The organism is Nocardia sp. NBC_01329, assembly GCF_035956715.1.
Lineage (GTDB): Bacteria > Actinomycetota > Actinomycetes > Mycobacteriales > Mycobacteriaceae > Nocardia.
The window spans coordinates 5,010,077-5,067,577 of the sequence record NZ_CP108381.1 but is presented as its reverse complement, the minus strand read 5'-3'; the positions used below and the strand labels follow the sequence as shown (position 1 = coordinate 5,067,577).

Below are 57,501 nucleotides of genomic sequence, written 5' to 3'. Positions count from 1 at the left end.
GCCGCCTGGAGAGCACCGCCGAGCCCGGGCCGGATACCGCACGCCACATGGGTCTTTTCGTGGTGGGTCGGCTCGCGGAACGGCACGGTCTCAACGTGCGCCTGCGGCCGACCTTCGACACCGCCCGCGATCCGGGTGTGACCGTCACCGTGCACGTGCCGATGAGTTTGATCGTCGCCGGGGAGACCCAGATCCTCCCGCTGGCGACCGGTTCCGGTCCGCAGCCGCTGGTCGCCAACGACGCCGGGAAGAAGAAGCCCGAGGACTCTCCCGACGAGGCTGCCGCAGCCGCACTGCGCGGCGGGCCGTCCATGCAGACCCGTGGGATCAGCCGCACCGCGGCCGGCAACATGATGGTCACCGTCGATCCCGGTATGAGCGGTCCGCTGCCGGTTGTCGAGCGGCCCAAACCACCGGAGCGTCCGGCAAGCCCCACGCCGCTGGGTGCGGGTGGGTTGCCGCAGCGGCAACCGGGCAATGCCATGGCCGGTGGCTCCCGCGAGGGTGAGCAGGGCACCACCAGTCTCCGGGAGGCCAGCGCGGGCAGTACCGCGCAGCGCGGCAAACTGGCCGCGGCCAGTCTGCCCAAACGCAATGTGGGTCCGGGCGGCGCCACCCCGACTCTGCCGCCGCGCGGTACGAATGAAGGCGCCACCCCGACTCTGCCGCCGCGTACTCCGGGCGGTCCGGCCGCGGGCGGCCCGCCGCCGCGGGAGCCCAAGATCGGTTCCGGTGGGCTGCCGCAACGGCAGCCCGGTACCGCTGGTGCGCCGCAGCCGGGTTCGGGCGGATTGCCGCAGCGCCAGCCCGGCGTCAACGGGGCACCCGGCGGCAGTCGGGAGGCCACACCGGCTCGCCCGGAGGACGAACGCCCGATCGAATCCGCAGCCGAAACCGCGACGCCTCCGCGCAGCGCCGGATCGCTGCCTCCGCGCCAGCCGGACCAGCAGCGTCCGAACGGTCTGCCGCAACGGGATCCGGGCACCAACGGTGCGCCGGCTCGTGAGAACGGCGCGTCGGGTCTGCCGCAGCGCGGTTCGGCACGGCCTGAACCTGAGCCTCGTCCCATCGCGGAATCCGGGTCCGGCGGGCTACTGCCCCGGCGCGAGTCGGGCTCCACAGGGCTGCCGCAGCGTGATACCTCGGGTGAACTGCCTACGCAGCGGGGTCCGGCGTCCGGCGGTCGTTTACCGCAGCGTGATACCTCGGGTGAACTGCCCACGCAGCGGGGTCCGGCGTCCGGCGGTCGCTTGCCGCAGCGTGATACCTCGGGTGAACTGCCCACGCAGCGGGGTCCGGCGTCCGGCGGTCGTTTACCGCAGCGTGATACCTCGGGTGAACTGCCCACGCAGCGGGGTCCGGCGTCCGGCGGTCGTTTACCGCAGCGTGATACCTCCGGTGAACTGCCCACACAGCGCCCGGCCACGTCCGGTGGGCTGCCGTCCCGCCGGGAAGCATCGGGTAACGGCCTGCCGCAGCGTCCGGCGTCCGGCGGCGGTCTGCCGCAGCGTGGGGCTCCGGCCGAGAACGGCCGACCGGGACGGGAAAACTCGAATCCCCTGCCGCAGCGGGACATCGCGGCGCAGGGGGGCCTGCCCCGGCGGGAACCGGGCGGTTACACCGCTGAACGGTTCGACAACCCGCCCGGCGTCGCGTTGCCACGGGAACCCGAACCCGCCGAAGACTCCGCGGCCGCCCGGGAACCCGGTCGGCACAGTTACAAGTCCAACCCGGCGAAGACCGCCTCCTTCTTCCAGACCCGGCTGCAGCCGGCGGAGGAGACCGACAGTGTGCTGGGTGGGACGCCGATCTTCGCGGAGATGATGTCTGCATGGCTGTCGGATTCGGATACCGACCGCTCTCAGGCCGTCGCATCCTTCGATTCACCGGGCGACGAGGGTTGGACCGCGGCCCGGCGAGCCAGTGAAGCCGAGCCCGAGACCCGCACCGCGGCCGGTCTGCCACAGCGTAATCCGGGTAACCGGTTGGTACCCGGCGCCATCAACGGGGCCCAGGAGCGTACGCCGAGTCGCAATCCCGACACGATCCGGTCTAGTTTGAGTCGGCACCAGCAAGGTGTTCGGGATGGCCGTGCAATGAGAGCAATGAACCTAACCGGAGACAAAGGAGACCGATGAACCCCGAACTAGGTGGTACGAACCGTCAGTTGGATTGGCTGGTTTCGAACTTCGCAGGCGAGGTTCCTGGCGTAGCCCATGCCGTCCTGGTCTCGGCCGACGGCCTGCTGATGGCGGCGAGTGCCCAACTACCGGTCGATCGGGCCGAGCAGCTCTCGGCGGTCACGGCCGGACTGGCGAGTCTCTCGGTGGGTGTGTCCAATCTGTTCGAAGGCGGCACGGTACTGCAGTCCGTCGTCGAAATGGAGCACGGCTACCTACTCCTGATGGCAGTGGGCGACGGGTCATATCTCGCGGTGCTGACCAATACGTCCTGTGATATCGGACAGGTCGGCTACGAGATGGCTCTGTTGGTCGAACGCGTAGGCCAGACAGTTCAGGCCACTCCACGCGTCACGATGGGTTCCTGATGGTGGGATGGACATAGAGGATCACCGCGTGGGAGGCTCCGAGCCCAGTCTCGTGCGTCCGTACTCGCTGACCGCCGGTCGTACCCGACCGAAGGTGGAGTTGGCGCTCGAGGCTCTTGTCGCGTCCCATCCCATATCGCTCGAACGCCAGTACGAACTGAGCAATATCGAAAACTCGATAGTCGAGTTGTGCAGGGAGTCGCCGTCGGTCGCCGAACTAGCGGCTCGACTGGGTATACCGATCGGGGTGGCGCGTGTACTTGTAGCGGACCTGATCGAAGCCGGGCATGTCCGCGTTTCGGCGACATTGAAAGACGATTCCAGCGACGATGAACGTCGCGAGCTGATCGAAAGGGTTCTCAGTGGACTCCGGCGTATATGATTCGACGGCACAGGTCGATACCCGCCAGACCAAGCCGACTTCGGCGAAGATCGTGGTCGCAGGTGGGTTCGGCGTGGGCAAAACGACGCTGGTGGGGGCAGTTTCGGAAATCGTCCCGTTGAGAACCGAGGCTTTGGTGACCAACGCCAGCGCCGGAATCGACAGTCTCGCGGGTATCGAGAGCAAATCCACCACCACGGTGGCCATGGACTTCGGCCGGATCAGCCTGGCCGAGGACCTGGTGCTGTACCTGTTCGGCACCCCGGGCCAGTACCGCTTCTGGTTCATGTGGGACGACCTCATCCGCGGTGCGATCGGTGCGGTAGTGCTGATCGACACCCGGCGGCTCGAGGACAGTTTCGCGGCGGTCGACTACTTCGAGGCGCGCAACCTACCGTTCCTCGTGGCGCTCAACCAGTTCGACGATGCCCCGATGTATCCGATCGAGGATATCCGGCAGGCGCTGGCCGTCCCGGCCGATGTGCCTATCATGCCGATCGACGCGCGGCGCCGGGAACCCGCCAAGGAAGCGCTGGTCCGGTTGACCGAATACGCGTTGCAGAAGGTCACCCAGGGCTACTGATCCGGCTGCCCGGCATACTGGTCGGCGTGCCGGTGTGGAAAGACGCGGTGCCGGGCGCACCGGGGCGGCTCCGATGACGCCGCCGCGGATCGGTTCCCGGCAACTGCTCGAAACGCTGCTGGATCCGGATTCCTTCGTGAGCTGGGATTCTGCGCCATTGGACGTAGCGCGGACCGGTACCTACCGGTCCGCGCTCACTCGCGCGAGCGAGGCGGCGGGCACCGACGAATCGGTGCTCACCGGTGAGGGTCTGTTGCGCGGGCGGCGGGTCGCTGTCATCGCGTGCGAGTTCGGATTCCTGGCCGGGTCGGTGGGTGTCGCCGCGGCCGAACGGGTCGTCACCGCCGTGGAGCGCGCTACCGAACTGGGGCTGCCGCTGGTCGCCTCGCCCACCTCGGGCGGTACCAGGATGCAGGAGGGCACCCTCGCCTTCGTGCAGATGGTGAAGATCGCCGGGGCGGTGACGGTCCACAAAGCGGCCGGTCACCCCTATGTGGTGTATTTGCGAAACCCGACCATGGGCGGCGTATTCGCCTCATGGGGGTCGCTCGGGCATATCACCTTCGCGGAGCCGGGCGCGCTCATCGGGTTTCTCGGGCCGCGGGTGTACGAGGCGCTCTACGGTCATCCGTTTCCCGAAGGGGTGCAGACCGCGGAGAACCTGTACCGCAACGGGGTGATCGACGGTGTCGTCGAGGTCCGCGTGTTCCGTCGGATCGCGCATCGGGCACTGAGCGTCTTCAGTGGAATCCCACGGCTGTCGGATGAGACGAAATACGCTGCCGCCCTGGCGGTCCGGTCCGCCGTCCCTGCCGTCGGCGCCTGGGAATCGGTGCTCGCGTCCCGGCGGCCGGATCGGCCGGGGCTGCGTGAACTGTTACGCCGGACGACGCAGCGGGTGCCACTCAGCGGCACCGGTCAGGGTGAGACGGATCGGACCGTGGTTCTTGCGCTGGCACGCTTCCACGGTCGGCCGTGTGTGGTGTTCGGGCACGATCGTGCCCATCAGGATCCCGAGCACACCATGGGACCGGCGGCGCTGCGCGAAGCGCGCCGCAGTATGCAGCTCGCCGCCGAACTCGGGCTACCGCTGGTGCTTGTGATCGATACGATCGGCGCCGCACTGTCCAAGGAAGCCGAGGAACGCGGTCTGGCTCCCGAGATCGCGCGGTGCCTGGCCGATCTGGTGACATTGCCGACGCCGACGATTTCGGTTCTGCTCGGCCAGGGGACCGGTGGCGGTGCGCTCGCGCTGTTGCCCGCGGACCGGGTGCTGGCCGCGGCACACGGGTGGCTCGCTCCGCTTCCGCCGGAAGGCGCCAGCGCCATCGTCCATCGTGATACCGCGCACGCACCGGAACTGGCTGCGGTGCAACGTATCCGGTCGGCGGATCTGCTGGCCGACGGCATCGTGGACCATATCGTGCCCGAATATCCCGATGCCGCGGCCGAACCGGACGATTTCGCTCGCCGGATGGTCGCGGCGATCGCCGGGGAGCTCGCCGTGCTGAGCGCGCGGTCGTCGGCCGAACTGCGGGCGACCCGGCACCGTCGTTATCGGCGGCTGGGCGTGGACGCTCGAGCCGATGGACTCGGTCGAGGGTGAGCTCGCCGGATTCGTCTCCGATGGATCCGACGCTCAGTTCTCCGGTTCGGGGTCGGACCTGGTCCAGGCGAGGATCATGGCGGGCGCGCCGCCACCGGCCAGCAGAGTTGCCAGAATCATCACTCCGCCCGCGTAGGCGGTGCGGGACGCATCGGCCTCCGGGAACAGCGCGCCGCTCCAGACGAGATACATCATGGGAAAGATCGACAGGACCTGGGTGATGGTCAGGCCGAGCGATCGGGCGCGCTCGCGCTGGGCGAATTCCAGTTCGTCCAGGGTTTCGGCCGGTGCGTTGTCCTGGGCCTCGGCGACGATCCGCACCATCGTCCAGGAGGGCAGGAAGACCAGGATGCTCACGCCACCCAGCAGCGGGGCCCATCCGAGCCCGAAGGCGGACAGGACGCCGGCCGTGAACACCAGGGTCAATGCCGCGATCACGGTGATCACCAGAGCTCGGCGGCGCCGGGTGGTGCGCCAGCCGGGGAGCATTCCGGCGATCTGCTTCTCCCGCACCAGCCAGCGTCGGATTCGATAGGCCTCGTAGCGCTCGAGCAGCGATTTCGGTTCGGTGGCAGCGGTCATGGCTGCTGTCCTTTCTCGCGGGAGTACACCTCGGCCGACAGGGGTGTGAACTCGGTTCTGGAGAACACCGCCTCCACCGGCAGCCGGAACACCTCGCAGATCCGCAACGCCAGGTCGAGGCTCGGATAGTGGTTGCCGCGTTCCAGCGCACCGATTGTCTGAGGGTTGACGTTCACCGCGTCGGCCAGGGCCGCCCGGGACATCCGGTGTTCGGCCCGCAGTACGGCGATTCGGTTGAATATCGGTAGCGTTTCCCCGCGTCTTACTGGGCTCACCTAATGAAGTGTTGTAAAAACACAATGATCTGTCAAGTAGTTCTGTCTCCGAACTTCGACCGGACACGGGGCGGGCGTTCGTTGACCTGCCGTCGAAGCGCTTCTACCGTCGAGGCGGTGACCACTAGACGTCAGACGGGTGTAGTTCCTCCGATCGTGTTGAACGACGGGAGCCTGATCCCACAGCTCGGCTTCGGGGTGTTCCAGGTTCCGGCGGACCAGGTGTTCGATACCGTCACCGCCGCGCTGAACGCTGGCTACCGCAGCATCGACACTGCGGCGATCTACGAGAACGAAGAGGGCACCGGCCGTGCCATCCGGCAATTCGGGCTACCCCGCGACGAGGTCTTCGTCACGACGAAACTCTGGAACGCCGACCAAGGCTACGACTCCACGCTGCGCGCGTTCGACGCGAGCCTGAAGCGGCTGGGACTGGACTATCTGGACCTCTACCTCGTCCACTGGCCGGTACCGGCCGCGGACCGCTTCGTGGACACCTTCCGGGCCTTCCAGCGGCTGAAGACCGACGGCCGGGTCCGATCCATCGGCGTCTCCAATTTCCGCATCCCCGACCTGGACCGCGTCATCACCGAAACCGGCGAGACCCCCTCGGTGAACCAAATCGAATTGCATCCCAGACTGACTCAACGCGAACTGCGCGATTATCACGCCGAACACGCCATCGCCACGGAGGCGTGGAGCCCGCTCGGCCAGGGCACGGTCCTCGACGATCCGGTGATCACCCGGATCGCCGACGCGGTGGACCGCACCCCGGCGCAGGTGATCATCCGCTGGCACCTGCAACTCGGCAATGTGGTGATCCCGAAATCGGTGACACCGTCCCGGATCGCCGAGAACTTCGATGTTCTCCGCTTCGAACTATCGGCCGAGCAGGTCCAGGCGATCTCGGCCCTGGACTCCGGCAGCCGCACCGGTGCCGACCCGGAAACCTTCGCCTTCGGCCTGGAGAACTGAGCTGTATCTTCTGCGCCGCCTCCGGCGTCGCGGGTCGGGGCCCTATTAACCCCGGTTCTTCACTCCGGCGCTCAGTCGCTGCGCTCCTTCGCTCTGTCGCTCCAGAACCGGGGCGGGCCCCGACTGGGTTGTTTGCCCCGCCTTCGGCGGGGCGGTCGGGGCCCTCGTGACCCCGGTTCTTCACTCCTGCGCTCAGTCGCTGCGCTCCATCGCTTCGTCGCTCCAGAACCGGGGCGGGCCCCGACGATGGAGGGTGGGCAGCCAGAGGGGACGAGAAGGAGTGTGCTCGGGTGGGCCTTGATCGGCCTGGGTAGGCCGACGACTTGGTAAGTGCTCGAACGGTCGCTGGACTGCTTCCCATCGGGGCTCCCCCGAGCAGGGGCGGGCCCCTGCCGGGCGCCGCTCGGTCGCTGCCCGCTCCGAACCGGAGCGGGTCCGACTGCCTCGGTTGAGCAGCCGGAGCTTCCCGGAGCAGGTCACCTTCCTGTGGCAGAGTGGGCAGCAACGCATCCGTATCGGCGGTCTGTATCGGTATTCGTTCAGTGGGGAAGGACAAACATGCTCGGGGTCAGCCGTGACGGCGATGTCGTCACCATCGAACTACAGCGCGAAGAACGGCGAAACGCGCTGAACCTGGACCTGGTCACCCAGCTCCGGGAGGCGCTGTCCAACGCCCGCCGCGGATCCCGGGTGATTGTGCTCACCGGTCGCGGTCCGGTGTTCAGCGCCGGCGCGGATCTCGACGGTGTGTACTCCACGGAGTTCCTCGATGCCCTGCTGGATATGTTGCACGAGGTCGAGGCCATGCCGGTGCCGGTGATCGCCGCGTTGAACGGCCCCGCGCTCGGCGCGGGTGTGCAACTGGCGATGGCGGCGGATCTGCGGGTCATGGCTCAGGAGTCCTATCTCGCTATACCGGCCGCGAAACTCGGTATCTCCGTGGACCGTTGGACCACGCGCCGGCTGGTCTCGCTGATCGGCGGCGGTCCGGCCCGTACCGTACTGCTCGGCGCCGAGCCGATCTCGGCGTCCGACGCCTACGATTTCGGTTTCGCCAATCGGATCGGCACCCTGGCCGACGCCCAGGGCTGGGCGAAGTCCATCGCCGAACTGGCGCCGCTGTCACTGCGCCATCTGAAACTGGAACTCAACGACGACGGCACGCGGGAGCCTGCCAACAACGAACAGCAGGCCGCATTGGAGGCAGCATGGTCCAGCGCGGACGCGGAAGAGGGCAGGCAGGCCCGACAGGAGAAGCGCCCCGCGAAGTTCGTGGGCAAATGATGAGGCCGCGCAGTGTCGCCGCGGCGGCGGCCGGACTGGCCGGGCTGACCGTATTCGGCTGGGTGGCGCGAGCCCTGGACGGGTTACCGGCCGCGCTGGGGGCCTCGGTCTCCACGATCGCACCCACCGCCTCCGGTGCCCGCAGTTATCGCGACCGCCAGTTCCACAACACCGAACCCGCGTCACCCATCGTCGTGCGCGAGAACCCGGCCGGCCTGCTGTCGATACTGGCCGGAATGCGGGCGGGCCGCCCGAAGAGCGCGGTGCCGCTGGCCGAATCCCGGCAGCCGGGCGCGGCGGCGGACCTCGCGGTCACCTGGTACGGGCACGCCAGTGCGCTGATCGAGGTCGACGGGTACCGGGTGCTCACCGACCCGGTGTGGAGCGAGCGGGTCTCACCCTCCCGGCTGATCGGCCCGTCCCGGATCCACCCTGTTCCGGTCGCGCTGGACGAATTGCCCCGGGTGGACGCCGTGGTCATCTCGCACGACCACTACGACCACCTCGACGCGGACACCATCACCACGCTGGTGCGTACCCAGCAGTCTGTTTTTGTGGTGCCCATCGGGGTCGGCGCGCATCTGCGGCACTGGGGTGTGCCGGAGGCGCGGATCATCGAACTGGACTGGGGCTGCTCTTATTCGCTGTCCACACCCGGCGACGATCGTCCCGAACTCACCATCCTCTGCGCCGAGGCCCGGCACTTCTCGGGACGTGGGCTGGTCCGCAACACCACACTCTGGGCGGGCTGGGCGCTTGTGGGCCCGAAGCACCGGGCGTATTTCGGTGGCGACACCGGATTCACCAAGGCGTTCGCGGCGACAGGGGCGCAGTGGGGTCCGTTCGATCTGACCCTGCTGCCGATCGGCGCCTACGACCCGCACTGGGCCGATATCCATATGAATCCGGAGGAGGCGGTGCGCGCCCACGCCGATCTCTGCCTGGGTGAACCGGAACACGGCGTACTGGTGCCCATCCACTGGGCGACGTTCAACCTCGCACCCCATCCCTGGGCCGAACCCGTCCGCCGACTGGTGGACGCGGCCGCCGCGGCGGGCACCGAGATCGCGGTTCCGCTGCCCGGTCAGCGGCTCGAAATTCGTGACCTCCCGCCCGGGCGCCCCTGGTGGGAAGATATGGAGTGAACACTTCCGCACGGTGACAGGAAGGAATCGGTTATGAGCTTGATGGACAACCTGAAGAATCTGGTCGGCAAAGGGCAGGAAACGGCCGCGAAGAACTCGGACAAGATCAACCAGGCGGTCGACAAGGCCGGGGACTTCCTCGACCAGAAGACCAAGGGCAAGTACTCGGACAAGATCCAGAAGGGTAAAGAGGCCGCCCGCAAGGTGGTCCCTCCGGAGCAGCCCGGCAGCCCCGGACATCCCGGTGGCCCCGGCCCGGGCCCGGATCCGCGTCCGTGATCCGCGGCGCGACGCCGGACGGGGATGTCCGCGCGCGGATGTGATCCGGGGTGCGCCGGAATTTCGGAGGTGAGCCCGGGCAGCCGGAAATCGAAGTCCGGCTGAGCAACCCGGACAAGGTGCTGTATCCGGAGACCGGGACCACCAAGGGCGAGGTGATCGAGTACTACGCCGATATCGCCCCGGCCATGCTGCCCCACCTGGCCGACCGCCCGGTCACCCGTAAACGCTGGCCCGACGGTGTCGCCGCGCCCTCGTTCTTCGAGAAGAACCTCGCCGCGGGAACCCCCTCCTGGGTGCCGCGCCGCACCCAGCGGCATTCCGATCGCGAGGTGACCTACCCCGTCATATCCTCCCAGGCCGGACTGGTCTGGCTGGGCCAGCAGGCGGCGCTGGAGATCCACGTGCCGCAGTGGCGCTTCGACGGTGACGAGCGAGGCCCGGCGACCCGGCTGGTGTTCGACCTGGACCCCGGCCCGGGTGCCGGGCTGCCCGAATGCGCGCGGGTGGCGGTCGGTATCCGGGATATGGTCGCCGAGATCGGGATGCGCGCCTACCCACTCACCAGCGGAAGCAAAGGTATTCACCTCTACGTTCCGTTGGATCGGGCGCTGAGCCCGGGCGGGGCGTCCACGGTGGCCAAGCAGGTGGCGGAGAATCTGGAGAAACTGCTGCCCGAACTGGTAACTGCCACCATGGCGAAGAAGGTCCGCACCGGCAAGGTGTTCCTGGACTGGAGCCAGAACAATCCGTCGAAGACCACGATCGCGCCGTATTCACTACGTGGCCGCCCGGAACCGAACGCCGCGGCGCCGCGTAGCTGGGACGAGATCGAGGACGGCGCGGGCCTGCGACAGCTGCGTTTCGACGAGGTACTGCGCCGGTACCGGTCCGACGGCGATCTGCTCGCGGGCCTGGACCCGCCGCTCGACGATGCCCTGACGAAATACCGGTCGATGCGGGATCCGGCGCGGACCCCCGAACCCGTACCCGCCGCGACACCACAGCCCGGTACCGGCGACCGGTTCGTCGTCCACGAACACCATGCCCGCCGCCTGCACTGGGATGTCCGGCTGGAACGCGCGGGTGTCCTGGTCTCCTGGGCGGTCCCCAAGGGGCCACCGGACAGTCCGCGCCAGAACCGGCTCGCTGTGCACACCGAGGACCATCCACTGGAATACCTGGATTTCCACGGCACCATCCCGGCGGGTGAGTACGGCGGCGGCGAGATGTCGATCTGGGACGCCGGCACCTACCGCACCGAGAAATGGCGGGATGACGAGGTGATCGTGGTACTGCGCGGTAACCGGCTGAACGGACGGTACGTGCTGATCCGCACCGAGGGCGATCAGTGGCTCATGCATCTGATGAAGGACCAGCCCGCCCCCGCGGCCGAGCTGCCCCGCGGAGTGCCGCCCATGCTGGCCGGCAGCGGCGAGGTGGCCGGACTCCCGGAATCGGAGTGGGTGTTCGAACGCAAATGGGACGGCTTCCGGCTCATCGTCGAGATCGACTCCGGTGAGCTCCGTTTGCGCAGTCGGGCGGGCAATGATGTCACCGCGCGCTACCCGCAGCTCGCCGAACTGGCCGCCGACCTGAAAAGCCATCAGGTCGTGCTGGACGGGGAGATCATCGTGCGCGATCCGGACGGCGCGGTGAACATCGCACTGTTGAAGGCGAATCCGCGCCGCGCGGAATTCGTGGCGTTCGATCTGCTCTACCTCGACGGCACCTCGCTACTGCGCAAACGCTACCGGGATCGCCGCCGGGTTCTCGAAGCGCTCGCCGCGACCGCGCCCGCGCTCCGAGTACCGGCGCCGTACGAGGGCAGCGGTGCGGACGCGGTGCGGCGCAGCGAACAGGACGGGGTGGAGGGAGTCGTCGCCAAGCGGCTGGATTCGGTGTACCTGCCCGGAACCCGAGGACGCGCCTGGGTGAAGCAGCGCAACTGGCGGACCCAGCGGGTCGTGGTGGGCGGTATGCGGCGCAGCCGTGCCCGCCCGTTCGCGTCACTACTGGTGGGGATTCCGGCCGAAGATGGTCTGGTGTACGCGGGTCGGGTCGGTACGGGGTTCGGCGATGCGGGTATGCGCGAGCTGGCCGCGCGGCTGCACCGGCTGGAACGGAAGACGAGCCCGTTCGTCAACGACATGTCCGCCGACGAACGCCGCGACACCATCTGGGTGACGCCGAAAGTGGAAGGAACTGTCCGGTACATGGATTGGACCGACACCGGTCGGTTCTGGCATCCGGTGTGGCTGGGCGAACTGTGAGCACCGTCGCCGTCGGTGCTGCGCCTCGTGTCCGGAATTCGCTGGGTACTGTGATGTTCGAGCGAGTCCGAACAAGGAGCAGACGATGGATTTCAAGGGCCTGGCGAACAAGGCATTGGGTTTGGCACGTAAAAACGCGGACAAGGTGGATCCGCTGATCGAAAAGGTCGGCGACGCGGTCGACAAGAAGACGGGCGGCAAATACGCCGGGCAGGTGGACAAGGCGCAGGAAGCGGCCCGGAAAGCGGTACGCGACCAGAAGAAGTAGCGGGGCGCCGGATGGCTCGGCCTTTGTGCGGATCTGTGGCTCCGGCCTCTTACAGCAGGATCTCCAGGGTCACTGCCGAGGCGCATACCACTGTCACCACGGCCAGCGCGAAGGCGTCGTTGCGGCCGGGGCCGGCCGGGCGTGCGGTGAGCTGACCGGTCCCGCCGCGTGCGGTGATCGCCTCACCCAGTTCCCCGGCACGCCTGGTGGATACCGCCATGGCGGCGGTGAGGATATCGATCACCGGATCGGTGGTGCGATGCAGCAGATCGGGTTTGGGGCGTAGCCGGCGGGCGGCGCGCAGGATACGAATCTCCTCCAGCAGTAGCGGGAGTCCGCGCAGGGTCAGGGCGACCACGACCGCGAGCTCATCCACGGGGACCCGTAGTTTGCGTAGTGGGCGGCCGAGAGTGGCCAGCGCGGGAGCGATTTCGCTCATGGGGGTGGTCCACGCGACGAGCATGGACGCGGCCACCAGGATCAGTCCGAACACGACCACTTGTGTGTAGCGCAGTACGGCGGTGCCGCCGACGGGCACATTGATCAGCGCACCCGCTCCGATCAGCAGCCAGAACAGGAACGGCAGGCGGGGCAGTACTCCGAGCGGCAACCGTGCCACGATGCCGATCGCGATCAGGAACACGATCATGATGCCGAGGATCGGCCAGCTCGGCAGGATCATCAGCAGCAGACTGATCAGGAACGTGGCGATCATCTTGGTCCCGGCCCACAGATTGTGGACCGGGCTGGTCACCGGGACCCGGCGTAGCAGCACAGTGCTCATCGCGCACCCCCGTTGTCGATACCGTGCGCATCGCCGCCGCGCAGCCGCCAGGCGGGCTGCCCCGGCGCGGGTTGGTGCGCCGGGCCGGGCGGATGGGCAGGCGGAATGGGCGCGGTATCGGATTCGGTTCCGGGAACGGGGACCGGTGCGGACTCGGTCTCCGGGATCCGGCCCGCGCGTAGGTGGACGGTGCGGTCGCAGATGGTGGCCACATCCTCGACATCGTGTGAGATGACGATCAACGTGAGACCCGAGTCACGCAGGCGTGCCAGCAGTTCGACGATATCGGCGCGACCCTCGGGGTCCAGTCCGGCCAGTGGTTCGTCCAGCACCACCACCTGCGGGTGCGCGGCGACGATGGCCGCCAGCACCACTCGTTTCGCCTGCCCGCCACTGAGTTCTTCGATGGACCGGGTGGTCAGCGCGCGGTCCAGGCCGACGGCGTCGAGAGCTTTGCCCACGGTCCCGGAACCGGTGCCCTCACCACCCCAGTCGGCGACCTCCTCGCCCACGGTCTGCCGCTGCAACTGCAGCCGTGAATGCTGGAAGGCCAGTTCCACCCGGCCGATCTGTTTGCTGACCGGTTTGCCCGCCAATTCGCAGCGGCCGGTGCTGGGCGCGATGAGCCCGGCCATGATCCAGGCGAGCGTCGATTTCCCGGATCCGTTCCCGCCGACGACCAGCAGCGCCTCTCCGCGCCGCACCGACAGATCGACCCCGTGCAGGGCGGGCGCCTCCCACGGTGTGCCGCGGTTGTAGGTGTGCCGGACCCCGCGCAGTTCGAGCAGCGTGTCGCCCATGGGGCGGCGGCGTCGCGCTCGGGCCGGTTTCGGCCAGGCCGGTAGATGGTCGACCATCCGGCCCCCGGCCAGGTGCACCACACGGTCGGCGGCACCGGCGTCTGCCTCGTGATGGGTCACCAGCAGCACTGCCATGGCATGCCGCTTCGGCAGCCCGGCCAGCAGGGCCACCAGTTCGGTGCGCCCCTCGGGGTCGATCATCGAGGTGGCTTCGTCGGCGATGAGCAAGGCCGGTCTGCGGGCCAGCGCGGCCGCGACCGCCAACCGCTGCTGCTGACCGCCGGACAGGGTCGCGGTTTCCCGGCCGCCCATCCCGTCCAGTCCGACTTCGTGCAGCAGGGCGTCGATATCCACCTCGGCCGCGAGCGCGGCGGGCAGCCCCCAGACGACATCGTCGGCGACCAGTACGCCCAGGGTCTGGCTCTCCGGCCGCTGGAGGACCAGCGCTGTTCCACCGAGGTGGCCGAGACCGGCCGAACCGGGCCGGTCGACGGAGCCGCTACTGGGCGGGAGCCCGGCGAGCAGCCGGGTGAGGGTCGATTTCCCCGATCCGTTGTGCCCGACCACCGCGACGAATTCGCCGACCCCGACCCGCAGGTCGATACCGGTCAGCGCCTCCGTCTGGGCGCCGGGATACCGGTATCCGGCGGCGTGCAAGGTCACCGGCAGGGGGGCGATGGGGCGGTGGTCGGCGGGTGCGTCGAGCCGGTCGGTGCCGGGTAGCCAGCTGAGCCGGTCCAGAACGGAACCGAGAACGAACCAGGACACCAGTGCGGTGACCACTGTCCCGATCAGGACCGTGCCGCCGATGTAGAGCCACCACCACTGCAGCACCACATCGGTGAGGTGCAGGACGCCGCGGCCCAGCGGCTCCAGCTGGCGCTGGCGGGAGGTGAGCTCGTTCAATCCGGTCGCGGTGTTGCGGATGGTGTCGAAGAGCAGGTTGCGGGTCGCGGAGAAGGCGAGCAGGAATCCGATCGAGAACGCCCCCCAGGCGACGCCCGCGAGAATCGACAGGCCGGTGACGGCGATGATGCCGCCGTGGCGGCGTTTGACGGTGCCGACGATGCCGCCGATGGTGGCGGTCGCAACCATCGCCATGGCGGCGGCGAGCCCGGCTGCCACGAAGCTGACCAAGGCGGCCGATACCGCGGCGGTGAATACGGCCCGGAAGCGGTAGCGGTGGGCGAGCAAGCCCATGGGCACCGCCGCGACGAGCTGGAGCGCGGCGGCGAAGGGCACGATGGTGCCGATGGTCACCAGGCCGACGGTGACACCGCCCAGTACCGCCGCGGTGGCGAGCTCGATCGGGCGCAGCGCGGTGCCGGGCTCGATTGAACGCAGCGCGGTGCCGGGCTCGATCGGGCGCAGCGCGGTGCCGGGCTCGATCGGGCGCAGCGCGGTGCCGGGCTCGATCGGACCCAGCGCGGGCCCGGGCTCGGGCGCGCCGGGCGCGGTTGCGCCGGGGCCTCGGTCCGGTTCGCCGGGGCGGGTGGCTGCGGACTGGTCACTCACGAACTCAAGTCTGCCAGCCGGGCGGGTGGGCGCGAATCGAAGGTATTGCAAGCATGCGCATTGACGCATATGTTTGTCGGGTGGGACATGATCATACGCATCACGTATCACCGGAGAGCGCCTCCGGGAAGTATGTCGGCCGGCTGGCTCTGGCACTGGCCATCGGCATGGGATTCATGCTGATCGAGCTGGTGGTCGCCCTGACCACCGGTTCGCTGGCGCTGCTGTCGGATGCCGCTCATATGCTCACCGACGTCGTGGGAATCGCCATGGCGCTGTCGGCGATCATGCTGGCCCGAAATACCCGCCCCAGCTACACCCGTACTTTCGGCTACTACCGCGCCGAGGTGATCGCCGCGCTGGCCAATGCCGTGCTGCTGTTCGCGGTCGCTGGATATGTGTTGGTCGAAGCGTTGCGCCGGTTCGGCGAGCCGCCGGAGGTACCCGGCGGCCCGGTACTGGCCGCCGGTGCGATCGGCCTGGTGGCCAATATCACGGCCTTCCTGCTGCTGCGCCGGGGCGCCGAGGAGAGCCTCAATGTGCGCGGGGCCTATCTCGAGGTGCTGGCCGATATGGTCGGTTCGTTCGGTGTCCTGGTGTCCGCCGCGATCACGTTGACCACCGGCTGGCTCTACGCGGATATGATCGTCGGCGTCGCTATCGGCCTCTGGGTACTGCCCCGCACCTATCTGCTGGCGCGGCGATCGCTGCGCATCCTGTTCCAGCACAGTCCCGAAGAACTCGATGTCGAGCGGGTGGCGGACGAACTGGCCGCCGTCCCCGGGGTCCGCGATGTCCACGATCTGCACGTCTGGACTCTGACCTCGGGCATGGAGGTCGCCTCGGCCCATATCACCACCACGGGCACGGACTCCGGGGACGAGATCCTGCGCGCGGCCCAGCGGCTGCTGGCCGAGCGATTCCATATCCAGCACGCGACCCTGCAGGTCGAGACCACCGATACCGCCCGACGCTGCGCTGAGCTCTCCTGGTGACCCCATAACTCTCAATCGAGATATTCGGCCATAATGTCGGCATGGTGCAGAGTCCGTCGATTCGGGACTGGGACTTCCCGCGTGGAGTCGCCAGTGTCGCGCTCATGGCCGCATACGGCGCCGAGCACGGAGTCCCCCTATCGGCGCTGCTGCGCGGTACCGACCTCACCGAAGCCCGGCTGCACGATCCGGACGCTCAGATCGACGCGCACACCGAACTCGCGGTGGTCCGCAACCTGGTCCGCGAACTGGACCGTCCCGGAATGGGAGTCGAGGTGGGCCGGCGCTATCGGATCACCACCTTCGGGATCTTCGGGTTCGCCTGCGTCAGCAGCCCGACACTGGCCGAGGCCATCGATTTCGCCCTGCGCTACCTCGAACTGAGTTTCACCTTCTGCCTACCGGTGACCCAGTGGGAGGACGGTGAATTCATCGGCCGCATCCATGACGAATCGGTGCCCGCCGATGTCCGTCAGTTCCTGGTCGAACGGGACGTGACGGCCATGCACCAGGTGATGAGCGATCTGCTCGGTCGCCATCTGGCCTTGTTGCGCGCCGAATTCCGATTCCCCGAGCCGTCCTACGCCGACCTGATCGCCCAGGTGACCGTGGCCCGGCCGCGATTCGGGCAACCGCACAACCTGGTGGCGATCGATCCGTCGATCCTCGATCAGCCGCTACCACAGGCCAACGAGCACACCCTCGCCATCTGTCTGGCCCAGTGCCGGGACCTGGTGCACCGGCGGCGGGCGCGGACCGGGATCGCCGCGGAGGTCCGGGCCCGGCTGGTGCCCCGTGGCGGTATGGACGGCCTCGCCGCGCCACCCGGTATCGATACGGTGGCCGCCGATCTGAACCTGAGCACCCGCACCCTGCGCCGCCACCTCGACGCGGCCGGTACGAGCTACCGTGCGTTGCTCGACGAGGTACGCCAAGCCCTGGCCGAGGAGATGCTGACCACCACACCGCTGTCGGTGAGCGATGTGGCGATCCGGCTCGGCTACGCGGAGGCCTCGACCTTCATCTACGCGTTCCGGCGCTGGACCGGCGGCACCCCCGCCGCCTACCGCCGCACCCGCGCCGGCCGGTACTGACCGGCGATCAGTACGGGGTTCCGATCCAGCCGCCCATCGGGACCGAACGGAAATGCGTGATCAGCCGGTGGTTGTCGTCGACCACATGCAGTGCGACCGCCGGATCCGGCGCGTAGTCCATCACCCGCTCGGGTGGCGCCAACTCCCATTCACCGCCCAGCACCGACGCGGTACTCGGCCCCATGAGCAGCGGGCGGCCGGCGAACGTGGCGACCGCGGCGGTATGCGCGTGTCCGGCCAGGATTCCGATGATCCGCTCGTCCGCGGCGACCACCGCGGCCAGCCGCTCCGGGCCGGCCAGGGCGATGGAATCCACGACCGGGCTGTGCAGGAAAACCGGCGGATGATGCAGCGCCAAAAGAACAGCATCGTCGGGAGGGGTTTCGGCGAGTGCGTTGTGCAACCAGTCGTAGGTATTGTCGGTCAGCCGCCCGGCCGACCGACCGGGGACACTGGAGTCCAGCAAGATCGACGTCAGGCCACCGACCCGGTGCACATGATTGATGGGGTCGTCGGTCGGGGGAACTCCCAGCAGCACCTCACGGAACGCGGCGCGGTCGTCGTGATTACCCGGAATCGCGAGAACCGGCAGATCGGCCTGGAGCGCCGACCGGGCCTCGGCATACTGCTCGGGCTTCCCGGCTTCGGTGATATCGCCGGTCACCACGATCACATCGGGGCGCCGCCGCAGATCCGCGAGATAGGCCATGACCCGTTGCGCACGTTCCACGTTGCGGGTACCGAGATCGAAATGTGTATCGCTGACCTGGGCCACCAGGATCATCGGGCCTCCTGTGTCCGACTGCGCGCCTCGGGCGCGCCTCGACCCTTCCAAGGGTCTCGTAGGACTCGACACCGTGTGGGTCCCGGTCGGTGCTGGGTCCATCAGCCAGCTTAGGGGAGGAGACCGGCAGAAATGTTACGGGTATGAGGGAGGCCACCGGCGGCGTGCGCTGGGCGAGGTGTGGCCGCGGTCGCGTGGCTATCCGGGGTCCACGGAATCCGCGAGGTCACCCGGGTTCGGGTAGCGCCGGCGGTGGGACCGGTAACGGCGACCAGAAGTCGTCACCGGGTGGGGCTTCCAGGGACAGCCGGCCGTCGGGGCGCCAGTCGGCGGACAGGGTCAGCCGCCAGGAGTGCAGATGAGTGCGCACCTCGGCCCCGGAGCGGTCGAACAGGGGATCGCCCAGGATCGGGTGGCCGATCCAGGCCAGGTGTACGCGCAGCTGGTGGCGGCGGCCGGTGATCGGGCGCAACGCTACGACGGTGCGGGCGGGGTGGCGGGCCAGCACGGTGAATTCGGTGGTCGAGGGATAGTTCTTGGTGTTCAGCAGGTCCGACTCGGCGACGGACCAGCGATCGTCGTCGCGCCGGATGGTTTCGCGGGGGGCGGCGACCCGGACACGGTTCTTGCGGCCCACGCTGAGGGGAAGTTCGATGGTGCCGGTGTCGGGGAGTGCGGGGGAGCCGGAGTCGACGATCGCGAGGTAGACCTTCTCGGCGGTCTGCTTGTTGAACTGGCGGGTCAGCGGACCGTGGGCGGCCAGTTCTCGGGCGAAGAGGATCAGGCCCGAGGTCACCTTGTCGATCCGGTGTACCGGGTACAGCTTTTCGCCGTGTTCCTCGGCGGCCGCCACGATATCGCTGTCGTGGCGCTCCCCGGTGACCGAGATCCCGGCCGGTTTGTTCAGGGCCAGAATCGCCTCGTCCTCGGTGAGCAGGCTGCGGGCGCGCAGCTCGGGCCAGTCGATATCCACCGGTCGAGCCTAGGCCCACAACAGATCGCAGCCTGTCCCGCCGGTCACCAGGTGAACGCGCACTGATATCACGAAACTCCCGGAATCCCGGGTGGACCGGAAGTCGGGCGCCGTAGAGGCACAATGGCGGCAGCAGGCCGTGAGTCCGTGATATCGCACCACGGCGGTTCGGGAGGGTTACATCTTCCCGGCCGCGTTCGATGATCGAATCGCCCGTTCGAGCGGGTTGGCGTGGACCAGGTGTCCGACGGGCGCGAGAGCTCAGCCGGACCGATCTCACCGGGAGTGATGGTGGCCTCTTCGACTCCGCGCAACCTCGGCCGCGGCACGGCCGGCGACCGTGCCGTGACCGGCGGGCGCAGCCTGATGCTGATCCTGGCCACGGTGGGGTTCGCGCTCAACTTCTGGGCGTGGGCGCTGCTCAGCCCGCTGGCGCCGCGGTTGCGCGACGAACTCGGACTGAACTCCTTCCAGGAGGCGCTCGTGGTCGCCGTTCCGGTGATCGTGGGTTCGCTGGGGCGGATCCCGGTCGGCGCGCTGGCCGACCGCTACGGCGGGCGCCTGATGTTCCCGGTGGTCTCGCTGATCACCGTGCTTCCGGTGCTGTTCCTGGGGCTGGTCGGGCATTCGGCACTGGCGACGCTGCTGATCGGCGGTTTCCTCCTCGGTGTGGGTGGCACGGTCTTCGCGGTCGGTGTGCCGTTCGTGAGCGCGTGGTTCCCGCCGGAGAAGCAGGGGCTGGCGATCGGTGTGTACGGCATGGGTATGGGTGGTACCGCGATCAGCGCCCTGACCACGGTGCGCCTGGTTGATGCGGGCAATACCGCCACACCTTTCCTGTTGTGTGCGCTGGCCCTGGTGATCTACGCGATCGTGGCCTGGTATCTGTTGCGTGACGCCCCCGGCCGCACACCGCCCACGGAGTCCATCACGACCCGGCTGAACCAGACGGTACGCCTGCCGGCGACCTGGGCTGCTTCGGCGCTGTACGCCGTCTCGTTCGGCGGTTTCGTGGCGTTCTCCGTGTACCTGCCCTCTTATCTGCGCACGGCCTACGACCTGTCGCAGACCGACGCGGCCAACCGGATGGCCGGGTTCGTCCTGCTGGCGGTGATCATGCGACCTGTCGGTGGCTGGCTGGCGGATCGCTTCGACGCACCGACAGTCCTGGCGACCACGCTGTGTGTCGTCGTGATCGCCGCCTCTGTCCAGGCCGCGACCCCCGATCTCGCGCCGATCGGGACGATCGCCTTCCTCGCGCTGGCTGCCGCGCTCGGTGCCGGTAGCGGCGCCACCTTCGCGCTTGTCGCGCTGATCGCGCCCCCGGGCAAGGTCGGGGCGGTCACCGGGTTCGTGGGGGCAGCCGGTGGGCTGGGCGGTTTCGTGCCGCCGCTGGTGATGGGCGCCGTCTACGAGACGACCGACGACTACGGGCCGGGTCTGCTGGCGCTCGCCGTCATCGCCCTCGTCGCGCTGCTGTTCACGGTGATCGTCCTACGCCGGGAGGTCGACCACGGCCGGACCTGATCGTCCCGCCTCGCGACGGTGCGATATCTCCGCCTTCGCTGCGGTCTCCGCGGACCGCGTGTACCTGCTTCGAAGGAGGCTTTATGACCCACGCGCGACGTGGCTCCAGTGGTGCTCGGCTCGACGACGGACTGACCGACGCGCTGGTGGGCACTCGGCGGTTCTTCACCCGCGCCGAGGTCTCCCCGGATCGGCGGGCGATGTTCGAGGCCGGGGGTCGGCAGGCGGACGAGTTCTATCGGGACCGCTGGAGTCACGACAAGGTGGTGCGGTCCACCCACGGAGTGAACTGCACCGGATCGTGTTCCTGGAAGATCTATGTCAAGGACGGGATCATCACCTGGGAGACCCAGCAGACCGACTATCCGTCGGTGGGCCCGGACAAACCCGAATACGAGCCGCGCGGATGCCCGCGTGGCGCGGCGTTCTCCTGGTACACCTATTCGCCCACCCGGGTGCGCTATCCGTACATCCGGGGTGTGCTGCTGGAGATGTACCGGGCCGCGAAGGCGGCGACCGGCGACCCGGTGACCGCGTGGGAGACCATCGTCGAGGACCCCGAATCGGCGCGACGCTACAAATCCGCGCGCGGTAAGGGCGGTCTGGTGCGGGCGACCTGGGATGAGGCGACCGAGATGATCGCGGCCGCCCATATCCACACGATCGCCCGGTACGGGCCGGACCGGATCGCGGGATTCTCGCCGATTCCGGCGATGTCGATGGTGTCGCACGCCTCGGGTGCCCGGTTCGTCTCGCTGGTCGGCGGGACGATGCTGTCGTTCTACGACTGGTACGCGGACCTGCCGGTGGCCTCCCCGCAGGTCTTCGGCGACCAGACCGACGTCCCGGAGTCGGGGGACTGGTGGGACGCCGGATATCTGATCATGTGGGGGTCGAATCTGCCGGTGACCCGCACCCCGGACGCGCACTGGATGACCGAGGCGCGTTATCGCGGGCAGAAGGTCGTCGCGGTCTCCCCGGACTACGCCGACAATGTGAAATTCGCCGACGAATGGCTGGCCCCGCATCCCGGTACCGACGGCGCGCTGGCCATGGCCATGGGGCATGTGGTGTTGCGCGAGTTCTTCGTCGAACGTGAAGTGCCGTATTTCGCGAGCTATGTCCGCCAGTTCACCGATCTGCCGTTCTTGGTGCGGGTGGAGGAGACCGCGGACGGCTACGTCGCGGGCAAGTTCTTGACCGCCGCCGATCTCGACGAATACGCCGAGGTGGAGAACGCCGCCTTCAAAACAGTGGTGCTCGCCGCCGACGGCCGTCCGGTCGTCCCGAACGGCTCGGTCGGTCACCGCTACGGCGAAACCGGGATCGGGAACTGGAATCTCGATCTCGAAGGGGTGGTGCCGCAACTGACAGTGTTCGGCAGAACCGCGGTACCGGTCTCGCTGCCCCGGTTCGACACCGTGGCGGGTGAGGACCCCACGATGCTGCGCGGCATACCGGTCCGGCGGGTGAACGGCCACCTCGTCACCACGGTGTTCGACCTGATGCTGGCGCAGTTCGGCGTGCACCGGAAGGGATTGCCGGGGGAATGGCCGGTCGACTACGACGACCCCTCTCAGCCCTACACCCCGGCCTGGCAGGAATCGATCACCGGTGTACCGGCCTCGGTGGCCCTTCGGATCGCGCGCGAGTTCGCGGGCAACGCCGAGGAGAGCAACGGCCGTTCGATGATCATCATGGGCGCCGGAACAAACCACTGGTTCCATTCCGACACCATCTATCGCGCGTTCCTCACCCTGACCACACTCACCGGATGTCAGGGCGTGAACGGCGGGGGTTGGGCACACTATGTGGGCCAGGAGAAATGCCGTCCGGTCACCGGATGGGCGCAGCTGGCCTCGGCGCTGGACTGGTCGCGGCCGCCGCGGCAGATGATCCAGACCGCGTTCTGGTACCTGCATTCCGACCAGTTCCGCTACGACTGGTTCGGCGCGGACAAACTCTCGGCCACACCCGGTGCCGGACAGCTGGCGGGGATGAGTACCGCCGATGTGATCGCGCAATCCGCGCGGCTGGGCTGGATGCCGTCCTACCCCACCTTCGACCGCAACCCGCTGGAACTGGTCGAGGCCGCCGAAGCCGAGGGTGGATCGCTGGCCGGTTACGTGGTGTCGGAACTGCGTTCCGGCCGGATGCGCTTCGCCTGCGAGGATCCCGACGCACCTGAGAACTTCCCGCGGGTGCTGAGTGTGTGGCGGGCCAACCTGCTGGGTTCCTCGGCCAAGGGCAACGAATATTTCCTCGAACATCTCCTGGGCACCGAATCCTCGTTGCGCGCCAAACAGACCCCGGCCGGGGCACGCCCGCGCGATGTGGTGTGGCGGCCCGACGCCCCAAGAGGCAAGCTCGATCTGCTGCTGACCCTGGATTTCCGGATGACCAGCACCACGCTGTTCTCCGATATCGTGCTGCCCGCGGCGACCTGGTACGAGAAGCACGATCTGAACACCACCGATATGCATCCGTTCGTGCATTCGTTCAACCCCGCCATCGCGCCGCCTTGGCAGACCCGCACCGATTGGGACGCCTTCCGGGCGATCGCGGCGAAGTTCAGCGAACTCGCCGGACCGCGGCTCGGGGTACGCAAGGATGTGGTGGCGGTCCCGCTGTTGCACGACACCCCCGACGAACTCGCCACACCGCACGGCCGGGTCGCGGATTGGAAGACCGGGGATATCGAGCCCATCCCCGGTGTGACCATGCCGAAACTCGTGGTGGTGGAACGTGATTACGGTGCGATCGCGGCGAAGATGGGTGCACTGGGCCCGCTGGCGGAGAAACTCGGCGGCACCACGAAGGGCGTGACGTTCGATTTCGGGCCCGAGGTCGAATATCTGCGGCACAAGAACGGGGTGATCCGCGGTGGCCCGGCCGACGGCCGGCCGTCGCTACAGCGCGGTATCCAGGCCTGCGAGGCGATTCTGGCACTGTCCGGCACCACGAACGGCCGCCTGGCCACCGAGGGGTTCCGGAAACTCGAACAGCGCACCGGGGTCCGGCTCGCCGATCTGGCCGCCGAACACGAGGGCAAACAAATCACTTTCGCCGATACCCAGGCCGCTCCGGTTCCGGTGATCACCTCGCCGGAATGGTCGGGGTCGGAAACCGGCGGCCGCCGCTATTCGCCGTTCACCATCAATGTCGAACGCCGCAAACCCTGGCATACGCTCACCGGCCGCCAGCATTTCTATCTCGACCACGATTGGATGACCGAACTCGGCGAGGGGCTACCGGTGTACCGGCCGCCACTGAACATGGCCGCGCTGTTCGGGGAACCGGTACTGGGCTCGACGGGGGAGCTGGGGGTCACCGTCCGCTATCTCACCCCGCACAGCAAATGGTCCATCCACTCCGAATACCAGGACAACCTGTTCATGCTGAGCCTCTCGCGCGGTGGGCCCAATATCTGGATCTCGCCCCGGGACGCGGCGACGATCGGTGTCGCCGACAACGAATGGGTGGAGGCGGTCAACCGTAACGGTGTGGTGGTGGCCCGGGCGGTGGTCTCGCATCGGATGCCGGCCGGAACCGTGTACATGTACCACGCGCAGGACCGGCTCATCGATGTGCCGATCAGTGAGACTTCCGGGCATCGGGGCGGTATCCACAATTCGCTGACCCGGCTGCTGGTCAAACCCAGCCATCTGATCGGTGGATACGCCCAGCTCAGTTTCGCGTTCAACTATCTCGGACCCACCGGTAATCAACGCGACGAGGTGACCGTGATCCGCCGTCGCAGCCAGGAGGTGAGCTACTGATGCGGGTGATGGCACAGATGGCGATGGTGATGAATCTCGATAAATGTATCGGCTGTCATACCTGTTCGGTCACTTGCAAACAGGCGTGGACGAACCGGTCGGGCGTGGAATACGTGTGGTTCAACAATGTGGAAACCCGGCCCGGACAAGGATATCCGCGCACTTATGAGGATCAGGATCGGTGGCGCGGCGGGTGGGACCTGAATCGACGGGGCAGGTTGCAACTCAAAGGTGGCGGCCGGTTGCGCAAATTGTTCACGATCTTCAGCAATCCGATCCTGCCCGCTCTGAGCGACTATTACGAACCCTGGACCTACGACTACGAGAACCTCACCACCGCACCCGCCCAGCGTCACACCCCGGTGGCCCGGCCGAAATCGCTGATCACGGGCGAGGACACGAAGATCGAATGGTCGGCGAACTGGGACGACGATCTCGGTGGCGCACCCGAATTCGGTGATCGTGACCCGCTGCTGCGCAAACTCACCGAGAAGGTGCGTTTCGAATTCGAGCAGACCTTCATGTTCTATCTGCCGCGGATCTGCGAGCACTGCCTGAACCCGTCCTGCGCCGCGTCGTGTCCGTCGGGCGCGATCTACAAGCGCACCGAGGACGGGATCGTCCTGGTGGACCAGGACCGCTGCCGGGGCTGGCGGATGTGTGTCTCCGGTTGTCCCTACAAGAAGATCTATTTCAACCATCGCACCGGGAAAGCCGAGAAATGTACCTTCTGTTTCCCGCGGGTGGAGGTCGGATTACCGACGGTCTGCGCCGAGACCTGCGTAGGGCGGCTGCGCTATATCGGGCTGGTCCTCTACGACGCCGACAAGGTGCTGGAAGCCGCGGCCACACCGGACGAACAGGGACTCTACGAAGCGCAGCGGGAGGTTTTCCTCGATCCCGCCGACCCCGAAGTGCGGCGGGAGGCCGAACGCGCGGGTATTCCGTGGGATTGGGTGGAGGCCGCGGACCGCTCGCCGATCTATTCGCTGATCAATACCTACAAGGTCGCGCTGCCCCTGCATCCGGAATATCGCACTATGCCGATGGTCTGGTATATCCCGCCGCTGTCACCGGTGGTCGATATCGTCCGCGATACCGGTCACGACGCGGAGGATCACGGCAATCTCTTCGCTGCCATCGAGGCACTGCGCATTCCGGTGGACTACCTCGCGCAACTGTTCACCGCCGGCGATCCCGGCCCGGTGAACGCGGTGCTGCGCCGGCTGGCCGCCATGCGCAGCTATATGCGCGATATCAATCTCGGCCGTGAACCCCAGGAGCGCATCGCGGCGGCGGTCGGTATGACCGGGGAACAGATCTACGATATGTTCCGGCTGCTCGCCCTGGCCAAATATGACGAGCGCTACGTGATCCCGCCCGCGCACACCGAATCGGCGCACGGGCTGGAAGAGCTCGCCACCGATTGCAGCCTGGACTACGAGGGCGGCCCGGGAATGACAGGCTCCGGTCCGTTCGGGGAGAGCTCGGGTGGAGTTTCGCCTATCGCGGTGGAGAACTTCCGGATGCTGCGCAACCGGCAGACCGCGGATACCGCGACCAGTGTCGGCGGAAGCGGCCGGGTGAACCTGCTCAACTGGGACGGAAAAGTCCCCGACGGGCTCTTCCCGCCCGAGGGCAGCCCGCGATCCGGCGACGCGGACGAGCAGCGATGAAGGCGGCGAAAGGTCTGGACCCGGCCGCTCGTGCCGCCGCCTGGCAGGTGCAGTCACTGTTGCTCGGCTACCCGGACGAATCCCTGCGCCGCACCATGGATCTCCTCGGCACGGTGGCGGCGACACTGCCTCCACCGGTCGGGGCCCCGCTCAGCCGGTTCCTGGGTCGGGTGCGGACCCGGTCGGTCTTCGAACTCGCCGCCGACTACGTGGCGACCTTCGATCATCGCAAACGGTTCAGCCCCTATCTCACCTATTTCGCCTACGGCGACACCCGGAAACGCGGTGTCGCCCTCCTGCGTTTCAAACAGGCGTATCGCGACGCCGGGCTGAAACTCTCCGACGAGGAACTGCCCGACCACCTGTCCGTGGTGCTGGAGTTCGCCGCCTCCGGTAACGCCGAAACCGGGTTACGCCTGCTCACCGAGCACCGGGCCGGTCTGGAAGTAATGCGTCGGGGCCTGCGCGACTCCGGCTCGCCCTGGGCGGACGTGCTCGAATCGGTCACCGCCACCCTGCCTCCGCTGGCCGGCTCCGAAGACGACGCCGTAGCCCGGCTCATCGCCGACGGTCCACCCGAGGAAGCCGTCGGCCTCGCTCCGTTCACCCCACCCCAGTACCTCCCCGATCCAGTCGTGGCCCGGCGCGGAGCCGGCCCCGCAGACCTGGGCACACCATCCGTCTACTCCGGTCGGTCTGCCTCAGCGGTCGGGGCCCGCCCCGGTTCTGGAGCGACAGAGCGAAGGAGCGCGGCGACTGAGCGCCGGAGTGAAGAACCGGGGTCAATAGGGCCCCGACCCCGCGGCGCCGGAGGCGCCGCCATCAACACCGAGGCGCGTCGATGAACGTCACCCCGCTCGCCGCCCCGGGCGAAAGCCTCACCGCCGGCGACATCCTGCTGTGGGTCGCACTGCCCTACGCTTCCATCGCGATCTTCCTGGTGGGCCACTACTGGCGCTACCGTTACGACAAGTTCGGCTGGACCACCCGTTCCTCGCAGCTCTATGAGAACCGGCTGCTGCGGCTGGGCAGTCCGCTGTTCCACTACGGGATCCTGTTGGTGATCCTCGGCCATATCGTCGGATTGCTCATCCCGGAGGGCTGGACCGAGAGCGTCGGCATCGGTGACGGGGTGTACCACGCCGCGTCGACGATCCTCGGGATACTGGCCGGAGTCGCTACTCTCGCGGGAGCCGCGATCCTCATCTACCGCCGCCGCACCACCGGGCCGGTGTTCTCCGCGACGACCACCAACGACAAGATCATGTATGTGCTGCTCATCGGCACCCTGCTCCTGGGATTCGGCACCACGGTGGTCAACAATGCGAACAACCACCCCCACGACTACCGGCAAACGGTCTCCCCGTGGTTCCGCTCGATCCTGTCCTTCCGCCCGGACACCGACCTGATCCTGGCCGCCCCCATCGGTTTCCAGCTGCACGCGCTCGCCGCCTGGCTCCTGTTCGCATTCTGGCCGTTCACCCGGCTGGTTCACGTCTTCTCGATGCCGATCGGATATCTGACCAGGCCCTATATCGTCTACCGCAGCCGCGACCGGGAACTGGGTTCCCGGCCGGAGCGGCGGGGGTGGGAGCGGATCCAATAACGTGAAGCGCCTCAGAGGAAGTTCCTCACGGCCGATGCCGTGGCGGCCTCGAACTCCATCGAGGGTTTCAAAGTGGCCACCGTTGATGTCGAGGACCTCCTGGCCGGAGAGCACGATGTGGACATCTCCGAGGAGAACCGCGCGGAGACGCTCGCCTATGAGCAGATGATGACCTATATCCAGACCTTGCACGACGTCGAAGACTTCACCTACGTCAAAGAGATGCTGAATGCCCTGCATTGGATGTTGCAGGGACATCGTCATTCACCGCGCAAACCGGCGGGGCAGTGGCGGCGTGGACAGGTCTATGTAACCGATGCCCGCGACCCGAGTATTGCCGCGTACACCGCCCCGGACGCCGACGCGGTTCCCCGGCTCATGGCGGAGTTGGTGGACTGGCTCGAAACCGCGGACGGGACGCATCCGCTGATTCGCGCGGCCATGGCGCATTTGCATCTTGTCTCCATCCATCCGTGGGCCGACGGGAACGGCCGGATGTCGCGCTCACTACAGACGCTGATGATCGCTCGGGAGGGGGTGCTGGCCCCGGAGTTCTGCTCGATCGAGGCATGGCTCGGCCGGCCGGGTAATACGTGGGAGTACTACCGGGTGCTGCGACGTCTCGGCAGCGAATATCGTCCCGGCCAGGATGTATCGGAGTGGGTCCGGTTCAACCTGACCGCGTACCACCAGCAGGCGCAGTCCGTGCGTGCGCGGTTCGTCCGATCCGGGCGGGTATGGGAGCAGCTATCGGAGTTCGCGACCGCCGAATCGCTCGACGAACGTCTGGTCACCGCGTTGCACGATGTGGCGATGTCGGGTCGGGTGCGTCGGAGCCGGTACGAACAGAGTGAAGGTCTGAGTGTTCAGCAGGCCCAGCGTGACCTGCGTGAACTCGTCCGCAGGCGGATTCTGGAACCGGTGGGGCGCACTCGCGCGCGATTGTATGTCGCCGGTTCGTTCTTCCCCGAAGCTGTTTCGGAGACGGCGCGCACACCGGTGACATTGACCGACCCGTATGCGCCGCGCACCTGATGAAACCGCGCCGCAGCGCTTTCTCGGGAGCGATATCGATCGAGGGTCGGTGACGCCGAACGCGGTATGCGCGCCGTATCCACAGATCAGGTAGCTGGAACTGGGTCGTTGGGGATCGGCCGGACGGGCTGGGGCCCCGCAGGGGTTTCGGGCGGAATCGGTGTGCGTCGGTCGGCGAGCAGGGTCGCGCCCGCGCTCGCCCCGACCACCGCGGCGATACCCGCCCACTGCAGCGGCCGCAATGTCTCGCCGAGCAGGGCGAGCCCGGCCAGCGCGGCGACCGCCGGTCCCATGCTCATCATGACGCCGAAGGTCGAGACCTCCATGTGGCGTAGCGCGTTGAGTTCGATGGCGTGTGGGACCAATGAGGTGAGTACGGCGACGGCGACGGCCCCGGTCAGGAACCAGGGATCCAGTGGGAGGTCCTCGGTGCGGGTCAGCAGTACCGGGACCGTGACCAGGGCACCGAGTCCCAGGGCGAGGGCGAGGGCGTCGTTGGTCGGGGTGTAGCGGGCAACGGCTTTACCGAAGACGATGTAACCGGCCCAGCCGAGTCCGGACAGCAGTGCGAAGCCGATTCCGGTCCACGAGGCGGTTCCGGCGGAATCGGTGAGAAGTAGTACTCCGGCGCCCGCGGTCACGGCCAGGATCAGGTTGCTCGGGCGCCAGGAGGTGAACAGGGCGACGCAGAGCGGGCCGAGGAATTCGATGGTGACCGCCATACCGAGTGGTATGTGCTCGATGGCGGCGTAGAAGCAGAGGTTCATCATTGCGATGGCGGCGCCGAGCGCCACGATACCGGGAATCGCGCGCGGGTCGATCCGCAGGGACGGGCGCCAGATGAGGATCGCGAGAAGGCCGGCGAATGCGATGCGCAGGCATACCGTTGTCTGGGCGCCCGCGATTTCTATCAAATTCTTGGCCATGGCCGAGCCGAGATGAATGCATATCATCGCGGCGACTACGAGCATGTGGGCCGGTATGGCCGGGGCTCGATATCCACGTCCTGACCTGCTCGGTAAGACGGGATCGACTGCTGGGGTGAGTGACACGGCGTCACAGTAATGGTCGAAACTACTAATAGGCATTTGTAATTTTTCCCGCGGGCGGGAAATGCACGGCTTTTCTGTGTTTCCGGGCCTTCCGTTCACGAAATGTTGACAGGACCGCCTGAGTTTGTAACTTGCCGGTCGGCTGTATGGGCCGGCCGATCGTATGCTCCGGCGAAGGCGTGATCAAAGAAAGGGCGAGGCGCGGTCGGAAGTCCGAACGTCTCGGATTTTCGCAGCCGGCCCCGGAACGCAAACCGTTCCGGGGCCGTGCTGTACCTGTGCGTCGTGGGCCCGAGGCTGTGGTTCGGGCTTGCTGCCGGTCGGCCGGGACCACGTCGCGGCCCGGGTCAGAAGCGGCGTGCTCCGACCGCGGGCGAATACGACAGCGGGGATATCTCCACGGTGTCGGTCGCCGCGTGGATCACTTGACCGTCCCCGGCGTACAGCGCGGAATGGCCGCCGCCGCTGTAGGAGATCACATCGCCGACGTGCAGCTGATCGAGCGAGACCGGGGTGCCGGCGGACAGCTGGGACCAGCTGGTGCGCGGTACCTGCACTCCGGCCTGCTGATATGCCCACTGCACCAGGCCCGAGCAGTCGAAAACATTCGGCCCGGCGCCGCCGGAGACATAGGGTGCCCCGAGTTTGCTGCGCGCCGCCGCGACCGCGATATCGCCGACCGGCGGGGCGGGGGAGATCTGTGGGGCGGGTATGCCGATCCCGGGGATTCCGGTCGGCAACTGGATCTGATCGGGGAGTTCGAATGTGCCGAGGCCGGGAACGGTTATCGGCTGAGCTCGAGCGGGTGCCGTTGTTCCGAGAATGGCGCCGGCCGCGGCGGCCATGAGGACCAGTGCGGCACAGCGCTGACGTATCGGTACAGACTCCATAATTGCGGTCCTCCGTGCTCAGGTCGAGAGCCGGTGGATCACAACGACTTTCACCGCCGATTGCGCGGCGAGAACATCACCGACTGCTCGAACAGCGTTGGAAATACACCACAGCTATATGTCGGTCCTGCAAACCCGGGGAGTCATGTTTCGCCGAAATGCGCGCCGATCCGGAAACGACACGGACAACATTGATCACGAAACGGTAACTATTCTAATTTCCGCAGCGTAGGCGCGGGGTCGATATCACTCCGGCCGATATCTGGCCTTGATGTGGAACCGCTCGCCCTGCGGGCCGTAGATGCTCAGGTATTCCACGGGGTGCTCGTCGGCGTTGCCGAACCAGTGCGGCAGGTGGGTGTCGAATTCGGCGACCTCGCCCGGGGTGAGGATCATGTCCTGGTCGCCCAGGATCAAGCGCAGTTTGCCGTTGAGGACGTAGAGCCAGTGGTAACCCTCGTGGGTGCGCGGATCGGGCTGGGCGGCGGCGCGGCCGGACAGGATCTGCTTGTAGGCCTGTAGTCCGCCCGGTCTGCGGGTCAACGGGATGAAGGTCTGGCCGTGATGGGTCACCGGACGGGTGTGCACCCGGGGGTCGCCGGTCTCCGGTGCGTCGACCAATTCGTCCAACGGCACCTGATGGGCCTTGGCCAGGGGGAGCAGTAGTTCGAGGCTGGGTTTGCGCTGACCGGATTCCAGGCGGGACAGCGTGCTCACCGGGATGCCGGTGACCTCGGACAGCGCCGTCAATGTGGTGCCGTTGCGGCGGCGCAGCTCGCGCAACCGTGGGCCGATCGCCTCGATGACTTCGCCGAACTCCTGATCCATCCCTCTATTGCAGATATGGCAAATAAATTTGTCAAGCCAGCTGTTTGCCCGGATGCTGGGCAGCGCACCTCGACCACATCAGGAGAAAACGCATGGACCAGCAATTCTGGGACGATATGTACAGCGGCAGCGACCAGCACTTCAGTGGGTTGCCCAACGATGCCCTCGTCACCGAAGTGACCGGGATGACACCCGGCCGAGTCCTGGATCTCGGCTGCGGTGAGGGTGCGGACGCATACTGGCTGGCCGAGCAGGGCTGGCAGGTGACCGCCGTCGACATCTCGCAGGTTGCGCTGGACCGCGCGGGGGCCGGGCATCCGGAGATCGCCTGGCAGCGCGCCGATATCACCGTCGCGCCGATGCCGGCGGGTTCGTTCGATCTGGTCTCGGCGCACTACTTCCCGATCGCCCACCAATCGGACCACGCCACCGTGCGCGGACTGCTCGAAGCCGTGGCTCCGGAGGGGACGCTGCTGTTCGTCTCGCACGACCCCACCGAATTCCCGCCGCGCGAAGAGAATCCGCATGGTTTCGACCCGTACGACTTCTATCAGCCGTCCGAAATCGCGGGGCTCCTCGGCGACGAATGGACCATCGAGGTCGAGGACCGGCGTGATCGCAACCGGCCCGCCGCCGGCCATCAGATCAAGGATCTCGTCCTGCGGGCGCGACGGGCGGGCTGAGGTCCGCAGCGCGCATCACCTGCGCGGCCACACTCACCTCGGATTCCGGTAATCGGCCGGGACCGCGCGTCGGAACCCCATTCGGTCAGAGCGAATTGCTATCGTCGGCTCCACCTGTGCGCGGAAACCGGAACCACGAGGTGGAGGGTTTGTTCATGCGGCTGTACCGGGTTCACGGGCTCGCGGCCGCCACCGTGGTCATCATCGTGACCGTGATCCTGGTGGTGGCAGCGCAATACGCACGCCACCCGGTCCATCGCGATACCGCGCCTGCCGCGTCACCGGCCGAGCTCGCCCAGCAGTGGACCGCCCTGCACGACGGGCCGCAGCCGTATCCGGAAACACAGATCGACAAAGACGTGCTGATCACCATGAGCGACGGCGTCGTACTCAAAGCCGATGTCTACCGGCCCGCCGCGGCCGGTGGCGCGGCCGAGACCCGGCCGCTGCCCACGATCGTCACCATGACGCCGTACTCGAAGATGATGTCGAGTCTCATCGATTCGGCGATGGGCGATCCCGAAGTGCGGCAGTGGACCATGGACCTGGTACGCCGGATCAACCTGACCGGCACCCCGATCAGCGGCTTCGAGGATCTGCTGCACGCCCTCGACGGCGGCACGGTGGCGACCGTGCTCGGGCTCGACAGCCAGCTCGTCCGCGCCGGATACACGGTCGTATCGGTCGATGTGCGCGGTACCGGGCAGTCGCAGGGACTGTGGGACACCCTCGGTGAACGTGAACAGCTCGACACGCGCGAGGTGATCGAATGGTCGGCCCGTCAGCCCTGGTCCAACGGACGGATCGCCATGAGCGGCGGGTCCTACGCCGGGATCAATCAGTTGCGCGCCGCGGAGAACGCGCCGAAACCGTTGCAGGCCATCTTCCCGGTCGAACCCGGTAGCGATCTCATGCGCGATGTGGTGGCACCGGGCGGCGGAGTGGGCGTGACCTTCCTGCCGCTGTGGCTGAACCAGGTGAACCAGGCGAAACTCATGCCGGATGTGAAGTCGATGCTCGACGGCACCTTCGACTGGCAGTGGCTCAGCGACCGGATGGCCGATCCCGCGACGAACTACGACCTGCTGGCCCAAGCCCTGCTCACACCGTCGTTGCGCAATATGCCACCGGCGCTGGCCGACGCGTTGGACGAGAACAGCGCCTTCCGGCAGGGCATCATGGGCCATCCGGAGAAGATCACCGTGCCGACCTTCGTCTACGGCGGCTGGCACGATATCTTCGCCAACAGCGCGACCACTCTCTACAACGACATCCAGCTGCCGCCGGGGCGTAAACAGCTCATCGTCGGCGATACCTATCACGCCAACCCCGGGTCGGGAACGGGCCGGGCGGGGTCCCCGCCGCGATTGGACGTTCTGCAGCGCGCGTGGTTCGACCACTGGCTCAAGGACATCGACAACGGTATCGCCGGTTACGGCCCGGTGATCGTCTGGGAGCAGGGCGGCAACTGGGTGGTGATGGACCAGTTCCCGCAGCCGGGTATGACGCACCGGCGGGTCTATCTGTCCGGCGCCCCCAGCGGCACCACCGACGACAGCGTGCACGACGGTTCGCTCGTCGGGCAGCCGGACGGAGCCGACCGGCTCACGGTGGCGCCGGGTCTGACGAATCTGTGTTCGCGGGATATGGCGCAGGGATCGGCGGGGATCGGCGCGGTACTGGATATGTGCGCCAAGGATTCCCGGATCGCCGAACGCAACGCGCTCACCTTCACCACCGAGCCGATCGCCGAACGCACGATCGTGTCCGGTCCGATCAACGTGCACCTCAACACGGTCCACGACGCCCAGGACGGCTACTGGAACGTGACGGTCAACGATGTGGCGCCGGACGGCACCTCGACCGTGCTGAGCACCGGCCAGCTCACCGCGTCGCTGCGGGCGATCGACGACGCCCGCAGCACCCGGTCACCCAACGGAGATCTCACCGCGCCGCACAACCCGCTCACTCTCGACAGTGTGCAGAAGGTGGTGCCCGGCGAAGCGGTCACCCTCGATATCGCGGTGATTCCGATCCAGGCGGTGCTGGCGCCGGGGCACCGGCTGCGGCTCGACGTTTTCGCCGGTAACTCGCCCAAGGCGCTGGCCTTCCGGCCCATGCTGAACGACACCGAGCTCAAACCTCAGCATCTGGCGCTGGATCCGGCCGCGCCGAGTTTCATCAATCTCCCGACCGATCGGCCGCTGTTCGTCTCGCGGAGCGAACCGGGCCGGGCGGCCCCGCCCTCGGCGCCGGTTCCCGCACCGCGATCGGCCCCGGCGCCGCAGTCGGCGCAGGCCCCCGGCTCGCCCGCGATCCCCACCACGCCGCAGGCGGTCCCCGCCCCGGAGCTGCCCCCGAACTCCGCCCCACAGCCGGTGACGACCGCCCCGCCGCCGACGGCGCCCCCGGCTCCCGCGCCCGCTCCTGCCCAGGCGCCCGCCCCCGTCGAGGCGCCCGCTCCTCCCGTCGAGGCGGTCATCCCTCCCGTCGAGGTGCCCGGGCCCGCGCCCGCTCCCGCGCCCGCGCCCGCGCCCGCTCCCGCGCCCGCGCCCGCGCCCGCGCCCGCGGCGGCGCCGCAGGTGGCCCCGGCCGCGGGGTCCTGGTCCGCGCGGCCGGGTCGGTAGCTGTCCGGGATACCGGCGCCATGACGCAGATCACCGAACGATTCCTCCCGTCCCGCCGCCAGGCCGCCGCGGCGTCGTAAGGTTTCGGCCATGGTGTCGCAGGAGAGGGCCGAATCGGTGCGGTCGGCGGCAGAGGCGAGCCTGCTCGCCGGCCGTCGGCGCTACAACCGTATCGAGGTCGCCGAAAAAGCCGAGGTATCGCCGGAGCTGGCCAGACGGCTGTGGGTCTCCCTGGGTTTCCCCGCCAGCGAGGACGACAGTGCGCGCGATTACACCGACGCGGATATCGCCGCGATCCAGCGGTTCCGGGAGGTCGGGATCCTGGCCGGGGCCGATGCCCGCCAGCAGGCCGCCACCGCCCGCACGATCGGACAGACCATGGCGCGCCTGGCGGAATGGCAGGTCGATCTGGTGCTCGCCGAGATCGATCGACGCGTCGCCGCCGCCGGAGCCGACGGGGACCGCGCACAGATCACCCGCACCGCGACCGCCGAAACGGTGGAATTGCTGGAGAGCCTGCTGTCCTACGCGTGGCGACGGCACCTCGACGCGGCGCTCGCGCGCAATCTGGAGGAGACCGGCCCGGCCGAGGATTCGACCAGGGTGCTGGCCGTCGGCTTCGCGGATATGGTCGGCTACACCCGGCTGACCCGGCACCTCCATCCGGACGAACTGTCCACGTTGCTGGAAGCCTTCGAGTCCACCACCAACGACGCCATCGCCGAGAACGGCGGCTGGGTTGTCAAGAACGTCGGTGACGAAGTCATGTTCGCGGCCGAATCGCCGCTGGCCGCGGCCCGGATCGCGCTGGCGCTGCAGGAATCCACCATGACCGTGGGCACCACCCCGGAACTGCGGGTGGCCATCGCCTACGGGCCGGTGCTGCAGCGTTTCGGCGACCTGTACGGCTCGGTGGTGAACATCGCCGCCCGGCTCACCGGTGTCGCCCGGCCGGGCACGATCCTGGTGGACGACGGTGCCGCGGCCGCACTGGACGGTGAGACGGAACTGGATATCCGGCATCTGCGCAGTGTGCGGGTGCGCGGGTTCAACCGGCTGCGGCCGCATCTGCTCCGGCGTAACGGGAAAGCCGGATCCTGAACCCCAGGCGGCGATCCCGCTGCGGCAGGCGGCCGCGGACTGCGACGCGGTGATCGTCAACGGGCTCTAGCGCCACTTCAGTAGCCCGTCACTTCAGCAGCCCGGCTACTGCAGTAGCTGAGCCTTGGCCGCCGCGAACTCCTGCTCCGAAAGAGTCCCGGAATCGCGCAACCGGCCGAGACGCTCCAGCTTGGCCACCAGGTCCTGTTCGGACTGCGCGGGTACGGGCGGGGCCTGCGGCGGCGCGTACTGCGCCGGAGGCTCCTGGTAGACCTGCTGCGGTTCCTGGTATGCCTGCTGCTCGCTCGCCCGGCGCTGGGAGCGACGGTCGAGGGCATTGGTGGTGGCGCGGGCGGTACCCGCCACCACGGCCGTCCGGGCGACCGTGCCGAGCAGCCCCGGCCGTCCTACGCGTCCTGCCCTGAACACCATGGCCGGTCCTTTCTCACGAGGCGGCGAGCGCCGCGTCCACGGCGTCGCGCGGAATCTGGACGTGCAGCGCCAGTTCGCCGCCGGCAGCGGCCACGGTAGCGCCCAGCCGACGGGCCCAGGTCTGTTCGTAGACCACCACCACGGCGGAGGTGCCCGGTTCGAGGGTGTCGCGGACGATATCGAGATCGGCGTCGCTGACCAGCCCGCGCGGGTCGACGGACAGCCCCGCCAGCCCCACATCCTGCAATGGCTCGTCCACCTCGAGCTGGACGATATCGCCGTCCGCTGTTCTCGCCAGATAGATCAGGTCGATGATGGTGGCGTCGCCGTGGTCGACCACCTCGCGCAACGCGTCGACTACGGAAGGCGCGACCCGGTCGGCGGGAAAGGCCAGTACGGCCAGTTCGACAGGGCCCAGGCGCTCGGTCGTCATAGCTGTCGATCCTGTGCCGTCGACGCGCGCGCCACATCATCCGATTCGGGTGAAACCGCGCCGCGGGCCGGTGGGAGTGCGTCGATCTAGGCTGGCGGAGGTGACCTCCTCCGAACCGACCCCGACCGGTCGTTCCATTGTTCTGAAGACCCGGAGTGCGCGCGCCGAGATCGGTACTGTGGCCGCTGTACTGCGGGGTCTGGCCGTCGACGGTGTCGCGGTCACCGAGCCGGTTCCAGCGGATGCCACACCATCGATGGGTGCCGGTATCGTCCTGGCGCCGTGGCCCAACCGGGTCCGCGACGGTATCTGGATCCTCGACGGGTTACCGCAGCAGCTCGATATCACCGAGGTGACGCGTTCGAACGCCATCCACGGTTTGCTGCGCAATACCGACTACGAGATACGGCAACAGTCCGCCGGCACGGTGACGTTGGGCACGCTGATACCGCCACAGCACGGCTGGCCGTTCCTGCTGGACACCTGGGTGCGCTACGAACTGCACGCCGACGGGCTCAGCGTGACCCACGGGGTGGTCAACCACAGCGAACGGTCCGCGCCCTATGCGGTCGGCGCACACCCGTACTTCCGGATAGGCGCGACCCCGATCGAGGATCTGGTGCTGACGGTGGCCGCGGAGACGTACTTCGAGACCGATGCCCGGATGAATCCGGTGGCCGAACATCCGGTCGAGGGCACCCGCTACGACCTGCGTGCCGGAGTACCGCTCGCACAACTGGACCTGGATACGCCGTTCGGTGGGGTGACACCCGCGGCGGCGGCCCGGCTCACCGCACCCGACGGTGCGACGGTCGAACTCGCGGGGGATGCCGGGTGGGAATACCTGCAGGTCTTCACGCCCCGGGAGTTCCCGCGCCCGGACGGTAAAGGTGTCGCTGTCGCACTGGAGCCGATGACCGCGCCGCCGGACGCGTTGAACTCCGGTCGCGGCCTACGACACCTGGCACCCGGACAACGCTGGGAGGGGGGTTGGCGGATCCGCTATACGCCGGCGCCGGCATCGACCCCGTGAACTGCCCGGCCGGCCCGGAACAGAACCACCTCGCGACGCGGTAACCGGATCCGGAAGCCGCAGAATCACCGCGGCTCGGAAACCGGTTCACCTGTCGGCGAGTACCAGCGCGAATCGGTGGTCGGGATCGGCCCATGCCCGGCGCGTCCGGAAACCGGCTGCGGCCAGTTCGTTACGGAGAGCGGGTAGTCGGAACTTCGCCGAGATCTCGGTACGGATCTGCTCGCCGGCGGCGAAATCGGCCACCAGATCCAGATCGGGAACCGTGACCCGCATCGGCTTCGTGGCGGCCAAACGCATTTCGACCCATTCGAGATCGGGATCCCATACTGCGAAATGCTCGAATCCGAGCGGATCGAAATCCGCGCCGAGACGGTCGTTCAGCACATGCAGCACATTGCGGTTGAACTCCGCGGTCACACCCGCGGCGTCGTCGTAGGCGGGGATCATCACGGCGGGATCGGTCACCAGCCCGACGCCCACCAGCACCTGTTCGCCGGGTGTGAGCACCCGGTGCAATTCGCCGAGGAACGCGGTGCGGTCGAAAGGCGCCAGGTTGCCCAAGGTGCCGCCGAGTAACGCGACCAAGCGGCGGCCACCGTGCGGCAACGCCCGGAGCATGGTGGTGAAATCGCTGACGATTCCGTGGATGGACAGATACGGGAACTCGTCGCTGGCCCAATCGGCCGCGGCCCGCAACGCACTCTCGGAGACGTCCTGCGGTACGTAGGAGCACAGTGATCCGTGCGCGCTGAGCGCGTTCAGCAGCAGTCGCGTCTTCTCCGGAGATCCCGAACCCAGCTCGACCAATTCGGTCGCCCCGGAGGCCTGGCGTGCGATCTCATCGGCGCAGCCGTGCAGAAGCGCGCGTTCGGTGCGTGCCGGGTAGTACTCCGGGAGCCCGGTGATGAGATCGAAGAGTTTGCTGCCCCGGGCGTCGTAGAACCATTTGGACGGAAGCCATTTCCGGCGGCTGGACAATCCCCAGAGCACATCGGTCCGCAACTGCTCGCGGAGATCGGCCTCCGTGAGCTGAATATCGAAAGTAGGTGCGATAGCCATTTGGATCCCTCTCCTTCCGCGGCCGTTGCCGGAAAACGTATGGCAACGGCGGCGGAGGGACATCCGCCATCCCGAGCGGAATATCCGCACTGCCACTCGGGACCGGATGACCGCTGCGGGCTCGGCGAGAACGACTGGCCCGCACGCGGGCGATGCCGGCGGTGGCGTCGGTCACAGTGCGCGCCGGATCGCATCCGTTCAGCAAACATGACGGGCGGCCCTTTCCAGGAGTCTGCGGCCCGGCAGTTTCCGGCCATACTTCGACCACAGGCCGCTATTCGGCCGATCCGTGGCCGTTCTGCAACCCTTCCTCCGCTTGACACCCGATAGCGGTGGCAGCATATTGGCTACTGTTCGGACAATGATCGAATACCGCGACGAAGACTGCACGCACCGCTCCGCGACAGGAGAGTTGGATGCCGCTTTTCTCGCCGGGTTTCTCCGGTCGACGCCGCGATACCGCCGCCGATGCGTGCCCGCCCCCGGGGCGTGATCGCGCCAGGGATTTCCCCGGGCTCTCGACCGGTCCGGCACCGGGCGTGCACCCCGGGAACCGGGCCCTGACCGTCACCGGCGAGGCCGATGACCCGACCGGGCGGGATCGGTTCCGGGCCCACGCCGCCGCGGCCGGCCTGCTCCGTGCGCGATCCGGAACAGTGCCACTACCTCGATGAACTGGACTACCTCGAGGATGGACTACCTCGAGGAACTGGACGTTTTCGGCGGATCGAGGCCCGGGTGGACTTCGCGTACACCCGGCGCGGCGCCCGTCGACTGCCCGCGACCGGCGGGCCGGCTCGGATTGCCGGCCCGCCGGTCCACGACGTTGCCCGGCGCCCAGGACCGGTGATCTTCTTCTCGGTTGCGGCGAATTCGTCGGCATGATCCGGTTCGATTCGTAGAATGCCCAGTGTGCGAGGCGTTTCGGCGCGCGCACGGGATTCGGCGATGCAACCCCGTGGTTGACGGCCTAGAATCGTACCCAGAACTTCTCGTGGTTAAACCAGCCTGCCGGCTGGACCGGGCCCGCGGGCAGGTAGGAGAGCGTCAGTGGACCTCGAAGAAGCGCGTCGTTTCGCGGCGGGGGTGTGGAGCAGGGCGGATCTGACACGTACAGAGCGCTTGGCGGCGGTCAAGGCGGATGGGCACGCCCGCGGTAAGGAGCCGTTCGATCTGGGTCGGCTCGAAGCGTTGTGCGATACGAGCGATGCGGGACGGATGGACCCGATGTCTTGGCGGCATCGTCGTTTCGAGCTGATCTACTACAGCCATCCGGAGATGATGAGTATGGAGGATCTCGCCGACCACGTCCTGATGACGCAGGGCTTCGGCCCGTCGATCCGCCCGATCGACTAGGTCGAGCCCGCCACTCAGGACTTATTCGCACACGCCCGGTGCTGCGGATACCTCCCAGAAATCGGCGTAGCGACCGCCGCGACGCAACAGTTCGTCGTGACCGCCCTCCTCCACGACCCGCCCCTTGTCCAGGAAGACGATTCGATCGGCCCGCTGGACCGTCCGCAGCCGATGCGCCACCATGACGACCGTCCGGCCGGCCATGAGGCGTTCGATACCTTCGTGCACGGCTGCCTCGTTCACCGGATCCAGCGCCGAGGTCACCTCGTCGAGCAGTACGATCGGCGCGTTCTTCAGCAGCGCTCGCGCGATGGATACGCGCTGGCGTTCACCACCCGACAGCAGCGCCCCGCCTTCGCCGACCTTCGCCGACCGGCCCCCGGGCAGGCGTTCGATCACATCGTCGAGACGGGCCGCGGTGGCCGCCGCGCGGATATCGGCCTCGGTGGCGTCGGGTCGGCCGAGACGGATGTTGTCCTCGATCGTGCCGTCGAACAGGTAGACGTCCTGGAACACCATGGCGAACTGTGCGGTGGCCACCGCGGTATCGACGGCCCGCACATCCACACCACCGACCCGCACGGTCCCGGCGTCCACATCGTGGAAGCGCGCGATCAACTGCAACACCGTGCTCTTACCCGCGCCCGACGGGCCGACGATGGCGAGCCGCCGGCCTTCCGGCACCGAGAGCGACAGGTGGTCTATCACCGTGCGGGCCCCGTGCGCGAATACGACGGACTCCAGCTCCAGGCTGTGACCGGCCGGGCGCACCGGTTCGGCGGCTTCCGGCAACGGTTCGACGCGCAAGAGGTCATCGAGCCGCGCCAGTACCGAATGCGCGCTGCGCAAGCTGCCGCCGATCTCGGAGAGCGACAGCAGCGGGTCGGCACAGCGCGCGGCCAGCACCAGAATCGTCAGCAGTTCCGCTGCGCCGATATCGCCACCCAGGGCCAGATAGGCGCCGAGTGCCAGCAGCGCGGTGAACATCGCCTGCACCGTGACCGCCGAGCCCACCGCACCGAACAGTGCCGCCGCCGTGGACCGCCGGTTCGCCGCCTCGACCTCGCGCAGCGAATCGTCGAGCAGCCGGAAACGTTCCCCGCTCCGGCTGCCTGCCCGCAGGACCGGCTGGGCCTGCAGATATTCGATGACCCGCGCGGTGGACTCCGCGTCCCGGGTGTGCCGTTCCTCGTCGGTGGCCGCCGCCGAACGCCCGGTTCGGATCTGAACCAGTGCCACGACCGGCACCGCCGCGAGCGCGGCCAGCCCCATCCGCCAGTCGAAGGCGAGCATGACCACGACGATGGTCAGCGGTGTCACACAGGCGGCGACGAACGGCGCCAGCAGATGTGCGATCACCCCCATCGCCTCGAGAATCCCGCGCCCGGCCAGCACCGATACCTGCCCGACCCGGCCCGGGCTGTACCAGCCGAGGGGCAACCGGGCCAGGTGATCGCCGAACCGGTGGTAGAGGCCCAGCAGCAGCGTGGACCCGACCCGGAAGCCGGACAGATCGCTGAGATAGCGCAGCACACCGTAGAACGTGACGGCGGCCACGAACGCGATCAGCCAGGGCCGGGCGTCGCCCGGTACGCTCCCGAACAGTGCTCGCAGCACCGGGACCAGCAGGGCGTAGGACAGACCCTCGGCGACCGCGGTCACCGTCATCAGCGCTACGGTGCGGCGCACCGGCCGGGCGTACTCGGGACCGAGCACCCGCAACAACAACCGGATCATCGCGGCATATCTCCTTGTAGCAGTTCACTGTCGGTTTGGATGTCCAGCGAGTGTCGGTCGAGCTGGTACGCGGCGAATCTCCCACCCGCGGCGCGCAGTTCGGCGGGGGTACCGCGTTCGACGATCGATCCGTTCTCCAGCATCACGACGGTGTCGGCGGCGGCGATCGTCTCCGGCCGATGGGCGATGACCAGGACCGTCCGATCGTCGGGCCGTGCCGCCAGTGCCCGGCGCACAGCCAGCTCGGTCCGCGGGTCCGCGAAGGCGGTGGCTTCGTCGAGCACGAGCACCGGCGTATTCGCGAGCAGGGCGCGAGCCAGGGAGATCCGCTGTGCCTCACCGCCGGACAGCCCGGTCTCGGCACCGAGGACCGTCTCGTATCCGTGCGGCAGTTCGAGGATCCGGTCGTGGATGTTCGCCGATTTCGCGGCGTGAACCACCTCGTCGAGACCGGCCTGCGGGACCGCCAGCGCGATATTTTCCGCGACCGAGGCGCGCAGCAACCGAACATCCTGGAAGACGAAGGAGACCGTCCGGTAGAGGTCTCGGGTGGCGAGGTCACGCAGGTCGACTCCACCCAGCATGATCGCGCCGTGGTCCGGGTCGAAGAAGCGCGGCAGCAACTGGACAAGCGTGGATTTCCCGCTGCCCGAGGGGCCGACCAGTGCGGTGACCGTGCCCGGTTCCAGGACCAGATCGATTCCGCGCAGTACCTCGTGTCCGGGGTCGTAGCCGAAGCGGACGTCCCGCAACTCCACCCGGTGGCCGGTGGGTGTGCGGGGTCGCGCGGGTTCGGGCAGCGGGGGCCGGTCGAGCACTTCGCGGATCCGGCCCACCGCGCGCCGGGCGGCCTGCAGATCGTCGAAACCGTGTCCGAGGGCGGCGACCGGGGCGGTCAGTCCCAGACCCAGCAGTAGGAAGGGCAGCAGGTCCGCCGGGGCCAGTTCACCGGAGGTGATCAGCGCGGTACCGCCGGCCAGCACTACGGCCAGCACGAACGGGGGTGAAAGCGCCAGCTGCATCCCTGCGGCGAGCACCGACATCCCGCGCACCCAGCGCAGGAATACCGCGACGAAAGATTCTGCCGCCGCGATGAATTCCCCGTGTGCGCGTTCGGTCCCGCTGAACGCTTTCACCACTGAGATGCCCTGGACGAATTCGACCACGGAATTCGATATCCGTCCCATCGCCGCGTCGAACTCCTCCTGTTCACGCAGCCGGGCCGGGAGCATCATGAGCGGGACCAGCGCAACCGCCAGCAGTACCGGTATCAGCGTGATCAGCGTGAGCCGCCAGTCGACGGCGCACAGATAGATCAGCGATACCAGCGGCACCACGAACGCGGCGACGAGCTCACCGGGAGCATGGGCGATGAACGGATGAACGGCGGCCACATCCTCACCGACGACCTTCGCCAGTTCGCCGGTCCGGCGACGGGAGAACCAGCCGATCGGTACCCGGGCCAGTCGCTCGGCCAGCTGCCGCCGGAACGCCAGCTGTACCCGGGCGTCCAGTAGGTGCCCGATTCCGGATGCCGCCGCCGTGCACAGCAGTCGCACGAATAGACCGGCCGCACCCGCTGTCACCACGATCCACACGTGGCCGTGGTCGATCGGATCGGAGGACAGCAGGGTGCGGCCCAGTTCCACCACCGCCAGCAGCGGCGCCAGACCGGCTACCGCGCCGACGATCTGTAGCACCACTACGGCGCCGAAACCGCCCAGGTAGGGGCGCAGCAACCGCGTCGGGTTCGCCGGCAGCGGACGGCCGAGCGGCGGGCATTCGATGCCTCTGACGTCGTTCATAGCGCTCCTGGCTTGCAGTCGAGTGGCGAGCGGAACGCCACGTCTCCCGGTGGGCACGGAAACACGGGCCCACCGGTACTTTCCGGATACGACTGCAAGCATCTGCGCGGCCCGGCGCGATGTATTGGATGAATGTTCCAGCCGAGACGGCCCTGATCAGTGCACGGGCACGTACGCCTGCCCAGCCCAGGCCATCTCGTCTACGGCGAGCCAGGGAGCGGCCGCCATCGCCCGGGGAGTTATCCCGGCGAAGGCCACCATGTCCCGATTGAGATGGGATTGGTCGGCGTAACCGCTGTCCGCGGCCACCAGCGCCGCGCTGTGTCCGGCGGCGAGCCGGTGCGCGGCGTGGTCGAAGCGGACCAGCTGCGCGGCGCGTTTGGGGGTGAGCCCGATCTGGGATCCGAATCGCGACCACAACCGCTTACGGCTCCATCCGGTCTCGGCCGCCAGCCGCTCGACCCGGACCTGCCCCCGGCTGTGCACCATTCGCGCCCAGGCGAACCCGACTTCCGGATCCACCGCGCGTCCTGTCTCGTAGCGGCGAACGAGGGCGGCTTTCGCGATCGTGAACCGCTCGTCCCATGCACGGGCGGACTGCAATCGCCGGCGGACCCGTTCGGCGTCGGATCCCCACAACTCCTCGAGCGGGACCATCGCCGCCCCCAATTCCGCGCAGGTACCCAGCACTCGGTATGCGACCGCCGGCGAAAGCCGGATCTGCAGGCAATCGATTTCGGTGCCTACCCCGCGCACGCTACCGGGTAGGAATCCGGCGAAGATCCCGCCGCGCAGCTGTCGGTCGTTCGTATCGTCGACGAGCCGTCCGTCTCCGAAATCTATGAACATCGTGAGTGCCGGGTGCGGGATAACCCGGATATCGACGAGATCCGCGGTCCGGCCCCGGAATCCTGCCATCTCGATCCCCGCGAGCCGATCTGCCCGGGTCGGGATCGCGATATCCCACAGTCCCGCGGCGGCACCGGACGACTGGACATATCCCATGGCGCAATATTACGGACCGCCGGCGGCCAACTCGAGTTCGCAGCGGCCCGGGGCCCGCGTGTTCGGCCGGAATGCCCGGCCGCGCGGATCGCGGCCGGGCGGCCTGGTCTACCGGGCGGGGGCGGTCCAGGTGACCGGGAGTTCGTGGACGCCGTAGATGTTCATATCGGTCCGCAGCGGTACCTCCCCGGCGGGAACGGCGAGCCGCAGCGTCGGAAAGCGGCGCAGCAGTCCCGCGAAACCGGCGCGCATCTCGATACGCGCCAGCTGCTGGCCCAGACATTGGTGCACGCCGTGGCCGAAGGACAGGTGACCGCGGGCCCTGCGGCGGATATCGAGAGTGTCCGGGTCGTCGAAACGCCGGGGGTCGTGGTTGGCGGCGAGTAGGGATACGACCACGGTGGAACCCCGCGGGATCGTTTCGCCGCCGAGTTCGAGGTCCTCGGTGGCGTAGCGGTAGAAGATATCGGCGACCGACAGGTAACGCATGAGTTCTTCGACCGCGTCCGGCATGAGGTCCGGGTTCGAGCTCAGTTCGGCCAGCTCCCCGGGGTTCTCCAGCAGTGCGAAGGTGCCCAGTGCCAGCATATTGGCGGTGGTTTCGTGGCCGGCGAGCAACAGCAGGAAGGAGATGCCGGTCAGTTCCTCGATGGTGAGGTCTTCATCGCGGGCGAGGTCGGACAGGATGTCCTCACCGGGTTCGGCGCGTTTGGCGGCGACCAGTTCGGCCAGATAACCCATCATCGCGCCGTAGGCGCCCATCTTCTCCTCCAGCGGCTGGTCCCGGAGCAGGAACTTGGCGGAGTTGGTCTGGAAGGTTTCCCGGTCTGCGTAGGGAACACCCAGCAGTTCACAGATCACCAGCGACGGCACCGGCAGCGCGAATGCCTTCACCAGATCCACCGGCGGGGCCAGTTTCGCCATCTGGTCGAGTTGCTGTTCGACGACCTCTTCGATGTGCGCTTCGAGCTCCTTCATCCGCCGGACGGTGAACGCGCCGATGAGTTTGCGCCGCAGCCGGGTGTGGTCCGGCGGGTCCATGGCGACGAATACACCCGGAATCTGCGGGGACGGTTCGGTCTGGGCAGGCATGTCCGGGCTCGCGTCGAGCGCGTGCAGGACACCGATGTCCTGGCGGGAGCTGAAGCGGGTATCGGCCAGAAGAGCACGGACCTCGTCGTAGCCGGTGACGAGCCATCCTTCGTGGCCGTCGGGGAAGATCAACGGGCTGACCGGGCGGGTCTCGCGCAGCCGGGTGATCGCCCGGGGCGGGTCGAAGGGGCCCGCATCACGGTCGATGGGAAGGCCGTGCGGGACCGAGGCAGTGTCGCTCATCGTATTCCTGTTCGTGGTGTTTGTTCGGTGTCCGGGCTGCGGAGCGCCGGGTCATGGTTCGAGGAGGCCGATCGCGGCCGCGGGACAGCTGTGGGCGGCTTCGCGGACTGTCGGGTGGTGCGGGGCCGAAGGGGTGGGATCGAGGACGCGCACCCGGCCGTCGGCCTCGTCCTGGTCGAACACCGCGGGTGCGATCAACGCGCACATACCGGCGCCGATGCAGCGCTCCCGGTCGACCCGGAGTTCCATCGGTTTCCTTTCCGACCGGGCGCCCGGACCGACCGGGCCGGGCGTCGCGACTGCTGGGCTTTTCATACGAGAACTGTCGCTGGGCACCCTGATATCGGCCTGACATTGCCCTGACACATCCACTGACACGGTGTTCGTCCTGGTCATCGATCTGATCGTCCGGTGACGACAGACTTCACTGCCCCGACCCTCCACGACTACGGTGGGATTTCGGGGAAAGGAGAGAGGCTCCTGGCTTTTCTGGGTCCCGCCCTGTCAGTCGGCGGAGGTACCGAGATCTACTCGGCGGATTCACACATGAACACGGATCACGGACTGGATGGGGAACCGAATGCTCTCGGATTATCAGCAACAGCTGCGCGACCGCTTGCTGGCTGCCCCGGTCGTACCGGCCCCACCGCCCTGGCACACAGTGCTGGATCGCGGAACGCCTATCGGTGGGCTGCTGGGCATCGGCTTCGCCGTCCATCCCGACGACGGACGCGACCTGGTCCTGGTCGTCTCCTCGGAGGGCCACGGACTCTTCGACACCGTCACCGGCGAGAAGATCGCCCGAGACCGCGATCCTGACCCCGACACCAGCACACCCGATGCCTCCGCGGATCTGACCTGCCCGGGACTCGGACCGATCACCGGCACCCGGGTCCACATCGCCGGTCTCTTCGGCGGAGGCCTGCATCACACGACCTCCGATGGCTGGGCACTGGACATCGTCACGCCCGAATGGCCCAACGAACGCGTCCTACTCTCAGCAGGCGGCAACATCTACGCGGACCCTCCAGATCAAGGCTGGTGGCACATCTTCCACTCCGACTACTCCACCTTCCGCGCCGCCGGATTCTCCCCCTCCGGCCGGACTCTCGCAGTCGCCACCAGCAGCGATCTCACCCTCTGGACCCGGCCGGCCGTCGACATCCCCACATGAACACCGAGCCACCGGCCCGCTGCGGCAGAATGGTCCGGTGCAGATCGCGTTGCTTGGACCGCTCGATATCCGAGCAGACGACGGGGGCCCCATCGAGGTACCGGGTGTCCGGTTGCGGGCGTTGTTGATCGCGTTGGCTCTCGAACCCGGTCGTGCCGTCGCGAAGTCGACACTGGTCGACTGGATCTGGGGTGAGCAGCCGCCCGCCGACGCGGTGAACGCCTTACAAGCGCTGGTCTCGCGGCTGCGCCGGCTGTTGCCGGACGGATCGCTCGAGGGGCAGGCGGGCGGATACCGGCTCACGGTCGAACCCCGCGCGGTCGACGCGGCGCGGTTCGAACTGCTCCTCGACCGAGCCCGCGGCGGTGACGACACGGAACGGGCCCGGCTGCTACGCGAAGCTCTCGATCTGTGGCGCGGTGCGCCGATGCAGGACCTGGATATGCGCGACAGCGAAGCCGTCGATGCGCTGATCACCCGATTCGAGGGGCTGCGCTTGGCCGCGGCCGAGGACCTCTACGAGTCGGAGCTCCGGCTGGGCCGGGGCGCGCAGCAGGTGAGCGAGCTGACCGATCTGGTGGCCCGCCACCCGGTGCGGGAACGGCTGGTCGTGGCGCTGATGCGGGCGCTCGCTGCCGCGGGCCGTGGGTCGGAGGCTCTGACCTTGTACCAGGACACGCGGGAGGCGCTCGCCGACACGCTCGGGGTGGATCCCTCACCGGAACTGTCCGCGTTGCATATCGCGCTGTTGCGCGGTGAAGTGGGCGCGCAGAACCACGAACGCAGGACGAACCTGCGCGCCGAGCTGACCGGATATGTGGGCAAATTCGCCGATATCGCCGCCGTGCGCGATCTGATCGCGAAACATCGGCTCACCACCCTGACCGGGCCGGGCGGTTCGGGGAAGACCAGGCTGGCGCTGGAGACCGCGCAGACCCTGCTCGACGACCTGCCGGACGGGGCCTGGCTTGTCGAACTGGCGTCGTTCGGGGCGAACGGTGATGTGGCGCAATCGGTGATCGCCGCCCTCGGTCTGCGGGACGCGCTGCTCGGCGGCACCCCGGACGCGGAACCGGTGGACCGGCTCGTCGCGGCGATTCGCGACCGCGAGACGCTGTTGATCCTGGACAACTGCGAGCATGTGATCGAAGCGGTGGCTACCTTCGCCCACCGGGTGCTCGGGGAGTGCCGGCGGTTGCGGATCCTGGCCACGAGCCGGGAACCGCTCGGCATCACCGGTGAGGCCTTGTGGCAGGTCGAACCGCTGGCGTTACCCGCCGAGAATGCCGATCTCGCCGAGATCGAGGCTTCGCCGGCCGTCCAACTGTTGCGGGACCGTGCGGGCGCGGTGCGTAAAGATCTCACCGGTGACGCCCGCGCGCTCGCGACCATGGCACGCGTCTGCCGGGCGCTCGACGGGATCCCGCTGGCGATCGAATTGGCCGCGGCCCGGTTGCGGACCATGTCCCTCGAACAGCTCGCCGACCGTCTCGACGACCGGTTCCGGCTGCTGACCGGCGGCAGCCGCACCGCGATTCCGCAGCACCGGACATTGCGCGCGGTCGTCGACTGGAGTTGGGAGTTGCTCAGCGACGCCGAACGGACGGTGCTGCGCAGGCTCGCCGTGTTCTCCGACGGCGCGAGTCTGGCCGCGGCCGAACAGGTCTGCGCGGACCCGGAAGGGCAAGGGGGCGCGGGTAACCCGCTGGTCGAGCAGTGGGAGGTGCTCGAGTTGTTGACCGCGCTGACCGAGAAATCGTTGCTGCGCACGACGGGCGAGACCGAGCCGCGATATCGGATGCTCGACACGATCCGGCAGTACGCCCGGGGCCGGCTCGACGAGGCCGGGGAGTCGGAATCGGCGCGCCGAGCACATATCGCGTATTTCACCGGCCTCGCCGAGACCGCGGAACCGCACTTGCGCCGCGCCGAACAGCTGGAGTGGCTCGCTGTCCTGGGGGCCGAGCATCACAATCTCGCTGTCGCGATGCGCGGCGCGTTGGCGGCCGGCGACGCCGCCGCGGCGGTGCGGCTGGCCGCGGCCGCCGGCTGGTACTGGTGGCTGGCCGGGTACAAGGCCGAGGGGCTGGAGTTCGTGACGGCGGTCGCCGATCTGCCCGCCGAGGTGGACGACGCGACCCGGGCCATGGTGTACGCGCTGGTCGTGCATTTCCTGAGCTCCGGGCGCAACGACGCGAACCAGGTGGGGGAGTGGATTCGCAAGGCCTACGAAGCCGGTCGGGGTGTGGATGCCGGGCATCCGGCCCTGGCGTTCATCTCCGCCCTGGAGAGCATGTTGCACGGACCGGAGGCCTTGCCGACGGCGTTCGAACCGCTGCTCACCGACGCCGACCCCTGGGTGCGTGCCCTGGCCCGGCTACAGATGGGCAAGATGCGGATCGTGCTCGGCCAGGACGGACCGGTCGCGGGCAGCTATCTGGACGGCGCGCTGTCCGAGTTCCGGGCACTCGGCGAGCGGTGGGGGATGTCGTTCGCGCTGACCGAGGCGGCGAACCGGCACGCCACCCACGGCGAATTCGCCGCTGCCTGTGAACTTTTCGAACAGGCCCTCGCGGTGGTCACCGAGATCGGCGCGACCGAGGATATCGTCGGGCTGCTGTCACGGCAGGCCCAGTTGTACTGGCTGGCCGGTGATATCGAGGCGAGCGCGGCCGCCGTGGCCGAAGCGCAGCGGTGCGCGGGTCGGGTCGCCTGGCCGGTCGCGCTGGCCGAGTTGGCTCTGGCGAAAGCGGAGTTGGCCCGGTGGAGCGGCGAGACCGCGCAGGCATACGAGCAGATCGGGATCGCGACAACCGTATTGGGCAGCGAAGCCGAGACGCCGCAACTCGCAGCGGCGATCCATACCGTGCTCGGTTATCTCGCGACCGATCTCGGGGAGGCACGGGAGCACCATGCCGCGGCCTTCCGGGCGGCGACCGAGGCAGGGCATGCGATTCTGGTCGCGCAGGTGATCGTCGGGATCGCGGATCTGGCGCTTCGTTCGGACCGCGACGTAGAGGCCGCGCGGCTGCTCGCGGTGAGTGTCGCGGTCCACGGGGGTCGCGATCTTTCGCAGCCGGACGCGGCCCGGGTCGAACGGACAGCACGAGATCGCCTCGGTGAAGCGGACTTCACCGAGGCGACGCGGGAGGGTGCGTCGGCGGACTGGCAGGAACTGGCGGCCGTCACGCTCGCTTGTTGAATGTGGTCCGGGACCACAGGTAACCGACGACCGCGAACCCGGCGCACCAGGCCAGCGCCGCTGCTGTGTGTCCACCGGACGGGGTGCCGGCCAGGAAGCCGCGCAACGATTCGATGATCGGCGTGAACGGCTGATACTGGGCGAACTGCCGGACGCCCTGCCCCATCTTCTCGGCCGGCACGATCGCGGTGCTCACGAACGGCAGCATGATCAGCGGTACCACTCCCATACCCGCGGACTCTGGTGTTTTCGCCGCCATACCCAGTGCCACCGTGAGCCAGGAGGCCGCGAACGAGGTGGCCGCCAGGACGCCGAGCGCGCCGAGCCAGTCGATTCCCGTCGCCGGTGGCCGGAACCCCAGCGCGAACGCGACCGCGAGGATCGCGACAACAGCTACCGCGTTGGTCAGGATGGTCGCGACGACGTGGCCGGTCAGTACCGCGCTGCGGGAGACGTCCATGACCTTGAACCGGTTGATGATGCCCTTCGACATATCCGAGCTCACCGCCACGGCGGTGCCCGAGAGTCCGTAACTGACGGCCAGCAGCAGCATTCCGGGGGTCGCGTAGTCGATGTAATCGCCGCCGACGTCGAAGGCGCTGCCGAATACGTAGACGAAGATCAACATCATCACGACCGGCATGAAGGCCGCGTTGAAGATCGTGACCGGATTCCGGGCGATGTGCTTGAAGTTGCGGCGCAGCATGATCGACGAATCGGCCAGCGGTGCGGTGATCGTGCTCATTTCGTGTTTACCTCCGTGGTCGCGTGGCCGGTCAAGGAAAGGAAGACATCATCGAGATCGGGAGTGTGAACGGAGACCTCGGTGGCCTCGAGTGACGCCTCGTCGAGCCGATCCAGCACATGGCGTAGTGATGTGGAACCGCCGTCGCCCGGAACCCGCAGGGACAGCGCCTCGTCGTCCCGAGTGGAATCGGGCATCACCCGTGCCGCCGCATCCAGTTCCGCGACCTGGGTGAACCGCAGCCGTATACAGCTGCCGGGCACGCGGCGCTTCAACTCGTCGGCAGTCCCCTCGGCGACGATGCGCCCCCGGTCGAGCACTGCGATCCGGTCGGCCAGCTGGTCGGCTTCCTCGAGGTACTGGGTGGTGAGGAATATGGTCACCCCCTGGCCGGTCAGATCCCGCACGATCTCCCACATGGTGCGCCGGCTCCGCGGATCCAGCCCGGTGGTCGGCTCGTCCAGGAAAACGACCTCCGGCCGGGTCACCAGTGTCATCGCCAGATCCAGCTTCCGCCGCATACCGCCGGAATAGGTGGCGGCCCGCTTCCGCGCCGATTCCGTCAGATCGAACCGATCCAGTAGTTCGGTGACCACCTGCTTGCGCTCGGCACCTTTCAACCGGTGGATATCGGCCATCAACTCCAGGTTCTCTTCGCCGGTCAGCAGATCGTCCACCGCCGCGAACTGCCCGGTGACCCCGATGGATGCCCGCACCGCCTCGGTCTCGGTGGCGATGTCGTGTCCGGCGACCCGCGCTGTTCCGCCGTCGGCGGTCAACAGGGTGGTCAGCACGTTCACCGTGGTCGTCTTACCCGCGCCGTTGGGGCCGAGCAGGGAGAAAATCGTGCCGGCACCGATATTCAGATCGATACCGTCGAGGACGGTTCTGTCCCCGTATGCCTTCCGCAGCCCCGAGGCCGCGATCGCTGTATTGCTCATGGAAAGTACTGTCGGCGGCCCGGCTGATACGGCCCTGACGCCGACCTGACATGACTGCTGACACGATGGGTCTCTGGGATACCGGTCACCGGCGGAATCGGCCGGCTCGGGCGCGTGCTCACGCCGTCCCGCGCCGCAACGGGTGCCGGATGTCGGTTTCGTCCAAGACACCGGTGGCCGCTGTTCCTAGGCTGACCACCGGCACGATCCGATGCCCGATACTCAGGAGGAACACATGGCACGCGAACTCGTCTACACCGGCTTCATGTCGCTGGACGGCGTTGTGGATTCCCCGGGCGGCAAGGCCGAGGGGCACCGCAGCGGTGGCTGGGTGATGGACACCGAGTTCGTGCCCGAGGCGTACTCGCTCAAGGGGGAGGAGCTCGCCGATACGTCCGCGCTGATGTTCGGTCGCCGCAGTTACGAGGCGTTCGCCCCGACCTGGCGCGATTCCGAGGACCATGCCGCCTACAAGGACCTGCCCAAGTACGTCGTCTCCGCGAGTCTGACCGACGACGCGCTGATCGACGGGTGGGGTCCGATCACGATCCTGCGGTCGGCAGACGACGTCGCAGAACTGAAGCAAGCCGACGGCGGCGCCATCTACATCCACGGCAGTGCCGAACTGGCCCGGAGCCTGTCCGACGCCGACCTGATCGACCGATACAACCTGCTGGTGTTCCCGGTGCTGCTGGGAGCGGGCAAGAGCCTGTTCAGCCGCACGGATCGCGAGGCACAGGAGCTACGGGTCCGGGATTCGGCGACCTACTCCAACGGCGTGACCAAACTCGTCTACGACGTGGTGCGCTGACCGGGATCGAGCGCGATCACACCGCCGGTCCCGGCCCGCAGCTGCTGGGCGGTCCGCCCGACATACCGGCGCAGCGCGCGGGCGAGATGCGGCTCGTCGTAATACCCGAGCTTGTCGACGACATCGCCCGGCGCCTCACCCGAGGTCAGCAGCAGCGCGGCGGTCCGGGCGCGTCCGAGGTCATTTCCGAGACATGCCCGCTGCGGCAGGTCCACACCGATTCGACCCACGGCGAATCCGACGCCCGCGTCCCGAACAGCAGTCCCACCCTCGGAATCCTAGGCCGAACTGCGCCTACAGGAGGCGCGGAACTCCCGTTCCGGTAGGGCGGTGTCCCGGAAACCGGCCGCGGCGCGACTCGGCATTGCCACCCGACGCGGGGCCGGAGGACACTGGAGGCATGGTTGACAGGGAGCAACGGACACCCTTCTACGGGGTGGTGCTGATTCTCGCTGCGCTCGGTGCGTCGCTGGCGGTCAGCTATTACGGGCCGATGTGGTTGCGGGTCACTGTCTATATCCTCACGGTGCTGGCAATCCTGGTCGGCGGTGTGATGACATTCCGGGATTACACGTACTGACGTTGCGGGTGCGGAGGTACGCCCCGCTCAACAGGGACAAAGGCCCCGGTGTGCAGGTGCGGCTACCGGGGTGGAAAGACCGGCGGCGACTCGTTTGTGGTTCCGTACGGCGCTGATCCGATAGTCGCTCGATCGAGGATTCCGGTAAGGATCTTCTCGACCTCGTGAACCCGGTATTCGAGCCGCGCCGACCCCAGGTCGGCAGCGTCTACGCGCACCCTCTCCAAGGTTTCCCGGGCGGCGATCTGCTGCCCACCGCGCGCGTACGCTTCGGCCAGCCAGGATCGGTACAGTGCCGCCTCTCGTTTCCGTTCAGCTGGAAACCGCGCCAGGACCGGCGACAACAGCGCCTCGGCGGTGGCAGCGTCCCCCAGCTCCACCGCGCTACGGGCGCGCATCACGTCGATCTCGTCGCGGTTGAGCCAGTACGTCCAGTCGGGTTCGTCGTCGCCCGGTCGGCGGCGGTCGTATTCGTCGTCCACCGCGTCGAGCGCCCGTCGCGCCGCCTCAACATCACCCGCCTTTGCCGCAGCCCACGCGACTCTCTCACCCAGCAGCGCGCACACCACAGGTGGCGCATCGGCTGAGGCGCCCCGCAGTGCAGTCCGCGCCAGCAGCGCGGCGTTCCGTGGGTCTGCGATATTGGCGGTCTGGTAGCTCAGAGTTGACAGCAGTTGGCCGGCGAGCGGCCGGTCTCCGGCCTCGGTCGCGGCTGCCATACCGTCCAGGTAGATCCGCTGTGCCTGGTGGTAGCGCCCAGCGTCGGCGTAGACCCATCCACCGAGCTGTGCGAGTTCGCCGACAACCCGAAGCAGCCGCCGCCGCACCGGCGAAGAATGCGAGCCGTCGCGCACCACCGCGCGGGCGGCGTCCAGATCACACCTGACGACCGAATGCAGTGTGCTCCCTCCCACTGCGTCGTCCAGACGACGTAGCTCCACCACCCGCCGTTCCATCTCAGCAGCCAAGCTCGACCCGACCCGCCGTCCCGCCGCCATGTGTTCGTGCGGGGGCGGATCGGACAACAGCCACTCGTGTGCGATGCGAAGCGGATCGCCGGGCGGCGGCATCAGCACGTCGGGGTCGGTGCCCAGTGCGTCCGCGTACGCCTGCCGGATCTCATTGCCGACAGGTCGCTGGCCGCGCTCGACCTGCGAAAGATAAGCCGCGCTCCAATGGGTTTGCCGAGCGAACTCACGCAGCCCGAACCCTGCCGCCTCGCGCGCAGCGCGCAGGGCCGATCCTGTGGTCTGCTCCGACAAGACGGCACCCCTTCCACGTCGACGATCAAGCACTGCAAACAGTGTCTGCCACCTGCAAACACCGTAAGCGTTCCGACGCCGAAACCATCCGCATAGCGTCTTTTTTTGGGCTCACCGCCGGGTAGATCTCCGACACCCGCGGGCGGGTGCATTCCAGGTCGGAATACAACAGCAGGGGGACCAACGATGCTCGAACACAGCCGGCCGGTCGCGTTCGGATGGGTCGACGACGACGTGAGCTCTGCCCCCGGATGGGACCGGGCGCGGGTATCGAGGTTCGCGCGGCGCCTCGGCTACCGGGTCATGTGGCCCGATGAGCGTTCGGTGCTGTCGGTCGCCGAACAGACTCGCAACGCCGGGGCCGAGGTGGTGGTCCTTCCTTCTCCGGAGCACCTCGGCCCGGTGGAGTTGAACAGGGTCATGGATGTTGCCGATGTGGAGACGCTGTCGCCTCGGTTGTCCTTCGCCCGATGGTCGACCCCAGGAACCGAGCGATGATCACGCTCGGATGGGTGGCCGTGATAGGTCTGCCGGTAGCCGTGCTGATCTGGGCACTGTGCTGGCCGGGTGATCAAGGCTGAGCCGAGGAATTCTGTGTAGTGACTGCGCTGCCTTTACTCGGCCGTGTGCTGCCGCCCGTCCCTTCATCGTGACTTGTACCGAAAACTCGATTCATCCGGAAAGGGCATTCTGCAAAGATCTGGTTCGCGAGAGCGGCGCCGTTCTTCCGTCGACGGTCGCCCGAAATCTGTTCTACGCACATTGCACTTTTCGATCATTTGGGCCGAGACCGTGAGAAGGCCGATCAGTCCGCCAGGGCTTCCTGCTGGTGGTGGCATATCGCGGCGACCATCGCACGTACGCTTCGGGCGATCCGTATTTACGGCTCGAACCATTTCCGGCCTGCCGAACGCCGTCGGCACCCTGCGTAACATCGAGCGGCTCTGATACGAAGATCAGATGGCGCCGCAATCAACAAACATCGAGGGAGTTCCATGAAGAAGACGCTTGTAGCCACCGCACGAATCGCAGCCGCCGCTCTTTCGGGTGTGGCCGCCGTAGTGGTCGTCGGTTCGGGCGCCGCCCAAGCGGCGCCACAGGATTGCGCCGTCCAACGTGACCTGTTGGGTGCGTCGGCCACGTGCGCACCGGACGGGGGAAGCAACTACGTCCTGCATGTCGACTGTTTCGGCCTCTACGCGAGCGGGCCGTTCCCGCTGTACGGTGTCGGTTCCTATTCTGTTCTCAGCTACCCCTTCACTCCGGAAGGCCAGCGCATCACCGCAGGCTGCACGGGAATGGGTCCCGGTGTCGTCGCCGTGCCCACCAACGCCTACGTCGAGATCTATCGCGGCTGAGCGGCTCACCGATCACCGAGAGACCAGTTCGGAACCATGATCGAACTGGTCTCTCGTGCTGTGACCACACCCGGCCGTCGTCGCCCTGGCCTCGTGGTCGAGAAGTCAGGGACTTCGACCGATTCCTGGTCTTCGGTGCGGACGGGGTCGTCTACGAAGCTCCCGAGCCCGTATGGGACGAGAAACGCGTCACGCGCAACCGCTCATGATTCGCTCTTCGCTATGTATCACGTGTGTGATTCAATTTGTGAATGCCGGCTCGGATCGATGCGGAAAAGCGACGCCGGGACGTCGTGGAGGCGGCGTTCCGTCTCGTGGTGTCCGAAGGTCTCACCGGTCTCTCATTGCGTAAGGTCGCCGCGGAATCGGGGTTGAACATCGGCTCCGTGCGCCACTACTTCGATGATCACCGCGACCTCCTCGTCGCGGCAGTGACGGAAGTCGGTGACCGCATGGGGGACAGGCTGACCCGCCATTCGACCGGAACTCTGCGCGGGCTCACCGGTACACCGGCCGTCGATGCCCTACAGGCTCTGGTCGAGGAATTGCTTCCGATCGATGACGAGCGCCGTGCCGAATCGATTGTGCTGCTGGAGTTCATCGTTGCCGCACGAGTGAATCCGATCTTCCGGCCCGCGACCGAACAGATGGCTGTCGATCTGCACGACGTGATCACCGACGCGCTTCGTGTTCTCGAGGTACCGGAGCCCGGTGAGCAGGCTCGACGACTGACCGCCATCATCGGTGGCTTGACCATCGATATGGTCACCCCGCACGGCTCGATCAGCGTCGAGAGCCTCCGAAAGACACTGCGGGCACATTTGTTTTCGATATTGCCGCCGGCACGGTCATGAGGAGATGTGCCAGTATTCGGCGTATCGGCCGGCGCGGCGCAGTAGTTGCGCGTGGCTGCCCGCCTCCACGATTCTGCCGCCTGCGTCCAGGAATACGATGCGATCGGCGCGTTGGACGGTCTGTAGCCGATGCGCCACCGTCACCACGGTCCGGCCCGTCGTCAAACGTTCGAGGCCGGTCTGCACCGCTTCCTCGTTGATCGGGTCCAGGGCGGAGGTCACCTCGTCGAGTAGCACGATGGGCGCGTCCTTCAGCAGAGCCCGCGCGATCGAGACCCGTTGGCGTTCACCGCCCGACAGCAGAGCACCGCCCTCACCGACGTCGGTTGCCCAGCCGGCGGGCAACCGGTCGATCACCTCGTCCAACCGTGCCGTGGCGGCGGCGGCCCGCACCTCGGCGTCGGAGGCGGCGGGGCGGCCGAGTCGG

At 67.6% G+C, this 57,501-nt stretch carries 53 protein-coding genes (2 of these 53 only partly in view); 31 read left to right on the top strand and 22 right to left on the bottom strand.

What is annotated here, in order from left to right:
• The 5 genes from OG405_RS22905 to OG405_RS22885 form a co-directional block, all read left to right on the top strand.
• Window positions 1-2,138 carry the 3' portion of a sensor histidine kinase gene (locus OG405_RS22905; RefSeq protein WP_327148516.1) on the top strand. Its footprint begins 1,696 nt before the window's first position, so 2,138 of the gene's 3,834 nt are visible here — the last part of the coding sequence; its start codon lies off the left edge, out of view; its stop codon occupies window positions 2,136-2,138.
• On the top strand, window positions 2,135-2,548 hold the full coding sequence (locus tag OG405_RS22900; protein WP_030522784.1) for a roadblock/LC7 domain-containing protein: 414 nt from the start codon (window positions 2,135-2,137) through the stop codon (window positions 2,546-2,548). The genes OG405_RS22905 and OG405_RS22900 overlap by 4 nt, the downstream gene beginning before the upstream one ends.
• 7 nt (window positions 2,549-2,555) lie before the next feature.
• Entirely contained in the window at window positions 2,556-2,930 is a 375-nt protein-coding gene (locus OG405_RS22895) for a DUF742 domain-containing protein (protein ID WP_030522783.1), read from the top strand.
• Window positions 2,911-3,513 (top strand): GTP-binding protein, encoded by a 603-nt coding sequence (locus tag OG405_RS22890; RefSeq protein WP_327148515.1) that lies wholly within the window; start codon window positions 2,911-2,913, stop codon window positions 3,511-3,513. The genes OG405_RS22895 and OG405_RS22890 overlap by 20 nt, the downstream gene beginning before the upstream one ends.
• 73 nt (window positions 3,514-3,586) lie before the next feature.
• Window positions 3,587-5,119, top strand: a complete 1,533-nt coding sequence (locus OG405_RS22885) for a carboxyl transferase domain-containing protein (protein ID WP_327148514.1) — start codon at window positions 3,587-3,589, stop codon at window positions 5,117-5,119.
• A 33-nt stretch (window positions 5,120-5,152) separates the two neighbouring features.
• Here OG405_RS22885 and OG405_RS22880 read toward each other — a convergent pair whose 3' ends face one another.
• Both OG405_RS22880 and OG405_RS22875 read right to left on the bottom strand, forming a co-directional pair.
• Complete coding sequence (locus OG405_RS22880; protein ID WP_327148513.1) at window positions 5,153-5,701, bottom strand: hypothetical protein; 549 nt, start codon at window positions 5,699-5,701, stop codon at window positions 5,153-5,155.
• Complete coding sequence (locus OG405_RS22875; RefSeq protein WP_084480478.1) at window positions 5,698-5,976, bottom strand: helix-turn-helix transcriptional regulator; 279 nt, start codon at window positions 5,974-5,976, stop codon at window positions 5,698-5,700. Before OG405_RS22875 ends, OG405_RS22880 begins: the two co-directional genes overlap by 4 nt.
• Before the next feature lie 117 nt (window positions 5,977-6,093).
• Here OG405_RS22875 and OG405_RS22870 point away from each other — a divergent pair, with 117 nt between their 5' ends.
• The 6 genes from OG405_RS22870 (at window position 6,094) to OG405_RS22845 (ending at window position 12,200) form a co-directional block, all read left to right on the top strand.
• The gene (locus OG405_RS22870) at window positions 6,094-6,951 is read left to right on the top strand and encodes an aldo/keto reductase (protein ID WP_327148512.1); all 858 of its coding nucleotides are present in this window, start codon (window positions 6,094-6,096) and stop codon (window positions 6,949-6,951) included.
• 558 nt (window positions 6,952-7,509) lie between these two features.
• Window positions 7,510-8,235, top strand: a complete 726-nt coding sequence (locus OG405_RS22865) for an enoyl-CoA hydratase (RefSeq protein WP_327148511.1) — start codon at window positions 7,510-7,512, stop codon at window positions 8,233-8,235.
• On the top strand, window positions 8,235-9,380 hold the full coding sequence (locus OG405_RS22860) for an MBL fold metallo-hydrolase (RefSeq protein ID WP_327152452.1): 1,146 nt from the start codon (window positions 8,235-8,237) through the stop codon (window positions 9,378-9,380). Before OG405_RS22865 ends, OG405_RS22860 begins: the two co-directional genes overlap by 1 nt.
• A 33-nt stretch (window positions 9,381-9,413) precedes the next feature.
• Window positions 9,414-9,659 (top strand): antitoxin, encoded by a 246-nt coding sequence (locus OG405_RS22855; protein ID WP_327148510.1) that lies wholly within the window; start codon window positions 9,414-9,416, stop codon window positions 9,657-9,659.
• Window positions 9,660-9,709: 50 nt separating this feature from the next.
• Complete coding sequence (locus OG405_RS22850) at window positions 9,710-11,932, top strand: ATP-dependent DNA ligase (protein WP_327148509.1); 2,223 nt, start codon at window positions 9,710-9,712, stop codon at window positions 11,930-11,932.
• A gap of 85 nt (window positions 11,933-12,017) precedes the next feature.
• Entirely contained in the window at window positions 12,018-12,200 is a 183-nt protein-coding gene (locus tag OG405_RS22845) for an antitoxin (RefSeq protein WP_058853851.1), read from the top strand.
• Window positions 12,201-12,249: 49 nt separating this feature from the next.
• On the opposite strand, the gene OG405_RS22840 is transcribed toward OG405_RS22845, so the two are convergent.
• A complete protein-coding gene (locus tag OG405_RS22840) occupies window positions 12,250-12,984 on the bottom strand; it encodes an energy-coupling factor transporter transmembrane protein EcfT (RefSeq protein ID WP_327148508.1) in 735 nt (244 codons plus the stop codon).
• Window positions 12,981-15,128 carry an ATP-binding cassette domain-containing protein gene (locus OG405_RS22835; protein WP_327152451.1) on the bottom strand — a complete coding sequence of 716 codons (2,148 nt, stop codon included), beginning with the start codon at window positions 15,126-15,128 and terminating at the stop codon, window positions 12,981-12,983. Before OG405_RS22835 ends, OG405_RS22840 begins: the two co-directional genes overlap by 4 nt.
• Before the next feature lie 251 nt (window positions 15,129-15,379).
• On the opposite strand from OG405_RS22835, the gene OG405_RS22830 reads away from it, so the two are divergent.
• Together OG405_RS22830 and OG405_RS22825 are read left to right on the top strand one after the other, a co-directional pair.
• Window positions 15,380-16,294 carry a cation diffusion facilitator family transporter gene (locus OG405_RS22830; RefSeq protein WP_442790593.1) on the top strand — a complete coding sequence of 305 codons (915 nt, stop codon included), beginning with the start codon at window positions 15,380-15,382 and terminating at the stop codon, window positions 16,292-16,294.
• A 41-nt stretch (window positions 16,295-16,335) separates the two neighbouring features.
• Complete coding sequence (locus OG405_RS22825) at window positions 16,336-17,388, top strand: AraC family transcriptional regulator (protein WP_327148507.1); 1,053 nt, start codon at window positions 16,336-16,338, stop codon at window positions 17,386-17,388.
• Window positions 17,389-17,395: 7 nt separating this feature from the next.
• Here the strand turns inward: OG405_RS22825 and OG405_RS22820 are convergent, their stop codons facing one another.
• Window positions 17,396-18,172 (bottom strand): metallophosphoesterase, encoded by a 777-nt coding sequence (locus tag OG405_RS22820; protein ID WP_327148506.1) that lies wholly within the window; start codon window positions 18,170-18,172, stop codon window positions 17,396-17,398.
• 226 nt (window positions 18,173-18,398) lie between these two features.
• Complete coding sequence (locus OG405_RS22815) at window positions 18,399-19,145, bottom strand: RluA family pseudouridine synthase (protein ID WP_327148505.1); 747 nt, start codon at window positions 19,143-19,145, stop codon at window positions 18,399-18,401.
• Window positions 19,146-19,433: 288 nt separating this feature from the next.
• Between OG405_RS22815 and OG405_RS22810 the strand changes: the two genes are divergently transcribed.
• From OG405_RS22810 to OG405_RS22785, 6 genes are all read left to right on the top strand, one after another.
• Window positions 19,434-20,672, top strand: coding sequence for a nitrate/nitrite transporter (locus OG405_RS22810; protein ID WP_327148504.1), 1,239 nt, complete (start codon window positions 19,434-19,436; stop codon window positions 20,670-20,672).
• A gap of 83 nt (window positions 20,673-20,755) precedes the next feature.
• The gene (locus OG405_RS22805) at window positions 20,756-24,451 is read left to right on the top strand and encodes a nitrate reductase subunit alpha (RefSeq protein ID WP_327148503.1); all 3,696 of its coding nucleotides are present in this window, start codon (window positions 20,756-20,758) and stop codon (window positions 24,449-24,451) included.
• Window positions 24,451-26,127: a nitrate reductase subunit beta gene (gene narH / locus OG405_RS22800; RefSeq protein WP_327148502.1), complete on the top strand. Its 1,677-nt coding sequence runs from the start codon at window positions 24,451-24,453 to the stop codon at window positions 26,125-26,127. The genes OG405_RS22805 and narH overlap by 1 nt, the downstream gene beginning before the upstream one ends.
• Window positions 26,124-26,972, top strand: coding sequence for a nitrate reductase molybdenum cofactor assembly chaperone (narJ, locus tag OG405_RS22795; protein WP_327148501.1), 849 nt, complete (start codon window positions 26,124-26,126; stop codon window positions 26,970-26,972). Before narH ends, narJ begins: the two co-directional genes overlap by 4 nt.
• The gene (gene narI, locus OG405_RS22790) at window positions 26,969-27,733 is read left to right on the top strand and encodes a respiratory nitrate reductase subunit gamma (protein ID WP_327148500.1); all 765 of its coding nucleotides are present in this window, start codon (window positions 26,969-26,971) and stop codon (window positions 27,731-27,733) included. The genes narJ and narI overlap by 4 nt, the downstream gene beginning before the upstream one ends.
• Window positions 27,734-27,805: 72 nt before the next feature.
• Window positions 27,806-28,768 carry a Fic family protein gene (locus OG405_RS22785; RefSeq protein ID WP_327148499.1) on the top strand — a complete coding sequence of 321 codons (963 nt, stop codon included), beginning with the start codon at window positions 27,806-27,808 and terminating at the stop codon, window positions 28,766-28,768.
• 86 nt (window positions 28,769-28,854) lie between these two features.
• Here OG405_RS22785 and OG405_RS22780 read toward each other — a convergent pair whose 3' ends face one another.
• From OG405_RS22780 to OG405_RS22770, 3 genes are all read right to left on the bottom strand, one after another.
• Window positions 28,855-29,694 (bottom strand): EamA family transporter, encoded by an 840-nt coding sequence (locus OG405_RS22780; RefSeq protein WP_327148498.1) that lies wholly within the window; start codon window positions 29,692-29,694, stop codon window positions 28,855-28,857.
• 473 nt (window positions 29,695-30,167) lie between these two features.
• Complete coding sequence (locus OG405_RS22775) at window positions 30,168-30,710, bottom strand: C40 family peptidase (RefSeq protein WP_327148497.1); 543 nt, start codon at window positions 30,708-30,710, stop codon at window positions 30,168-30,170.
• Between the two features lie 246 nt (window positions 30,711-30,956).
• Window positions 30,957-31,538, bottom strand: a complete 582-nt coding sequence (locus OG405_RS22770; RefSeq protein WP_327148496.1) for a helix-turn-helix domain-containing protein — start codon at window positions 31,536-31,538, stop codon at window positions 30,957-30,959.
• 92 nt (window positions 31,539-31,630) lie between these two features.
• Between OG405_RS22770 and OG405_RS22765 the strand changes: the two genes are divergently transcribed.
• The 3 genes from OG405_RS22765 to OG405_RS22755 all read left to right on the top strand — a co-directional run bounded on the left by OG405_RS22765 (window position 31,631) and on the right by OG405_RS22755 (window position 35,949).
• A complete protein-coding gene (locus OG405_RS22765) occupies window positions 31,631-32,221 on the top strand; it encodes a class I SAM-dependent methyltransferase (protein WP_327148495.1) in 591 nt (196 codons plus the stop codon).
• 155 nt (window positions 32,222-32,376) lie between these two features.
• Entirely contained in the window at window positions 32,377-34,848 is a 2,472-nt protein-coding gene (locus OG405_RS22760; RefSeq protein ID WP_442790782.1) for a CocE/NonD family hydrolase, read from the top strand.
• Between the two features lie 90 nt (window positions 34,849-34,938).
• Window positions 34,939-35,949: an adenylate/guanylate cyclase domain-containing protein gene (locus tag OG405_RS22755; protein ID WP_327148493.1), complete on the top strand. Its 1,011-nt coding sequence runs from the start codon at window positions 34,939-34,941 to the stop codon at window positions 35,947-35,949.
• A gap of 105 nt (window positions 35,950-36,054) precedes the next feature.
• On the opposite strand, the gene OG405_RS22750 is transcribed toward OG405_RS22755, so the two are convergent.
• On the bottom strand, window positions 36,055-36,381 hold the full coding sequence (locus tag OG405_RS22750) for an SHOCT domain-containing protein (RefSeq protein ID WP_327148492.1): 327 nt from the start codon (window positions 36,379-36,381) through the stop codon (window positions 36,055-36,057).
• A gap of 13 nt (window positions 36,382-36,394) precedes the next feature.
• Window positions 36,395-36,814 carry a DUF6325 family protein gene (locus OG405_RS22745; protein WP_327148490.1) on the bottom strand — a complete coding sequence of 140 codons (420 nt, stop codon included), beginning with the start codon at window positions 36,812-36,814 and terminating at the stop codon, window positions 36,395-36,397.
• A 100-nt stretch (window positions 36,815-36,914) separates the two neighbouring features.
• Between OG405_RS22745 and OG405_RS22740 the strand changes: the two genes are divergently transcribed.
• Window positions 36,915-37,847 (top strand): aldose 1-epimerase family protein, encoded by a 933-nt coding sequence (locus OG405_RS22740; RefSeq protein ID WP_327148489.1) that lies wholly within the window; start codon window positions 36,915-36,917, stop codon window positions 37,845-37,847.
• Window positions 37,848-37,934: 87 nt separating this feature from the next.
• Here OG405_RS22740 and egtD read toward each other — a convergent pair whose 3' ends face one another.
• Window positions 37,935-38,909: an L-histidine N(alpha)-methyltransferase gene (egtD, locus tag OG405_RS22735; protein WP_327148488.1), complete on the bottom strand. Its 975-nt coding sequence runs from the start codon at window positions 38,907-38,909 to the stop codon at window positions 37,935-37,937.
• A gap of 1,050 nt (window positions 38,910-39,959) precedes the next feature.
• Here egtD and OG405_RS22730 point away from each other — a divergent pair.
• On the top strand, window positions 39,960-40,265 hold the full coding sequence (locus OG405_RS22730) for a hypothetical protein (RefSeq protein ID WP_327148487.1): 306 nt from the start codon (window positions 39,960-39,962) through the stop codon (window positions 40,263-40,265).
• A gap of 21 nt (window positions 40,266-40,286) precedes the next feature.
• Here OG405_RS22730 and OG405_RS22725 read toward each other — a convergent pair whose 3' ends face one another.
• The 5 genes from OG405_RS22725 to OG405_RS22705 form a co-directional block, all read right to left on the bottom strand.
• Entirely contained in the window at window positions 40,287-42,002 is a 1,716-nt protein-coding gene (locus OG405_RS22725) for an ABC transporter ATP-binding protein (protein ID WP_327148486.1), read from the bottom strand.
• Entirely contained in the window at window positions 41,999-43,807 is a 1,809-nt protein-coding gene (locus tag OG405_RS22720) for an ABC transporter ATP-binding protein (RefSeq protein WP_327148485.1), read from the bottom strand. Before OG405_RS22720 ends, OG405_RS22725 begins: the two co-directional genes overlap by 4 nt.
• 156 nt (window positions 43,808-43,963) lie before the next feature.
• On the bottom strand, window positions 43,964-44,812 hold the full coding sequence (locus OG405_RS22715; protein WP_327148484.1) for an AraC family transcriptional regulator: 849 nt from the start codon (window positions 44,810-44,812) through the stop codon (window positions 43,964-43,966).
• Window positions 44,813-44,920: 108 nt separating this feature from the next.
• The gene (locus OG405_RS22710) at window positions 44,921-46,147 is read right to left on the bottom strand and encodes a cytochrome P450 (RefSeq protein WP_327148483.1); all 1,227 of its coding nucleotides are present in this window, start codon (window positions 46,145-46,147) and stop codon (window positions 44,921-44,923) included.
• Window positions 46,148-46,198: 51 nt separating this feature from the next.
• Window positions 46,199-46,462, bottom strand: a complete 264-nt coding sequence (locus tag OG405_RS22705) for a ferredoxin (protein WP_327148482.1) — start codon at window positions 46,460-46,462, stop codon at window positions 46,199-46,201.
• Between the two features lie 253 nt (window positions 46,463-46,715).
• Between OG405_RS22705 and OG405_RS22700 the strand changes: the two genes are divergently transcribed.
• Window positions 46,716-47,321: a hypothetical protein gene (locus OG405_RS22700; RefSeq protein WP_327148481.1), complete on the top strand. Its 606-nt coding sequence runs from the start codon at window positions 46,716-46,718 to the stop codon at window positions 47,319-47,321.
• Between the two features lie 37 nt (window positions 47,322-47,358).
• Complete coding sequence (locus OG405_RS22695; RefSeq protein ID WP_327148480.1) at window positions 47,359-50,523, top strand: BTAD domain-containing putative transcriptional regulator; 3,165 nt, start codon at window positions 47,359-47,361, stop codon at window positions 50,521-50,523.
• Here OG405_RS22695 and OG405_RS22690 read toward each other — a convergent pair.
• Both OG405_RS22690 and OG405_RS22685 read right to left on the bottom strand, forming a co-directional pair.
• The gene (locus OG405_RS22690; protein WP_327148479.1) at window positions 50,507-51,268 is read right to left on the bottom strand and encodes an ABC transporter permease; all 762 of its coding nucleotides are present in this window, start codon (window positions 51,266-51,268) and stop codon (window positions 50,507-50,509) included. The two genes, OG405_RS22695 and OG405_RS22690, sit on opposite strands and share 17 nt — an antisense overlap.
• A complete protein-coding gene (locus OG405_RS22685; RefSeq protein ID WP_327148478.1) occupies window positions 51,265-52,209 on the bottom strand; it encodes an ATP-binding cassette domain-containing protein in 945 nt (314 codons plus the stop codon). Before OG405_RS22685 ends, OG405_RS22690 begins: the two co-directional genes overlap by 4 nt.
• A 235-nt stretch (window positions 52,210-52,444) precedes the next feature.
• Between OG405_RS22685 and OG405_RS22680 the strand changes: the two genes are divergently transcribed.
• Window positions 52,445-53,020: a dihydrofolate reductase family protein gene (locus OG405_RS22680; RefSeq protein ID WP_327148477.1), complete on the top strand. Its 576-nt coding sequence runs from the start codon at window positions 52,445-52,447 to the stop codon at window positions 53,018-53,020.
• Here the strand turns inward: OG405_RS22680 and OG405_RS22675 are convergent.
• Complete coding sequence (locus OG405_RS22675) at window positions 53,002-53,250, bottom strand: hypothetical protein (RefSeq protein WP_327148476.1); 249 nt, start codon at window positions 53,248-53,250, stop codon at window positions 53,002-53,004. The two genes, OG405_RS22680 and OG405_RS22675, sit on opposite strands and share 19 nt — an antisense overlap.
• A 170-nt stretch (window positions 53,251-53,420) precedes the next feature.
• Between OG405_RS22675 and OG405_RS22670 the strand changes: the two genes are divergently transcribed.
• A complete protein-coding gene (locus OG405_RS22670; protein ID WP_327148475.1) occupies window positions 53,421-53,600 on the top strand; it encodes a hypothetical protein in 180 nt (59 codons plus the stop codon).
• Between the two features lie 62 nt (window positions 53,601-53,662).
• Here OG405_RS22670 and OG405_RS22665 read toward each other — a convergent pair whose 3' ends face one another.
• Window positions 53,663-54,862 carry a helix-turn-helix domain-containing protein gene (locus tag OG405_RS22665; protein ID WP_327148474.1) on the bottom strand — a complete coding sequence of 400 codons (1,200 nt, stop codon included), beginning with the start codon at window positions 54,860-54,862 and terminating at the stop codon, window positions 53,663-53,665.
• A gap of 186 nt (window positions 54,863-55,048) precedes the next feature.
• On the opposite strand from OG405_RS22665, the gene OG405_RS22660 reads away from it, so the two are divergent.
• From OG405_RS22660 to OG405_RS22650, 3 genes are all read left to right on the top strand, one after another.
• Window positions 55,049-55,360, top strand: a complete 312-nt coding sequence (locus tag OG405_RS22660) for a hypothetical protein (protein ID WP_327148472.1) — start codon at window positions 55,049-55,051, stop codon at window positions 55,358-55,360.
• Between the two features lie 497 nt (window positions 55,361-55,857).
• Complete coding sequence (locus OG405_RS22655; RefSeq protein ID WP_327148471.1) at window positions 55,858-56,220, top strand: hypothetical protein; 363 nt, start codon at window positions 55,858-55,860, stop codon at window positions 56,218-56,220.
• A 251-nt stretch (window positions 56,221-56,471) separates the two neighbouring features.
• Window positions 56,472-57,074, top strand: a complete 603-nt coding sequence (locus OG405_RS22650) for a TetR/AcrR family transcriptional regulator (RefSeq protein WP_327148470.1) — start codon at window positions 56,472-56,474, stop codon at window positions 57,072-57,074.
• Here OG405_RS22650 and OG405_RS22645 read toward each other — a convergent pair.
• Window positions 57,069-57,501: the final stretch of an ABC transporter ATP-binding protein gene (locus tag OG405_RS22645; RefSeq protein ID WP_327148469.1), read on the bottom strand. It continues 1,268 nt past the right edge of the window; 433 of the gene's 1,701 nt are visible here — the last part of the coding sequence; its start codon lies off the right edge, out of view; its stop codon occupies window positions 57,069-57,071. The genes OG405_RS22650 and OG405_RS22645 overlap by 6 nt on opposite strands.

Excerpts from the sequence above, each read along its gene's own strand:
- OG405_RS22900 (WP_030522784.1), top strand. The coding sequence starts at position 2,135 with ATGAACCCCGAACTAGGTGGTACGAACCGTCAGTTGGATTGGCTGGTT.
- OG405_RS22895 (WP_030522783.1), top strand. The coding sequence starts at position 2,556 with ATGGACATAGAGGATCACCGCGTGGGAGGCTCCGAGCCCAGTCTCGTG.
- OG405_RS22885 (WP_327148514.1), top strand. The coding sequence starts at position 3,587 with ATGACGCCGCCGCGGATCGGTTCCCGGCAACTGCTCGAAACGCTGCTG.
- OG405_RS22880 (WP_327148513.1), bottom strand. The coding sequence starts at position 5,701 with ATGACCGCTGCCACCGAACCGAAATCGCTGCTCGAGCGCTACGAGGCC.
- OG405_RS22865 (WP_327148511.1), top strand. The coding sequence starts at position 7,510 with ATGCTCGGGGTCAGCCGTGACGGCGATGTCGTCACCATCGAACTACAG.
- OG405_RS22860 (WP_327152452.1), top strand. The coding sequence starts at position 8,235 with ATGAGGCCGCGCAGTGTCGCCGCGGCGGCGGCCGGACTGGCCGGGCTG.
- OG405_RS22855 (WP_327148510.1), top strand. The coding sequence starts at position 9,414 with ATGAGCTTGATGGACAACCTGAAGAATCTGGTCGGCAAAGGGCAGGAA.
- OG405_RS22845 (WP_058853851.1), top strand. The coding sequence starts at position 12,018 with ATGGATTTCAAGGGCCTGGCGAACAAGGCATTGGGTTTGGCACGTAAA.
- OG405_RS22840 (WP_327148508.1), bottom strand. The coding sequence starts at position 12,984 with ATGAGCACTGTGCTGCTACGCCGGGTCCCGGTGACCAGCCCGGTCCAC.
- OG405_RS22825 (WP_327148507.1), top strand. The coding sequence starts at position 16,336 with ATGGTGCAGAGTCCGTCGATTCGGGACTGGGACTTCCCGCGTGGAGTC.
- OG405_RS22820 (WP_327148506.1), bottom strand. The coding sequence starts at position 18,172 with ATGATCCTGGTGGCCCAGGTCAGCGATACACATTTCGATCTCGGTACC.
- OG405_RS22810 (WP_327148504.1), top strand. The coding sequence starts at position 19,434 with ATGGTGGCCTCTTCGACTCCGCGCAACCTCGGCCGCGGCACGGCCGGC.
- OG405_RS22805 (WP_327148503.1), top strand. The coding sequence starts at position 20,756 with ATGACCCACGCGCGACGTGGCTCCAGTGGTGCTCGGCTCGACGACGGA.
- narH (WP_327148502.1), top strand. The coding sequence starts at position 24,451 with ATGCGGGTGATGGCACAGATGGCGATGGTGATGAATCTCGATAAATGT.
- narJ (WP_327148501.1), top strand. The coding sequence starts at position 26,124 with ATGAAGGCGGCGAAAGGTCTGGACCCGGCCGCTCGTGCCGCCGCCTGG.
- narI (WP_327148500.1), top strand. The coding sequence starts at position 26,969 with ATGAACGTCACCCCGCTCGCCGCCCCGGGCGAAAGCCTCACCGCCGGC.
- OG405_RS22780 (WP_327148498.1), bottom strand. The coding sequence starts at position 29,694 with ATGGCCAAGAATTTGATAGAAATCGCGGGCGCCCAGACAACGGTATGC.
- OG405_RS22775 (WP_327148497.1), bottom strand. The coding sequence starts at position 30,710 with ATGGAGTCTGTACCGATACGTCAGCGCTGTGCCGCACTGGTCCTCATG.
- OG405_RS22770 (WP_327148496.1), bottom strand. The coding sequence starts at position 31,538 with ATGGATCAGGAGTTCGGCGAAGTCATCGAGGCGATCGGCCCACGGTTG.
- OG405_RS22765 (WP_327148495.1), top strand. The coding sequence starts at position 31,631 with ATGGACCAGCAATTCTGGGACGATATGTACAGCGGCAGCGACCAGCAC.
- OG405_RS22760 (WP_442790782.1), top strand. The coding sequence starts at position 32,377 with ATGCGGCTGTACCGGGTTCACGGGCTCGCGGCCGCCACCGTGGTCATC.
- OG405_RS22755 (WP_327148493.1), top strand. The coding sequence starts at position 34,939 with ATGGTGTCGCAGGAGAGGGCCGAATCGGTGCGGTCGGCGGCAGAGGCG.
- OG405_RS22750 (WP_327148492.1), bottom strand. The coding sequence starts at position 36,381 with ATGGTGTTCAGGGCAGGACGCGTAGGACGGCCGGGGCTGCTCGGCACG.
- OG405_RS22745 (WP_327148490.1), bottom strand. The coding sequence starts at position 36,814 with ATGACGACCGAGCGCCTGGGCCCTGTCGAACTGGCCGTACTGGCCTTT.
- egtD (WP_327148488.1), bottom strand. The coding sequence starts at position 38,909 with ATGGCTATCGCACCTACTTTCGATATTCAGCTCACGGAGGCCGATCTC.
- OG405_RS22725 (WP_327148486.1), bottom strand. The coding sequence starts at position 42,002 with ATGATCCGGTTGTTGTTGCGGGTGCTCGGTCCCGAGTACGCCCGGCCG.
- OG405_RS22720 (WP_327148485.1), bottom strand. The coding sequence starts at position 43,807 with ATGAACGACGTCAGAGGCATCGAATGCCCGCCGCTCGGCCGTCCGCTG.
- OG405_RS22715 (WP_327148484.1), bottom strand. The coding sequence starts at position 44,812 with ATGGGATATGTCCAGTCGTCCGGTGCCGCCGCGGGACTGTGGGATATC.
- OG405_RS22710 (WP_327148483.1), bottom strand. The coding sequence starts at position 46,147 with ATGAGCGACACTGCCTCGGTCCCGCACGGCCTTCCCATCGACCGTGAT.
- OG405_RS22705 (WP_327148482.1), bottom strand. The coding sequence starts at position 46,462 with ATGAAAAGCCCAGCAGTCGCGACGCCCGGCCCGGTCGGTCCGGGCGCC.
- OG405_RS22700 (WP_327148481.1), top strand. The coding sequence starts at position 46,716 with ATGGGGAACCGAATGCTCTCGGATTATCAGCAACAGCTGCGCGACCGC.
- OG405_RS22690 (WP_327148479.1), bottom strand. The coding sequence starts at position 51,268 with ATGAGCACGATCACCGCACCGCTGGCCGATTCGTCGATCATGCTGCGC.
- OG405_RS22685 (WP_327148478.1), bottom strand. The coding sequence starts at position 52,209 with ATGAGCAATACAGCGATCGCGGCCTCGGGGCTGCGGAAGGCATACGGG.
- OG405_RS22680 (WP_327148477.1), top strand. The coding sequence starts at position 52,445 with ATGGCACGCGAACTCGTCTACACCGGCTTCATGTCGCTGGACGGCGTT.
- OG405_RS22670 (WP_327148475.1), top strand. The coding sequence starts at position 53,421 with ATGGTTGACAGGGAGCAACGGACACCCTTCTACGGGGTGGTGCTGATT.
- OG405_RS22660 (WP_327148472.1), top strand. The coding sequence starts at position 55,049 with ATGCTCGAACACAGCCGGCCGGTCGCGTTCGGATGGGTCGACGACGAC.
- OG405_RS22655 (WP_327148471.1), top strand. The coding sequence starts at position 55,858 with ATGAAGAAGACGCTTGTAGCCACCGCACGAATCGCAGCCGCCGCTCTT.
- OG405_RS22650 (WP_327148470.1), top strand. The coding sequence starts at position 56,472 with ATGCCGGCTCGGATCGATGCGGAAAAGCGACGCCGGGACGTCGTGGAG.